Origin of the sequence: Candidatus Accumulibacter aalborgensis (assembly GCF_900089955.1) — a bacterium.
GTDB lineage: Bacteria > Pseudomonadota > Gammaproteobacteria > Burkholderiales > Rhodocyclaceae > Accumulibacter > Accumulibacter aalborgensis.
On the sequence record NZ_FLQX01000151.1, the window covers coordinates 1 to 57,671 of the forward strand.

Below are 57,671 nucleotides of genomic sequence, written 5' to 3' on the forward strand. Positions count from 1 at the left end.
GCTTTGCGATGCTCGTCGATCGCGAGCACGCGTATCGCGAGAATCGCCGCATCGCCCGCCTGTGAGCGGCGGCGTGAATTCCACATAAATTTGGCGGTTTGAAATCCACGCTCCAGATCATTTTTTCGTGACCGTCACAAATCCGTATCGCTGCCCGAAAGCCAGCCATGCCCGTCGTGCCGAATGACGTGCCGGTTCGGAGACCTCGACCCGTTCCAGGATGTTCAGCAGCGCCCGAAGTGGGGCGTCCTGCTCATGGCCGATGGCGTCGATGGCGTTTCTTTTGTCTCGCACCCGTTGGGCGCGTTTGCGCTCTGTGCCAGTCATCGGCCGCTCACCCTTGAGCGGCCGACCAGGTTTCGTGACGGTCACCACGGGATCGGTCATTTGTTTATCCAGGTTTTGTGACAGTCACGACGTTCAAGGATTGGGGTACCGGCTCACTGATCTCAGGATTCGGGAGAGTGCACGGGGCGTGTCACGGCCCACGTCATGCTTCGATCCGCTCTTTCATGCGATAGCTTTTGCCCTCGATGACGACGGTTTCGGAATGGTGGAGCAGCCGATCCAGGAGGGCCGAGGTGAGGGTGCTGTCCTGGTTGAAGATTTCCGGCCAGTGCTTGTAGGCGCGATTGGTGGTGATGATCAGGGCGCCGCGCTCATAGCGTTCGCTGATGATCTGGAAGAGCAGATCGGCGCCATGCTTGTCTATCGGGAGGTAGCCGAGTTCGTCGAGCACCAGCAGACGTGGCTGCAAGTACTTGCGCAGTTCGCGCTTGAGGTTGCCCTGCGCCTGGGCGGCAGAGAGCGAGTTGATGATATCGATGGCGGTGGTAAACAAGACGGAATAGCCGCGCAGACAAGCGGCATGCCCGAGCGCGATACTGAGATGGCTCTTCCCCAGGCCGACGTTGGCCATGAAGATCACGTTGCCCTTTTCCTCGATGAAGCGCAGTCGAAAGAGATTCTGGATCTGTGGCCGGTTGATTTTGGTCGGCCATGTCCAGTCGAACTGATCAAGGGTCTTGAGCACTGGAAAGCGGGCGAGTCCCACCCGCCGCTGGATGCTGCGATCTTCGCGGGCATGCGCCTCGCCTTCGATCAGCCGCGCCAGGTACTCGACGTGTGACCATTGCTCGGTGCCTGCTTCCTGAGCCAGGGGTTCAAAATGTTCGAGCAGATAAGGCAGTTTGAGGCTCGCCAACTGGGCGCGTAGCGCCTCGGTGGGGGCATTGGAAAGGGTCCGTCGGTCAGTGCCCATCGCTGTGTCTTTCGTAAGGAGAGAGATCGGGGGCAGCGATCTCGAGGTCCAGGAGATCCTGGCGGCGGGTGAGATGCAGCGCCCCCGGCTCGGGGGTTTCGCGAGCCCGCATCTCCAGGATGTTGGCGATGTACTCGCAACTGTAGGCGGCGAAGGCGATGCCGTCCTGGATCGCTCGATCGACGGCGTCGACGCCATAGATCTCGCTCAAGGCGACGATCTTGCGGAGGTGATGACGCGGGTTCATGCGGCGTTGCTCGATGCCTTCGAGATAGACCTGCGCGTGTCTCGACAGGCTCAGGAACTGCACCAGCAAGCGCTGCTCACGGGCGTTGCGCCGTTGGGCGAGCAGCGCCTTCGGATGATCGGGGTTCTCTATATCCTGACGCCGATCATAGCTGCGAAGGTGACGCGCGATGAGTTTATCCTGGTGGTAAATGCATACCCGATCCGGGTAAGCCTTGAGCGTCACGCGTTGGCTTGCAAACTCGGCCGGCACCGAATAATGGTTGGTGTCGAGCGCAACCCGGAACTGCTTCGAGGCGCGCTGGCTCTGGATGCGACCGATGTCGTAGGGCATCGGGTTGAGTGGCTGCAGCAGCGCCTGTTCATCCTTGAACCGATCCACGGGTCGTTGGTGCGTTTCACCATGGAGACGGACATTGGCGATGCTCGCCAGCCACACCTCGGCGGCCGGGTTCACCGCACTGAAGTCGAGGAAGTCAGTGCCATTCAGCAGGTTCTTTTTGATATAGCCCACGCCGTTTTCGACCCGCCCTTTCTCATTGCCTTTCGCAACGTTGCAGGGCGAGATGCCAAACCCCCAATGACGGGCGAAATCCAGATACTGCGGATTGAAGACCGGCGCTTCGCCTACCAGGCGGCTGAGCACCGCTGACTTCAAGTTGTCGATCATGAGACGGCCCGGGCAACCGCCAAAGGCCGCGAAGGCATGCTCGTGCGCCGCGAGAAAGTGCTCCATCGTTTGTGAGACGGTGAATTCGACGTACATCAGGCGGCTATAGCACAGCACCATGACGAAGAAGGAGAGCCGCCGGCGGGTCGAGCCCACGCCAATCGAGCCGTATTCACCCCAGTCGACCTGGGCGGCTTCACCCGGAGCAAACGAGAGCTTGAGGAAAGCTTCCCGACGCACCGGACGGACCCGGCGGACATAGTCCTTGACGATCGTGAAGCCGCCTTCGAAACCGCCCTCGCGCAGGCGCTGGTAGATTTGCTGCGCGCTGTACGGGTGCGTTTCGAGCAGACGAATGACTTGATCCTTGAACGGATCGAGCCGACTGCCTCGCGCTGCCGATTGCCGGGGGTGGAACTGCTCGCAGGCCAGCCATTTCACTACCGTTTGCTCATGCAGGCCAAGGGCACGCGCGGTCTGCGTGACGGTCAGTCCCTGCCGCTCGTGACAGTCCTTGATCTTGCAGTACAGCTCGTATTTGATCATGCGGTCCGTCCCAAGACGGCGCGCAACTGGCTGATTCGGACACTGATCTCATCAGCCCCGAGTTCGCTCCCTTCTCTGCGTGGCGATGAATCGAGCGACAAGACCTGATAGAGCGGGTGTTGATAGGCAATGAGGCCGATGCGCATCAGATCGCTGCGCGCCTGGCTCAGACGCGCAGGCGTCAGCGACAGGCAGCGACCGAGCGCGGCATCCGAGTAGTAGCTCAACCCCTGGGCATCGGCAACCGTCACCAGAAACAGGTACAACGCCGCCGCCGGAGGATCACAACGCTCGATGTAGCGCTCCCGCACCAGGCGGTGGTCGAGCCAACTGAATTGCATCGGGATCTGTCGGACCCGGTCCGGACAAAGAACACGCTTGAGGGTCATCGCCCATCCTCCCCGCCATGATGTCAGTGCCGAGTTGTACCAGCCGTCGGGTGCTTCGGGCGATGTCATCTTGTAACGTACTGCCCATGAAATGGGCAATAAAGCCAATGACAACAGCCGGTTGGCCAAGCCAGACATCTTGTAACGCAGGTCGCAAGATGTCTTGAGGCGCCTGAGTCATTTCAAGGGGTTGCGCAGGGCAGACCTCTTGTAACGCAATCGGCTCCGCCGCTTCGGGCGCCGCTTCCCCTCTCTGGCCTTTCGGGCGTCGCCAATACCCCGGATGGGCTTCGCGCCATGACTTCACCCGCGCGACATTCTCGGCACCGCGAAAGTAGTTCCGGTTATCGCTCTTGGCCAGCCAGGCGCGATGACTGGCGGCCTTGCTCTCCTTGCGGCAAGCCGGCGCCGAACAGTATTTCTGGTGCCGCGCGTTGCGCGCATCAGCCACGAAAAATACCCCGCACAACAGACACTTGAGCTCTTCTGTACGCGCCATGCTCCCCCTTCATTTCCCCCGAAATGCGGCGCAACAGCGCGCTGCTCAGCACACTATGAGCGCATGAGGGAAGGGAAAAAGCGAAGAAGGAAGAAGACCGAAGAGCGAGGAAGAAGAGTCAAAAAGACCTTCAGAGAAAAGCCGCTGAAGAAAAGCGACGAAGAAAATCCATGACGATCAAACCGCCAAATTCACGTGACTTTCGGAACGCCCCTGACACATAAGCGAACAAATCGCCGAAATTCAAGCCCGCCGGGTGCCCACTGCCCTTGCCGAAGGCCACGAAAGCGGCGTAAGCGGCATGGGTCTCCGCCTCGCCGGGCGGAACCATCTCGAACAGCGGCAAGCGCAGCAAGTCATCGAGCAACACCACCGCACGCTGGCCCCGGCGACCATGAACCACGAGATGAGTCTCCACCACCGAGGGCGTGCTGACCAACACCCGACGCTTCCGCCGCATCAGGCCGAGGAAGGCTTCGCGCTCCGGTTCGCCGAAGACGACGGCCACCAGCGCCGAGGTGTCGACGACGATCATGCGGGTAGTCCCTGTTCATCCCAGGCCAGAGGATTGAAAGCGTCGCTCCTGTCGGGTATACGGTCCATCTGCGCCAGCAACGCCTCGGCGTGCGCCGCCGGGTCATCGCTGCCCGCCATGTCACGCAGCAAGCGATCGACGGCTTGTTCGACCGCTGCGGTCTTGCTCAAACCGGTGGCCTTGGCCAACCGTTCCACTTTGTCGACTACCGTTGGATTGGCTATTTGCAGGGGCATCGTCATCTCCAGTGATGTTGATATCAACATCACCAATATACAGTCGACGTCGCTCTACCACAAGGAAATGCGCGCCCGACCCGAGTTTTCAGGTTTAATGCCCCATGCGCAGCAGCATCATTGCCTTTGCCCTCGGGGTCGGGTTTATCCAGATGCAGGAGAATCTGCCGGCGTGGCCGCTCGTCGTGGGCTTGCTGGTCGTCGCTCTTTTGCTGCTGTTCTGGCTAGGGCGGCGCCAGGACACGATCGGCCGCGCTGGCTCGACGCTGCTCTGCGCACTGCTCGGCCTGGCGTGGGCGGTGCTGCTCGCCGAACATCGCCTGCAAGACTACCTGCCAGCCGAGTGGGAGGGCCGCGATGTGCAGATCGTCGGAGTGGTCGCCGCGCTGCCGCATGCCTTCGAGCGCGGCGAGCGCTTCGAGTTTGACGTCGAGTCGGTCGACACGCCTGGCGCGCGACTGCCGCAACGGATCATGCTCTCCTGGTATCACGGCGTTCTGGAGGACGAGTGGCGCGAAAAGCTGGTGCTTCGTCCGGGTGAGCGCTGGCGCTTAACCGTTCGCCTCAAACGTCCGCACGGCAACGCCAACCCGCATGGCTTCGACTACGAGGCCTGGCTGTTCGAGCGCGGCCTGCGGGCGACGGGTTACGTGCGTCCGCGCGCTGTCGGAGAACGTCTCGACGACTTCGTCTTGCGGCCTGACTATGTCATCGAGCGCTGGCGCGAACGAATACGCCGATCGTTCTTCGAGGTCCTGCCCGATGCGCCCTATGGAGGCATTCTGGCGGCGCTGGCGATCGGTGACGAACAGGCGATTCCCAGCGACCAATGGCGCTTGTTCAGGCAGACCGGAGTGACGCATCTGATGTCGATCTCCGGCCTGCATGTGACGATGGTCGCGGCGCTGTTTGCCGGCCTGTCCGGTTGGCTGTGGCGGCGCAGTGAGCGGCTGATGCTGTTTCTGCCGGCACAGAAAGCGGCCGTCGCAGCCGGCTGGCTGGCCGCTGGTGGCTACTCGCTGCTCGCCGGCTTTGCCGTTCCGGCACAGCGGACGCTGTACATGCTGACCGTGGTGGCGCTCGCGCTGTGGTCGGGTCGCAACCTGGGCGCCAGCCGCAGCCTGTTGCTGGCGTTGCTGCTGGTCTTGCTGCTCGATCCCTGGGCCGTGCTGTCGCCCGGTTTCTGGCTCTCTTTCGCGGCTGTCGGCCTGCTCTTTTTCGTCGCCACCTCACGGGTCGGTGTTGCGCGTGGCTGGCGAGCGGTCCTTGCCGGTTGGAGCGCTACGCAGTGGGCAGTGACCATCGGCACGCTGCCCATGCTGCTGTTGATGTTCCAGCAGTTCTCGCTGGTCTCGCCGGCGGCCAATGCGCTGGCCATTCCGCTGGTCAGCTTCGTCATCACGCCCCTGGCGCTGCTCTTCGCGGTTATCCCCTGGCCCTTGCTGCTGCAAGGCGATCACTGGCTGTTGTCCGCTCTGATGCATTTTCTGGAATGGCTCGCCGTCTGGCCCGTCTGGCAGCAGCCGGCGCCGCCGCTGGCAGCGGCACTGGTGGCCGTTCCGGGGGTGATCTGGCTGTTGCTGCCGCGCGGCTTTCCGGCGCGCTGGGTGGGCCTTTGTCTGCTCTTGCCGATGTTTTTCTGGCCAGCGCCACGGCCGGCTGCCGGTGACGCCTGGGTCGACGTGCTCGATGTCGGTCAGGGTCTGGCGGTCGTCGTGCGCACGGCCGGGCACACGCTGCTCTACGACACCGGGCCACTGTACAGCGCCGAATCGGATGCTGGTCAGCGCATCGTCGTTCCCTATCTGCGTGCGCAAGGCGTCGAGCAACTCGATGTACTGATCGTGACGCATCGCGACAAGGACCATTCGGGCGGCGTCGCCGCCGTCCGCGAAGCCTTGCCGCCGACGCGCACGCTGTCGTCGGTAGCCGAGTTGCAGCCTGAGCGCTGTGTTGCCGGTCAGGCCTGGGAGTGGGAAGGTGTCCGGTTTACTATCCTGCATCCGGTGGACGGCGATTACGACCGCCGGGTGGCCAAGACCAACAACATGAGCTGCGTGCTGCGCGTGGAAAACGCTGCCGGCAGCGTCCTGCTGACCTCCGATATCGAGGCCCGAGACGAGCAGGCGCTGCTCGCCAGGTCACCGGCGCTGCTGGCCAGCGATGTGTTGCTGGTCCCGCATCATGGCAGCGCGACTTCATCGACGCGCGCGTTCATTGCCGCCGCCGGTGCGCGGGAAGTGGTCATTCCTGTCGGCTACCGCAACCGCTTCCAGCATCCACGGCCCGAGGTCGTCGAACGTTACGGCGCCAGTCGCCTCTGGCGCACCGACCGGGACGGAGCCGTACGAATCAGCCTCGCTGGCGGGGTCTCGCTCTCCTCGTATCGAACGGCGTATCGCCGTTACTGGCACGGAGAGTGATCCACTGGCGATGCACAGCGCCGATACCGTACCGATCTTACGCGGATCGATCCGGTGCGATCAGCATAACGCCGGGAAAATACGGGGCGTAGCGTCGTGAGTCCCTGGTCAGAACGGAATTGCCCGCCACCGCTGCGTGCGCCCCGATAAAGAAATCGCCAAGGACATTGCGCTTCGTGCCCCCTTGCCGCCGGTAACGCACAAACGCTTTGCCGGCGAGAAACAGGGCTGAGCGCGGTATCTCAATCATGACCAGGCCTAGGTCATTGAGGGCCTGATCCAGGGCTTCCAGCGTCGAAAAGGTCAGCGAAAGCTCGGAGTAGATGATCGGATTGATTGCCAGTCGATGAATTCTGGACTGAGCGCGCAATTGATGGGTCGACCAGTCGGCCCATTCTGGGTCGTCCTCCAGAACATCGACCAGCACGTTGGTATCGACCAGCAGCATCAGCCCTCACCACGCAGGAGAGCCATCAAGTCGTCAGTTCGCCACTTTACGTCAGCCTTGCCACGGGCAGCATCGAAACGGTCCGGTTGACGGGTTGGGCAAGCGCCAACCTTGTGGATCACCACATGGCCATCGCGATTGACGGCGAAGTCCACGGCGCAGCCCGGTGCCAGATCGAGGGCATCGCGAATCTGTTTGGGGATGGTGACTTGTCGCTTGCTGGTAAGCGTTGTCGGCATGGCCTATCTCCAGGGTATTACTCAGGAGGCTTAAACGAAAAACCCCGCAAAACATGGCGTTCAGCGGGGTGTTCGTAAAAGCCTCAGACAGTGTGGGTCTGGTGTCCTGGCGGAGACGAAGGGATTTGAACCCTTGATGCAGGTTTATGCCCGCATGCTCCCTTAGCAGGGGAGTGCCTTCGACCTCTCGGCCACGTCTCCTAGGAAGGCGTGATGATATCGGTTTCGCCTCGACCGGTCAAACCCAACTTCGATTTCGGCGGTTTCTCGAGGCCAAAGGCCTTGTGCAGAACGCGCACAGCGAGTTCCAGATACTTTTCTTCGATCACCACCGAAATCTTGATTTCGGATGTCGAGATCATCTGCAGGTTGATGCCCTCCTTGGCCAGTGCGCCGAACATCTTGCTCGCCACGCCCGGGTGTGATCGCATCCCGACACCGACGGCGGAAACTTTGCACGTCGTGTTGTCACCGGTGATGTCGCGCGCGCCGATCTTTTCCTTGACCGCCTGCAGGATGCTGATTGCCTTGCTGTAGTCGCTGCGATTGACGGTGAAGGAAAAATCCGTGGTGTCGCGCTGGCCGACGTTCTGGATAATCATATCGACGTCGATGTTCGCATCGGCAATCGGCCCGAGGATTTGGTAGGCAATTCCCGGGCGGTCGGGAACCCCGAGCACGGTGAGTTTGGCTTCGTCCCGATTGAAAGCGATCCCTGAGATGACCGGTTGTTCCATGGTACCTCTTTCCTCCACTGTGATCAGCGTGCCTTCGCCTTCATCTTCAAAACTTGAAAGCACGCGGAGCTTTACTTTGTATTTTCCGGCGAACTCAACCGAGCGGATCTGCAGCACCTTCGAGCCGAGGCTGGCCATTTCCAGCATCTCTTCGAAAGTAATGGTATCAAGTTTGCGCGCTTCGGGCACCACTCGCGGGTCGGTGGTGTATACGCCGTCCACGTCGGTGTAGATCTGGCACTCGTCCGCCTTCAGCGCAGCGGCCAGCGCTACTGCTGAGGTGTCGGAGCCTCCACGGCCAAGCGTCGTGATGTTGCCATCTTCATCGGCGCCCTGAAAGCCGGCGACAACCACCACGTTACCGTCGGCGAGTGCCTTGCGGATACGGTGCTGGTCGATCTTCAGAATCCGCGCCTTGGTGAAGGTGCTGTCGGTCAGCACGCCGACCTGTGGGCCCGTAAAGCTCTTCGCCTTGAGTCCTTCGGCATGCAGCGCCATGGCCAGCAGGCCGATGGTCACCTGCTCCCCGGTAGCAGCGATCACGTCGAGTTCGCGCGGGTCTGGCGACGGCGAAATCTCCTTCGCCATGGCGATCAGGCGGTTGGTTTCGCCGGCCATTGCCGAAGGAACGAGGACGATGCTGTGGCCTTGCGCCCGCCAGCGGGCGACGCGTCTGGCGACGTTTTTGATACGATCCGTCGATCCCACCGAGGTGCCACCGAACTTCTGAACGATCAGCGCCATGCCAAATCCAGTTGGAAAACCCAAATCCGACATTCTAAAGCATTGTCTGACGGGGCGGCAAAGGGCGCTGGCGTTTCACGAGCCGACCAGCATTAGCCAGATGTTCTATCGAGATGCCACTTGCAATATTCCGCGTCAATGCCTTATAGTGTGCCGTGCTTTACCATGGTCATATGGTGTGATGTAGTGACGGGAAGCTGGCTTCCCGTCGGTTGACGTAGAGTCTATGCAAGAAAGGATAGTCTCATGAGTACCGTGAAAGTCGTTGAACGGGTCGATCCCCGCGAGATTCGTCGCAAGCTTGGTTTGAACCAACAGCAGTTCTGGTCAAGAATCGGTGTGACGCAGAGCGGTGGTTCACGCTATGAAAGCGGCCGCAACATGCCCAAGCCGGTGCGTGAGTTGCTGCGCCTTGTGCATGTCGAGCAGATCGATATTCAGCGCCTCAAGCGTGAAGACTTTGAAGTCGTCGAGTATCTGAAGGCGGAAGACCCGGACCTCTTCAAGACGCTCAAGAAGGCTGCCAGGAGCAAGGTGAAGAAGCCTGCCTGAGCGTTTCGTCTCGGTCGAGGTGGCGGCAGGGGCGGACCCGGCTCACCTTGCTCGGGAGAGACGCAGCATTTCCCGCGCATGCTGGCGAGTGATCGACGTGATTTCAATGCCGCCCAGCATGCGGGCGATTTCCTCGACTCGCGCTTCGCCTTCGAGAGCAACGACCTGGCTGCGGACCTGACCAGCTTCGGCAATCTTGCTGACCTGCCATTGCCAGTTGGCGCTGGCGGCCACCTGGGGGAGGTGGGTCACACAGAGCACTTGCCTTTCGGTCCCCAACTCGCGTAACAAGCGTCCGACGACCTCGGCGACGCCGCCACCAATGCCGACGTCGACTTCGTCAAAAACCAGTGTGGGTACTCTCGCCGCCTGACTGGTCACCACCTGGATGGCCAGACTGATTCGCGAAAGCTCGCCTCCTGAAGCGACCTTGGCCAGCGAGCGCGACTCATTGCCCGCCAGCCCGGCAATCCGGAACTCGATCTGCTCAAGGCCGGACGCATTCCCTCCATCGACCGCTACCAGGCCGACCTCAAAGCGACCGCCGCCAAGCGCCAGTTGCTGCATGACCTCGCTCACCTCGCGGCCAAGCGCTGTGGCCGCCTCGCTGCGACTAACGGAGAGACGCCGGGCAAGACCTTCGTAGTGCGCGCGAGCGGCAGCGACGCGTTCTGCCAAGGCGTCGACATCGGCCGCTTCGCCCAGTACGGCCAACCTCTCGTGCCAGCGCGCCAGCAAGACCGGCAACTCTTCCGGTTTGCAGCGGAATTTCCGCGCGCAGCCTAGAACTGCTTCGATGCGCTGCTCCACCTCCGCCAGCCGCCGGGGATCAAGCTCGGCGCGATTGCCGTAACGGCGCAGGGCGGAGATTGCCTCGGCGAGTTCGGCTTGTGCCGATTGCAGCAGCACGGCGACTTCGCAGAGCGCGGGGTCGTACTCGGAGAGCGCATCCAGCCGATTCGCCACCGCGGCTACCTGGGCCTCGCAGGCAGCGTCACCGTCGGATAATGTCTGCAAGGAATACTGCGCGCCATCGACGAGGCTTGCCGCGTGCGCCAGACGCTTGTGCTCGTCGTTCAGCATCCGCCATTCGTCGACCGAAAAGCCAAGTGCTTCCAGTTCGCGTGCCTGCCAGTCCAGTTGTTCACGTTCGACAGCCCAGGCCTCAATGCCATTGGTGGCCGTGTCAAGCATCATCCTGGCGGCGCGCCAGTCACGCCAGGCAGCAGCGACTTCCGTCAGTAGCGGGTCGAGTCTGGCATGCGAGTCGAGCAGCGCGCGCTGCGCTTCGCCACGCATCAGCGACTGATGAGCATGTTGTCCGTGAATGTCCACCAGCCCCTCGGCGACCTCACGCAACTGCACGACGGTGACCGGCGAGCCATTCAGGTAGGCACGTGAACGGCCGTTGGCATCGACCACTCGCCGCAGCAGCAAGCCACCATCGGTGTTCAGATCATGCTCCACCAGCCACTGCGCTGCCGCCGGTGAATTATCGAGGGCAAACTCGGCCGTCACTTCCGCCCGTTCCTGGCCGACGCGGACCACGCTGACGTCGGCACGCTCGCCCAGGGCGAAGGCCAGTGCGTCGACGAGAATGGATTTGCCGGCGCCTGTTTCGCCGGTCAGCGTACCAAATCCGGCCTGAAACTCGAGTTCAAGTCGATCGACCAGCACGAAGTCGCGAATCGTCAAACGGCAGAGCATATTTTCGTCGTCGCGGGAATGGAGTAATGTTCCTGGGCTAATGTTCCTTGGGCCGCTCGCTCCAATGCAGCTTCTCACGCAGCATCGCGAAGTAGCTGTGACCGGGCGGATGGAGCAGACAGATCGAATACTCGGACCGGCGGATACGGACAGAATCGTCGCTGCGCAGATCGACCGTCACCTGACCATCGAAATGGGCACGAGAATCGGTGGCGTAGACGATCCGGATCTCGACCTCATTGCGGTCGCCGACCAGGATGGGGCGGTTGGACAGGGCGTGTGGGCAGAGGGGTACGAGCGCGATGGCGGATACCTGCGGATGCAGGATCGGGCCATTGGCCGATAGCGCATAGGCCGTTGACCCGGTTGAGGTGGCGACGATCAGTCCATCCGCGCGCAAGTGGTAGATGAATTCGCCATCAATGAACAGTTCGAACTCTATCATCCGGCCGGTGGCGCCCTTGTCAACGACCACGTCGTTCAGTGCCAGATTGGCCGCCATACTTCGTCCGTTGCGCAGGATCTCGGCATCCAGCAGCATGCGGGTTTCGGGAATGAACTTGCCGTCGATCAGGTCGTCCATGCAAGTCAACATGTCGCTGCGTGCGATATCGGTCATGAAGCCAAGGCGCCCCTGGTTCACACCGACCAGCGGCACGCGATAACGCGCGAGCTGGCGTGCGGCATTGAGCATGGTGCCGTCGCCACCGACGACGATGGCCATGTCGGCATGCGCCCCGAGCCATGGAAAGCTACCGCTGGACCAGTTCCGCAGGTCGAGTTGGGCGACCACGTTGCGCGCGGTTTCTTCCTCGATCAGCACCGTCATGCCGCGTTCGTGCAGATACTTCGCCAGTACGCGGATCGATTCGGCAATTTCCGGGCTCTGGTACTTGCCGATCAGCGCGATCGTCCGTGGTAGAGGCGCACTATCAGCCGACGCTTGAGGGAAGGCGTTGTTCATGGGCGAATTAAACCACACTTCGGCCAGCTCCCGCGGCGCCCCGCTGACCACGGATTTTTTGTAGAATCGGGACCATGCTCGACGAACGCTCGAAAACGCTGCTGAAGACGCTGATCCAACGCTATATTGCGGAAGGACAGCCAGTGGGTTCGCGTGCGCTGTCAAAGCACTCCGGGCTGGACCTGTCGGCCGCGACGGTGCGCAATGTAATGGCCGACCTCGAAGATATTGGCCTGATCGCCAGTCCCCACACGTCTGCCGGGCGCGTACCCACGTCGCGTGGCTACCGTTTCTTTGTCGACAGTCTGCTCACCGTCAAGCCGCTGGACAAGGAGAAGATAGACGCCATCGAAGGACAACTGCGCCTCTCGCAACCGAGGCAGTTGATCAGCCATGCTTCACATTTGCTGTCCGGGCTGAGCCATTTTGCCGGCGTCGTCCTGAGCGCCCGCCGCGTGGTGCCCAAGATTCGCCAGATCGAGTTTGTCAGTCTTTCGGAAAAGCGTATTCTGCTGATCCTTGTCACTGCCGATGGCGACGTGCAGAATCGCCTGCTCTTCCCTGGACGCTGCTATACCCCATCGGAACTCGTTGCAGCAACCAACTACCTGAATCAGCATTTTGTCGGCCATGATTTCGAGCACATCCGTTGCCACGTCCAGGACGAACTGCACAGCTTGCGTGGTGATCTGCAGACTCTGATGGCCGCGGCACTGGCCGCCGGTGACGAGGCAATGAGCGGACCGGGCGACCGATATGTCATCTCCGGTGAGCGAAACCTGCTCGAAGTCGAGGAGTTTTCGTCCAACATGAAGCGCGTTCGCGAGCTGTTTGACCTTTTCGAGCAGCGCACCTCGCTGATGCAGTTGCTCGATCTCTCGCATCGAGCCGACGGCGTGCAAATCTTCATCGGCGGTGAATCCGGACTGGCGCCGCTTGATGAATGCAGCGTCGTCACCGCGCCCTATGAAGTCGATGGTCAGATCGTCGGCTCGGTTGGCGTCATCGGCCCAACCCGCATGGCCTACGAGCGGGTCATCCCCATTGTGGACATTACGGCCAAACTGCTCTCGTCCGCACTGACCTACCACGCCAACGGCTGATGTCACGCTATCTCGCCGAGCCGTCGTACCGACACGGTTCGCCGGCTCTGACGGCTGTTCTGCTGATCAATCTGGGGACGCCCGATGCACCGACTGCGCCGGCGGTGCGCCGCTACCTCGGGGAGTTCCTCGCCGACGCGCGTGTGGTCGAGATCCCTCGCCTCGTCTGGTGGCTGATTCTGAACGGGATCATCCTCAACGTCCGGCCACGCCGATCGGCGGCAAAATACGCTGCGGTGTGGACTCCCGAAGGCTCGCCGCTGAAAGTGCATGTCCAACGTCAGGCCAAACTGTTGCGCGGAAGTCTTGGCCAGGCGGGACATCAGGTAGTTGTCGACTACGCGATGCGTTATGGGACCCCGTCGATTCCGGCAACGCTCTCTCGTCTCAAGGCCGGTGGCTGCACACGAATTCTGCTGCTGCCGCTCTATCCGCAATATGCGGCCAGTACGACGGCCACCGCCATCGATGCGGCCTGTGCGTGGCTGCAGACCGTCCGCAACCAGCCCGAGATGCGCATGGTCAGGAGCTTCGCCGACCATTCGGGTTATATCCAAGCGCTGGCCGCCAGCGTTCGCGAGCATTGGGCCAGCAGTGGTCGGCCGACCAGCGCGTATCGCCTGGTCATGAGCTTTCATGGGCTGCCACGCTACACGCTGGACAAGGGCGATCCGTACCACTGCGAATGCCAGAAGAGCGGCCGCCTGCTCGCCGAGGCTCTGGGCCTGGCTCAGGAGCAATATCAGATCTGCTTCCAGTCGCGCTTCGGCCGTGCCCAATGGCTGCACCCCTACACCGCGCCAACGCTCAGGGCGCTAGCCGAACAAGGGGTGCAGAAGGTCGACGTGATCTGTCCTGGATTCCCGGCGGACTGCCTCGAAACACTCGAAGAGATCGCCATCGAAGGCAAGAGCGAATTCCTCGCCGCCGGCGGCAAGGAATTCGGCTACATTGCTTGCCTCAACGAGCGCGATGACTGGATTCGTGCGCTGGCCGACATCGCCGCCAGCCACCTCCAGGGCTGGTCAACCACAAACTCTCGCGACCAGGGAAGCCCCGAACTCAGCGCGCTGCGCGCGAAGGCCATGGGCGCCGCGTCCTGAAGCCGGCCCCCCTGCCGGCATTACCTGGAAAGTCGCGCGAGCTTTTCAAAGTAGTTCGAGCGGTGGCATCAGGCCGAGACCGGAAGTCGAAAGGCTCCCTTGAACGGCCTTTTGGCCACCCAGTTTGGCCAGTACCTTGTTCGCTTCGCGCAAGCGGTGCAGCACCTTGGTCAGCAAGATCCTGTTGAAGCGCTCCTGTAGTTCGTCCGAACTCAGGGCCAGCGCTGCGCTGCTGATCTCGAGGAACTTGGTTTGTTGCAAGGTCACCACCGTCGCGTGACGCAGGGAATCGCTAGGATGGAGGAAAGCCATCTCCCCGACCAGTTCACCTTCGCCAAGGCGGCAGATCACCTGTCCGTTCAACGATACCTCGACGAAGCCGTCAACGATGACACCGAACTTGCGGTGACTGTCGCCTTCACGGATCAGCGTCACTTTTTCGGATATCTCCTTCCAGGCACTGACGCGCAGCACTTCCCACAACTCGATATCCTCGAACTCGGCAAAGAACGACAAGCGTCGCAAGGCATCGAAGCGGGTCTGATCGCGGTCGCTCTCATCTTCATCGACCATCTGGTAGCGCACGGCAGAGAGATCCTTGGCGAACGCCGCACCGCTGTGGTAACGATTGTAGAGGTCCTTCTCGAGGGCCTTGCTGATGATCGGGTCCAGGCCGGCAGGCAATTCCGGGCGAATCGCACAGACCGGGTGGGCGTCCGTGTTGATGATTTTGTAGCGCAGTTGCCCGGCGTTTTTTGCGCGAAATGGCAGTCGCCCGGTAAGCAACTGGTAGAGGACGACACCAAGCGAATAGAGGTCGGTTTTTTGATCGAGCGGGTAGTCCTTGACCTGCTCGGGGGACATGTAGGCGGGTGACCCGACGCCCATCACGAAGGTCGAGTTCTTGCCTGTGTTCTTGCCCAGCAGGCCGAGACCGAAATCGGCGATCTTCGGATTATCGTTGGCATCGATCAGGATGTTGGCCGGCTTGATGTCGCGATGCACGACTCCCTGCTTGTAGGCGTGATCGAGCGCCAGGCAACACTTGAAGATGATGCTGATGACGCGGTGCATCGGCAGCAGAGGGGTACGCGCACAGAATTTGTCGAGCGCCCCGCCGTCGACGAACTCCATGATCAGAAAGGCCCTCTCCGGTTCGATGACTGCGTCGTAAACCTTGACGATGTTCGGGTGATCGAGCCGGCGCCCGATCGAGTCCTCAGTGGCGAAGATCTTGCGCAGGCGCCGCGACATGGCCGCGTTGTTGTCCATGAACTTGATCACTTTGATGGCCACCTGGCGGTCTCGATCCGGATCGTGGGCCAGATAGACGTCAGCAGTCGCTCCTTTGCCAAGGGTGCGTATGATCTCATACTTGCCTAGCTTGTCCGTCATGCCGGTGCCGCGCCCCATCAATGACCACGGAAACCTCGCATGCTAGCAGCAGAAGCGCCAGGTGGCGGCAAGATTTTGCCTCGATTGCCTTTCTGCTGCCCGAAAGTGCGCCACAACAAAAGCTTGAAATCCAGGAACTCGCCCCAAACTGTGAAGCGTTTTCTGGGAGATACCAATTATGCAAGTAAACGACACCGAAGAAATACCTGCTGCGCCGCAAATGTCGGAAACCTTCCAAGCTGCGCTAGAAGGCAATCCGGCAGCAAATAACGCGCCAAGTCTTGAAGAAACCCTTCGCGAGGCCGAACTGAAGGCTGCCGAGTTCCATGATTCCTGGCTACGTGCGAAAGCGGAAACCGAGAATGTCCGCCGCCGTGCGCAGGAGGATATCGCGAAGGCTGCGAAGTTCGCCATCGACCGGTTCGCGCGAGACCTGCTGGCCGTGAAAGACAGCCTGGAGGCTGCCTTGGCCACCGACGCAGGCACCGTCGACAGCTTCCGTTCGGGCACCGAACTGACCCTCAGGCAACTGGCCGCCGCTTTCGACAAAGCGGCCGTGACCGAAGTCAATCCGTGTGGCGACAAGTTCGACCCGCATCGCCATCAGGCGATCAGCGTCGTGGAGTCGGAGCAGGAGCCCAACACCGTCGTGACTGTCCTGCAGAAGGGCTATCTGCTGGCCGACCGCGTTTTGCGGCCGGCCCTGGTCGTCGTCGCCAAGTCGAGCAGTTCCCCGACTTGAAATCGTCGCCATAGTCCCCAATTGTCGGTCATTGCCAGGCATTCCGGTAGTGAGCGAATGTGGCCATACATTACTGAGATATTGAAAGGATTCTGAAAATGGGCAAGATCATCGGCATCGATCTGGGCACGACCAACTCCTGCGTCGCGATCATGGAGAACGGCAAGCCGAAAGTCATCGAGAACTCCGAAGGCGCGCGGACCACTCCATCAATCGTGGCCTATGCCGAAGACGGCGAGATCCTGTGCGGCGCGCCAGCCAAGCGTCAGGCGGTAACCAATCCGAGGAACACGCTGTACGCCGTCAAGCGGCTGATCGGTCGTCGCTTCGAAGAGAAGGAAGTGCAGAAGGACATCGCCCTGATGCCATTCAAGATTCTCAAAGCCGACAATGGCGACGCCTGGGTCGAGGTGCGCAACAAGAAGATTGCGCCGCCCCAGGTTTCGGCCGAAGTGCTGCGCAAGATGAAGAAGACGGCCGAGGACTATCTTGGCGAGGAAGTCACGGAAGCCGTCATTACCGTGCCGGCCTACTTCAACGATAGCCAGCGTCAGGCGACCAAGGATGCCGGCCGGATCGCCGGCCTGGAGGTCAAGCGGATCATCAACGAGCCCACCGCAGCGGCTCTGGCCTTCGGTATGGACAAGAAGCAGGGCGACAAGAAGATCGCTGTCTATGACCTCGGTGGCGGTACCTTCGACGTTTCGATCATCGAGATCGCCGAAGTCGACGGCGAGCATCAGTTCGAAGTGCTGTCCACCAACGGCGACACTTTCCTGGGCGGTGAAGACTTCGACCAGCGGCTCATCGATTACATCATCGACGAGTTCAAGAAGGAAACGGGGGTCAACCTGAAGGCCGACGTGCTCGCTCTGCAGCGCCTCAAGGATGCCGCTGAAAAAGCCAAGATCGAGCTCTCTTCTGGCCAGCAGACCGAGATCAACCTGCCGTACATTACCGCCGACAGTTCCGGGCCCAAGCACCTGGCGCAAAAGATCACCCGCGCCAAGTTCGAGTCGCTGGTTGACGAACTCGTCGAGCGGACCATCGAGCCGTGCCGCATCGCGCTGAAGGATGCCGGTTGCAAGGTCGGCGACATCGACGACGTGATCCTTGTCGGTGGTCAGTCCCGGATGCCCAAGGTGCAGGAGAAGGTGAAGGAATTCTTCGGCCGCGAACCGCGTCGCGACGTCAACCCGGACGAAGCGGTTGCCGTCGGCGCGGCGATCCAGGGCGGCGTGCTGCAGGGCGAGGTCAAGGACGTTCTTCTGCTCGACGTGACCCCGTTGTCGCTGGGCATCGAGACGCTCGGCGGCGTGATGACCAAGCTGATCAAAAAGAATACGACCATCCCCACCAAAGCGCAGCAGGTCTTTTCGACGGCTGACGACAACCAGTCCGCCGTGACGATTCACGTGTTGCAGGGTGAGCGTGAAATCGCCTCCGGCAACAAGAGCCTAGGACAGTTCAACCTGTCCGACATCCCGCCGGCACCGCGTGGCATGCCACAGATCGAAGTGACCTTCGATATTGACGCTAATGGCATTTTGCACGTGTCGGCCAAGGACAAGGCAACCGGCAAGGAGAACAAGATCAAGATCCAGGCTTCTTCCGGTCTCAACGAGGAGGAAGTGCAGCGCATGGTGCGCGACGCGGAACTGCATGCAGAAGACGACCGGAAAGCGCGTGAGCTGGCTGACGCCCGCAATCAGTGCGACGGCATGATCCACACGGTCAAGAAGTCTCTGGCCGAATATGGCAAGGAACTCTCCGACAGCGAGAAGGGGGTCATCGAAGCGGCCATGAAGGAAGCCGAAGAGGCGATTCGTGGCGCCGATCTGGATGCCATCAGGGCAAAGACCGAGGCACTCGGGACGGCGGCGCAGAAGCTGGGTGAGAAGATGTACGCCAAACAGAACGCGGACGGCGCCGAGGGTGCGGCGGGTCATGCTGCCGGTGAGGCGAAGAAGGACGACAGCGACGTCGTTGACGCCGAATTCACCGAAGTCAAAGACAAGAAGTAGGCATCTGCCTTTCAGGGCGAGGCGTATAATCGCGCCTCCCCACTGCCCCACAAAGTGCTCAGAGACTGATGGCTAAACGCGACTTTTATGACATTCTCGGCGTCAACCGTGACGCCTCGGAAGAAGAAATCAAGAAGGCCTACCGCAAGCTGGCCATGAAATACCATCCTGACCGCAATCCGGACAATCCCCGGTCCGAAGAGCACTTCAAGGAGGTCAAGGAGGCCTACGAGATCCTTTCCGATGGCCAGAAGCGTGCGGCCTACGATCAGTATGGTCATGCCGGCGTCGATCCGCAGGCAGGCATGGGTGCTGCGGGTGCGGGCGGATTCTCCGACGCCTTTGGCGGCATCTTTGACGAAATCTTTGGCGGCGGTCGAGGCGCTCGCTCAAATGTCTACCGCGGCGCCGATCTGCGCTACAACCTCGAGGTCACTCTTGAGCAAGCGGCGTTCGGCACCGAAACCAAGATTCGCATTCCGACGATGGAGGTTTGCGACGCCTGCCGCGGCAGCGGGGCCAAGGCCGGTACTCAGCCGAAGACCTGCCCGACGTGTCAGGGGAGCGGTCAGGTTCGCCTGCAGCAGGGGTTTTTCTCGATACAGCAGACTTGCCCGAAGTGCCACGGCACCGGCCGCTTCATCGCTGACCCCTGCGCGCCGTGTCACGGCGCGGGTCGAGTCAAGCAGCACAAGACGCTGGCGGTCAAGATTCCGGCAGGGGTTGATGAGGGCGATCGGATACGGCTCTCCAGCGAGGGTGAGCACGGCGTCAACGGCGGGCCATCAGGCGACCTGTACGTGCAGATTCACCTCAAGGCGCACTCGGTCTTTCAACGCGAACAGAATGATCTGCACTGCGAAATGCCGATCAGCTTTACGACGGCCGCCCTTGGCGGCGAAATCGATATTCCGACCCTTGACGGAGCGGCCAAGATACGGGTCCCCCCCGAGACCCAGTCGGGCAAGACGTTTCGCTTGCGTGGCAAGGGCATCAAGGGGGTACGCAGTCACGCGCACGGTGACTTGCTCTGCCACGTGGTAGTGGAAACACCGGTCCACCTGACGGAGCGGCAGAAGGAACTGTTACGCGAGCTCGAGGAGTCAAGTCGAGAAAATTCGGATCAGCATAACCCTCGCGCCAAGTCCTGGATGGATCGGGTGCGCGACTTCTTTGCCGCCACCTGAGACCGAGATCACCGCTGACCGTTGGCGCGAGCAAGTGATATTTGTTCCGCGAGGAGTCCCTACGGCGCTTTTTCCCGCCCATGTAAGGGTGGTGTCAGTTTGATTCGCCAACCTGCCGAGCTGGGCAGGGGTCGTTGACCAGCGATTCCCTCTTCCACACCACGGGAGAACGATCGCATGGGGTTGGCCAAGGCCTTACTGTTTGCTCTGCTAAGCTGGGTCGGGTGCGTAGTTGCGGGTGAGGTGGGTGTAACCGACAACAGCATCCTGATTGGCATGACCGCGCCGTTTTCAGGGCCCAGCGGGCCCTACGGACTGGACATGAAGATGGTGATCAACGCCTATTTTCGCCAGGTCAACGAAAGCGGTGGCATCCATGGCAGAAAGCTTGAACTGCGCGCACTCGACGATGGTTACGAGAGTGATCGGGCGGTTGCCAATACCAGGGCATTGATCAACCAGGAAAAGGTCTTTGCCTTGCTCGCGTCCTACGGTTCGAGTCCGACGACGGCGGCCATGAACGAGGTCTTCGGAATAGCCAAAGTCCCCCTCGTAGGAGCCATTTCCGGTGCCGACTCGCTTCGCCAGTCGCCCAGGGACAACCGCAACAATCGCTACATGTTCAACGTCCGGGCGAGCTACGCCAACGAGACCGAAGCGATCGTCAACCAGTTGGTTTCGCTCGGCTTCAAGAACATTGCGGTTTTCTACCAGAACGACGGTTTCGGCAATTCGGGCCTCGACGGCGTCGTTGCAGAGCTCAAGAAGCACAATCAGACGCCGTCGGCGGTCGCTACGGTGCAACGTAATACGGTTGAAGTCGGTCAGGCGGTGCAGGACATCGCCAAGGTGAACCCGCAGGCGGTGATCATGGTCACCCTGCACAAGGCGAGCGCGGCCTTCGTTCGTGAGATGAGGAAGGCCAGGCAGACGCCGCAGTTCATGACGCTTTCACCGGTCGGAGCCGATCTGCTGGTCCAGGAACTCGGCGACGAGGCGCGCGGCATCGGTATCTCCCAGGTCATGCCCTACCCATGGAACGACACCCTGCCGATGGTACGCGACTACCACAAGCTGCTCGGTCAGCCGGGACAGGCGTCGTACTTAGGCCTTGAAGCCTACGCCATGGCGAAAGTACTGGTAGACGCGATTCGAAAATCGGGCAAGGATCTGACTCGCGAAAAACTCGTTGCCAGTCTGGAAAGCATGCAGAACCACGACCTCGGCGGCTATCGCGTCGGCTACTCGGCCAATGATCGGCGCGGGTCGCGCTTTGTCGATCTGACGGTCATCGGCAGTGGTGGCCGGATTCTTCGTTAGCTTGCGGGGACGAGGCAAGGGCGGATGGAAACGATGGGACCTGCGGCCTCAACTTCCCACCACCCTCATGCACGGCGCCAGCTTGTTCCTTTGGCGCCATCCTCGAGCACTACTCCGGCGGCCAGCAACTCGGCCCGAATCTGGTCAGCGGCCGCGTAATCCTTGCCTTTCTTGGCGGCCGCGCGGGCAGCAATCAACGACTCGATCTGCTCAACGCTTAGTTCGCCACTGCTGGTCGGCGCTGCCTGCAGGAAGGTCTGCGGGTCGCGCCTGAGCAAGCCGAGGAAGCCCGCCAAGGCGCGCAACTGGCTGGCCAGGGTGGGGGACTTGCTGCGGTTCACCTCGGCAGCCAGATCAAAAAGCGTTGCGCAGGCCTCGGGCGTGTTGAAATCATCGTCCATCGCCTGACTGAAGCGGCACGCGTGCGGTTCCTCCCAGTCAATCGGGAGAAGATCGGCATCGACTGCCTTCAGCGCGACATACAGGCGAGTCAGCGCCTGCCGAGCGTCGTCGAGATGACTATCGGAATAATTGAGCGGACTACGGTAGTGGGCGCGCAGGATGAAGAAGCGCAGCACTTCGGGATCGTACTTCTTGAGAATTTCATGGATGGTAAAGAAATTGCCGAGTGATTTCGACATCTTTTCGTCATCAACGCGAACGAACCCGTTGTGCATCCAGTAATTCACGAAGCGGCAGTCGTGCGCGCCTTCCGATTGAGCGATCTCGTTTTCGTGGTGGGGAAACTGCAGGTCCTGGCCGCCACCGTGAATGTCGAAGGGCTGGCCAAGCAGGTCGGAACTCATTGCCGAGCACTCGATGTGCCAGCCGGGTCGGCCACTGCCCCAGGGTGAAGCCCAGAATGGTTCGCCTTCCTTGGCGTGTTTCCAGAGAACGAAGTCCAGCGGGTCCTCTTTCCCCGTATCGACGTCGACCCGCTCGCCGGCCCGAAGGTCGTCAAGCGCTTTTCCCGAAAGCTTGCCGTAGCCAGGAAACTTGCGCACCGAAAAATTGACATCGCCGTTGGGCGACTGGTAGGCGAGGCCGTTTTTCTCCAGGCGACCGATCAGCTCAAGCATTTGCGGCACATACTCGGTGGCCCTGGGTTCGTGATCCGGCCTTTCAACGCCGAGCGCCGCCGCGTCGTCATTCATGAAGCCAATGAAACGGTTCGTTAGTTGGCTGATGCTTTCCTTGTTCTCGAGCGCCCGTTTGATGATTTTGTCATCAATGTCGGTGATGTTCCGGACGTAGGTCACCGCTAGCCCGCTGGCGCGCAACCAGCGTTGAACGACGTCAAAAACCACCAGAACGCGGGCGTGGCCGATGTGGCAGTAGTCATAGACCGTCATCCCGCAGACATACATGCGGGCGCAGCCGGCAGTGGTCGGGACGAAGACCTGCTTTTCCCTTGCCAGCGAGTTGTAGATTTTCAGCATTTTTCGGGCTCACGGGTGTGCTCCGCGCCAACAGGGTCGTCTGCGGAGTCCTTTGGTTTCGACGCACTTCTTGTTAGAATTGGCTGCTTGAGTGACATCCCACCGCTGCATGGCGAAGTATACCCTATTGATGCGATCGAGATCCCCGAAGCCTTTGACGGCAAGCTTGCTGGCCGCGATCCTGGCCCTGGCGCTGGGCAGCGCAGCGTCCGTTATCAGGGCCGACGACCTGCTCGATGCACAGCGTCTGCAGAAGCAGGGTCAGTTGCCGCAGGCTCTCGAAAAGGTCGATGCCGCCATTGCCAGCAAACCGAAGGATGCCCAGGGAAGATTCCTCAAGGGACTGATTCTCGCCGACATGGGACGTTCGACCGAGGCGGTTACCGTGTTTGCCAAACTTGCCGAGGACTATCCGGAACTGCCTGAGCCCTACAATAACCTCGCCGTCCTGTACGCGCAGCAGAAGCAGTACGACAAGGCGCGTACGGCCCTTGAAATGGCCATCAGGACGAATCCGGGCTATGCGGTGGCCTATGATAATCTGGGCGACGTCCACGCCAAACTCGCCAGCCAGGCTTATGAAAAGGCTCTGCAACTGGACGCATCGAACAAGCTCACCCGCTCCAAGCTGTCGATGATTCAGCAACTGGTCAATACCTCGACCAGCGCAGCGATCAAACAGGGCGCCGCGCCGCGCTCGACCGCTGAAGGTGACAAGGCGGTCGCAGTGGTGGTGGCACCGCTTGCTGCCGCAAGGCCAACCGTCGCCCAGACGGAAAAGCCCGGCGAGAAAGCGCTACACGACGCCGAGGCGGCCAGAGGCGATTTGTCGACGAGCACCTCGCCAGTGGGTTCCGGTGATGAGGCTGCGGTCAGCAAAGCCTTGCAGGAGTGGGCCGGTGCATGGTCACGGAAAGACGTCAGCGCTTATCTCGGCTACTACGCATCTGACTTCCAGACGCCGAACGGGGTGTCGCGCAAGGCGTGGGAAGCCGAACGTAGCCAGCGCATCGGCAAATCCGACAAGCTGCTGATCGAGGTCGATGAGCTCAAGGTGTCGTTCGACGGTGACAAGGCGACCGTGCGGTTCAAGCAGCATTACAGCTCGCCAACGGCCAAGGGTTCGGTGGGCAAGACAATTATCTTCGTCAAGGCTAGAGGTAGATGGCTGATTCAGCAGGAGCGCGTTGGATGACCCGCGCCACGTCCGGGCTACTCGCCCTTTTCGCCGGCACTCTGTTCTCCTGTGCTGTCGTGGCCGCACCGACGGTCGAAATACAGACCAGTACGGGGAACATCGTGATCGAACTCGATGCCGAGAAAGCACCGAAAACGGTCCAGAACTTCGTTCAGTACGTTAATGAGGGTTTCTACAACGGAACGGTTTTCCATCGCGTCATCCCGGACTTCATGATCCAGGGCGGCGGTTTCACGGCCGACATGGAGCAGAAGTCGGCTCCGCGAAAGGTGGAAAACGAAGGCAGGAATGGCTTGAAGAACGATCGCGGCACGATCGCCATGGCCCGCACTGCCGACCCGCACTCGGCAAGTTCACAGTTCTTCATCAATCACCGGAACAACGCCGCACTCAACTATCCATCGCCTGATGGTGCGGGCTACGCGGTCTTCGGTAAGGTCACACAAGGCATGGACGTGGTAGACAGGATCGCCAGGGTGGCGACCGGTAACCGTTCGATGCACCAGAACGTCCCTCTTGAACCGGTCATCATTCAGTCGGTCAGGATCATTCCCGAGAAAAAACAAGGCAAGCCATGATCAAACTGCACACCAATTTCGGCGTGATCGGTATCGAAGTCGATTCCGAGAAGGCCCCTCTGTCGGCTGGAAATTTTCTCGCTTACGCCGAGGCTGGGCACTACGACAACACGATTTTTCATCGCGTGATTCCGGGCTTCATGGTCCAGGGCGGAGGCTTTACGCCGGGCATGAAGCAGAAGCCGTGCGGCGCGCCGATCAAGAATGAAGCGGACAACGGTCTCAAGAACGATGCCTATACGGTCGCCATGGCGCGTACCGCCGACCCTCACTCGGCTACGGCACAGTTCTTCATCAACGTGGTGAACAACGACTTCCTCAATTTCCGTGCCGCGAACGCGCAGGGCTGGGGTTACTGCGTTTTCGGCAGGGTTGTCGAGGGAACCGAGGTCGTCGACAAGATCCGGGCCGTCAAGACGGGCACTTCCGGTTCTCACAGCGACGTGCCGGCAGAGGACGTGGTGATCGAGCGCGCCGAAGTCTGCTGACGCGCGCTTTGTCGATCTCTTGGTGCCCGCTGCGAAGTCTGTAGGCTCTTGATCCTGTTCACTTCCGACCTGCATCTCGCGCCGCAGGTGCCGGGCGTCACGCGCATCTTCCTTGATTTCCTCGCCGGTCGCGCGCGTGCTGCGGAGCGCTTGTTCATTCTCGGCGACCTGTTCGAAGCCTGGCCGGGCGATGACTGTCTCGACGACCCCGATGACGCATTCGCCGCGGCGATCGTCGACGCGCTGCGCGCGCTGGTGGCGGCTGGTGTCGAGGTATCGGTGATGCATGGCAATCGGGATTTTCTGCTCGGCGGCACCTTCGCCGCCCGGAGTGGTGCGCACCTGCTGCCGGACCCCTATGTTCTCTCGCTGCCTACCTGGCAGTTCGTTCTCTCGCATGGTGATGCGCTGTGCACCGACGACCATGAGTATCAGGCATTTCGGGCGCTCGTTCGCCCGCCGTCCTGGCAGACTGCCTTTCTGGCCAGGCCGCTGGCTGAGCGCAGGGCGATTGCCATGGCGCTGCGCCAGGGAAGCGAGAACGCCAAGCGCGCCAAGGCCGGCTACCTGATGGACGTCAATTCCGGCACGGCCGACGATTTCCTGCGCGCGCATGGCTACGCGACCTTGATCCACGGTCATACGCATCGTCCCGCGACGCACGATCACATCGTTGATGGGATCCACGTCGAGCGTTGGGTGTTGTCGGACTGGAACGATGGCGCGGGAGAGTGTCTGTCCTGGAACGGCGACGCTCTCGTCCGGGAGCCCCTGAGCTGATGCGACTCCCCGCATCGGCCGGGGGGACGTCTGTGACCCGTTCGCCTTCGGACAGGATCATGCGTCCTTACCGGCCGGCCCTGGACTTGTGCGGGCGATGAATGTTTCGGTTGACCTCTTGCGCCGCGTTTTCGGCTACGCGTCTTTTCGTGGTCAACAGGCTGAGATAGTCGACCAGATCGTCGGCGGTGGTGACGCACTGGTGCTGATGCCGACCGGCGGCGGCAAGTCTCTTTGCTATCAGATTCCAGCGCTGTTGCGGCCGGGGGTTGGCGTCGTCGTCTCACCGCTGATTGCCCTCATGCAGGACCAGGTCGACGCCTTGCTGCAGGTGGGCGTCAAGGCTGCGTTCCTTAACTCGTCGCAGGATTTTCGCTCGCTGGTCGACACCGAGCGGCGCTTGCTGCGCGGCGAGCTGGATTTGATCTACGTGGCGCCCGAACGGCTGCTTACCGACCGCTTTCTCGGCCTGCTCGAGCAATTGATCGCGCGCGACCAGGTCGCCCTTTTCGCGATCGACGAAGCGCACTGTGTTTCGCAATGGGGGCATGACTTCCGGCCGGAGTATATCCAGCTCTCGCAACTTCACGAGCGCTTTCCCGGCATTCCGCGCATTGCGCTGACGGCGACTGCCGATCACCTGACCCGGCAGGAAATCATCACCCGCCTGGGTCTCGAGGAAGCGCGGCTGTTCGTTGACAGTTTCGATCGGCCCAACATTTGCTACACGATCGTCGAGCGGGACAACCCGCGCAAACAACTGCTTAGTTTTCTCGCTGCCCATCATGGTGCGGCCGGAATCGTCTATTGCCTGTCACGCCGCAAGGTTGATGAGACCGCGGTCTGGCTCAATGCACAGGGAGTGACTGCCTTGCCCTACCATGCCGGGCTGGCGGCCGCCGATCGCCAGCGTCATCAGCAACGCTTCCTGCGCGAGGATGGCCTGGCGATGGTGGCGACCATCGCCTTTGGCATGGGCATCGACAAGCCTGACGTGCGTTTCGTCGCCCACCTCGATCTGCCCAAAAGCCTCGAAGCCTATTACCAGGAAACCGGGCGTGCCGGCCGCGACGGTGAGCCATCGGAAGCCTGGATGACCTATGGGCTCAACGATGTGGTCATCCATCGCCAGATGATCGAGGACTCTTCGTCGCCCGCCGAACAGAAACGCGTCGAACGACAGAAACTCGACAGCATGCTCGCTTACTGCGAATCGGCCAAGTGCCGCCGCGTCGTCCTGCTCAACTATTTTGGCGAGGAAGCGACGCCTTGCGGAAACTGCGATGTCTGTCTCCAGCCCCCCGTGCTCTGGGACGGGACGGTGGCGGCACAAAAGGTCTTGTCGGCCGCCTTGCGTACCGGCCAGCGTTTCGGGGCAGGGCACCTGATAGACATCCTGCGCGGCAAGCCCACGGAAAAAGTGCAGCAGTTTGGCCACGATCGCCTGCCGACCTTCGGGGTCGGCGCTGAGTTGGACGACATGGGCTGGCGCTCGGTCTTTCGGCAACTGTTGGCCGGCGGTTTGCTTGCCGCGGACGCCAGCGCTTACGGAGCGCTGAAGCTGACCGACAGTGCGCGGCCAGTGCTGAGAGGGGAGGTTCAGCTCAATCTCCGGCGTCAAAGCGCTCGACCAAAGGCCAAGGGGGCAAGGGCGAAATCGGTGCCGAGCAGTGTTCCGGGGACCCATGATTCACCCCTGTTTGCCAGGCTGCGCCACTGGCGGAGCGAAAAGGCGCGCGAGCAGGGGGTTCCGGCCTACGTCATTCTGCACGATCGTACCCTGCACGAGATAGCCACCTTGCTCCCCGACTCACCACAGGCCCTGCTCGCCGTACCGGGCATCGGGTTGGCCAAGGCAGACCGCTACGGCGAGGCATTGCTGGCCATTGTCGCCGGAGCAGACTGACGAGGGACCGTGCGCAGCGCCTGCCGGCCAGTCCGGCAGCAGGTCCAGCTCTTGCGACGCCCATCGGTGTTAGAATCAACGGCTTTGCACCACTGCGTGTACGGGAATCGTCATGATCTTTGCCGCCTTGCTCGAAGCGGAAATCGAACGTAACGTCGCTGCTGCGGTAAGTGAGGATGTCGGGAGCGGCGACCTCACCGCGCAACTGGTTCCCGCTGACGTGGTCAGTCGCGCTCAGGTCATTGCGCGTGAGAACGCAGTCCTCTGTGGAAGCGCCTGGTTCAATCGTTGTTTCACGAAGCTCGATCCGACGATCACCATCATCTGGAAGGTGGACGATGGTCAGCGCGTGGCGGCAGGTCAATTACTCTGCGAAATCGAGGGTCCGGCCCGCGCGCTGCTGACTGCCGAGCGCAGTGCGCTCAATTTTCTCCAGTTGCTCTCCGGGGTAGCCACCAAGGTCGGGCAGTATGCCGAACTGGTCGCCGGAACCCGGGCGCAGGTGGTAGACACGCGCAAGACGATACCCGGTCTGCGCCTGGCGCAGAAGTACGCGGTCAGATGTGGCGGCGGCGGCAATCACCGCCTCGGTCTCTATGACGGGATTCTGATCAAGGAAAATCACATTCTCGCTGCCGGCAGCATTGCCGCGGCATTGACCGCCGCCAGGCAGCTTGCGCAGAGCGCGGCCGGCAATTGCCAGTTCATCGAGATCGAAGTCGAGACCCTGGCCGAGTTGCGGCAAGCCCTCGATGGCGGCGCGGAAATGGTCCTGCTCGACAACATGAGCCTCGACCAGATGCGTGCCGCCGTCACGATCGCCGACGGCCGAGCGGTACTCGAAGCGTCGGGCAATGTCAGCCAGGATACCGTGCGTGGCATCGCCGAGACCGGCGTGGACCGGATCTCCGTCGGCGGTTTGACCAAGGACGTTCGGGCTCTCGACCTGTCAATGCGTTTTCTGGCCTAGTTCGCCCGCCGTTATATAATCTGACACGAGCGATACGAAAGCAGGCTGTGGTCTGCGCAAGACGAGAAAGGGTGATTCGATGCTGTTTGCTCTGTTTTACGTATTGGCGATCACGATCCTGATCATGCACTTCACGGGATTTCTGGCTCGCCATAATCTGGAATGGCTGGTACTACTGCTCGCCGCCGCCGTCTTTCCGGCCGTCATCTACCTCTAGGCGGTAGATCAGGATTCAGCTCTTTGCAGTCGCTTTATGCATCCACCTGTTGCTCGATGAATCGCTTCACGGCATCGACACTGGCATCGATCACCTCGACCCGCTGCTGCAGGTCCTCGATGCCTTGCAGTCCGGCAGGTCTTTCTGGTTTGCGGCCAAGTGCCTCGACCATCGTTTCTTCGAACTTCGCTGGCAAAGCGGTCTCCAGCACGACCATCGGCATTTCCGGTGTCCTCATGGCGCTGCCGACCTTCAGTCCATCGGCAGTATGCGGATCGATCATCAGGCCGTACTTCTCGAACGTATGCCGAATGGTGGCCAGACGATCGGCGTGCGAGCTGGTGCCCGAAACAAAGCCGAATTCGGACAAGCGGGCGAAGAATGGCGTGCCGGAGAGGTCGAAACTGCCGCCCGCGTCGACCTCGGCCCATAATCTGCGAATCACTGCCGGATCGCGTCCCACGAGATCGAAGGCGAAGCGCTCGAAATTGGAGGCCTTCGAGATGTCCATCGAAGGGCTCGATGTGGTGCAGGTTTCGGCGGTGGCACGAGGGCGGTAGACGCCGGTACGGAAGAATTCGTCGAGCACGTCGTTCTCGTTGGTTGCCAGGACCAGTCGGCCGATCGGCAAAGCCATCATGCGCGCGATATGGCCCGCGCAGATGTTGCCGAAGTTACCGGAAGGCACGGCAAAAGCGACCTGTTGATCGTTGCTGCCACCCATGCCGCCGGTCGCCGCGAAGTAAGCCTTGAAGTAGTACACCACCTGAGCCGCCACACGCGCCCAGTTGATCGAGTTGACGGCGCCGATTTTGTACCTTGCCTTGAAGGCGTGGTCGTTGGAAACCGCCTTGACGATGTCCTGGGCATCGTCAAACATTCCGCGCACGGCCATGTTGTAGATGTTGGCGTCGGGCAGCGAATACATTTGTGCCCGTTGAAACGGGCTCATCCGCTCGTGCGGTGAGAGCATGAATACGCGCACACCTTGTTTCCCGCGCAGCGCGTATTCGGCAGAGGACCCGGTATCGCCCGAAGTGGCGCCGAGAATGTTGATGGTTTCACCCTGTCTGGCGAGAACGTACTCGAAAAGATGACCGAGCAACTGCATGGCCATGTCCTTGAAGGCCAGTGTCGGGCCATTCGACAGTTCGAGGATCGCCAGTCCGCCTTCGCCACGGGCCGCGTCCGGCCTTTCCAGCCAGCGCAAGGGAGTGATCTCGCTTGCATCGGCAGGGACCCGCCCGTGCCCGTACACCTCAGCCGTATAGGTCCTGGTGATCAGCGTCTTGAGATCGGCCGGCGGGATATCGTCAATGAACTTGCTCAGCACGGCGTACGCCAGCTCGGCATAAGGCAGTGCCCGCCATTGGTCAAGTTCGCCAATGCTGACCTGCGGATAGGACTCCGGTAGGTAGAGACCGCCGTCCGGCGCCAGGCCGCCGAGCAAAATATCGGTAAATGTCGGGCCTGACGACTGCTGTGTTTGGGATGAAGGACCGCGAGTCGAGATGTAGCGCATGGCGATGACCGTAAGGGTGGCGCGGAGAAATACTGGCGAGCCGTCAGTTTACCACGCCCGGTCTCCTGTGCAGGAGCCGTGCCGGGCAGCCGCCCAATGAAAGCTCAAGCGGTCACGACACAGTTCTTGCCCGCACGCTTGGCGGCATAGGTCGCCGTGTCGGCACGCACGATCGAGTCGGCCAACGATTCGCTCAGGTCCTGGAGCACGACGCCGGCGCTGAAGGTCACTACGACGTCGCGACCCGGAACAGCCCGGGCAGCGAACTGACGCTGGAAGCGGGAAATTGCCGCTGCCGCCTCCGGCAGTGCGGTTTCGGGCAGCAGCACGACAAACTCCTCGCCGCCGAAACGGCACAGGATATCCGATGGGCGCAGAGCGGCGCGCAATCCCGTGACCAGGTGAACAAGCGCTTCGTCACCCGCCTGGTGGCCCAGGGTATCGTTCAGGTGCTTGAAGTCGTCAAGGTCGATCAGGGCGAGAGCAAGTCGGCTGCCGTGTCGCCGAGCGCGAGCCACTTCGCGCCGGTAGGCATCTTCAAAACCTCGGCGATTGAGCGCGCCTGTCAAGGCGTCGGTAAAGGCAGCTGCGCGGGCTTCGCTCAAGGCTTCTTCAAGTTCGCCGATGCGCGCTTCGGCAGCCCGCAGGTTCACCAGCTCCTCGCCAGGTCTGCTCACCCCGCCGTGTCGAACATGCGTGTGGCTGCTGGCCGTAGGCGAAACGGCGCGCGCCTGCCCGAACAAGCGCATGGCGAAAGAACGACGGTGCAGCCGGCGCGACGCGTGGCGGGACGAATGAACGAGGGGTAACTGATCGTGCTTGAACATTTTTCTTGCTCCGTCGGATATGCCGGTGAAGCTGGCGATACCCCTAGAAACGGACGCTGTTCACGGATCTTGAGACTTTTTTCTCGAAGTCAAAGCAAGGTTCTGTTTACAATCCATAAAGCGCGCTGGCCGCGATCAGAGCGAATTCCTGTCCGGCCCGGTAACCGATAGCGAACGAAGCAGAGCGACCACGAACAGCAGCATTCCGGTCGCTGCCAACCAGATTCCAGCGCTCACTCCCAGCGCCAGCAAGACACCGCCCAGGACAAACAACAGCGAGCGTGATGCGCCCCCGGCAGACAGTGCCGCCCGCATTCGGTCGCGGACCGGCGTTCGCTGGCCGGGGTGATACCACACGGGAAGCAACTGCGACAGCGCGCCGGTGATCAGTGGCAGGAGGAATCCGACCACAAACGCCGGCACGGCGTCCTGCCCAGCGAGAACACCGACGGCATGGGCCGCACCGAGCATGACCAGCAGCAGAAAACCCGACAGGGCCGCGACCAGGCCCGCGGCTGCACCATCCTCGACCAGCGTCCGCCAGGAATAGCGCCGCAACCACGAGTGAGCGGCGTTAAGGGCGACAGAGCACAACATGACGGCACCCGCGAGCGCGAGCGGCCGCCAGAAGGCGGCGCCGATGGCGATAGCCAGGACAGAGCTTGCGGCGACCGGCAACTCACGCCGCAGCCTTGCCGCGGCATCGGCGTCAGGCCCGCTCAAAACCGTTGGCAGCAAGACCTGCAGGGTGCCCAGAGCGGCCAGGCCGATGAAGCCAAGGGTATTCAGATGCAGATGCAGCAGGCGCATCTCTGTTCTCATCGCCGGCCACCAGGTCATGGCCGGAACAAGAATCAGCGCCATGCAGAGGGAGGTGACGGCCGCGAGATACCAGCGCCAGCCAGGGTGCGGTCGGCCAAGCGTGTGTCGGGCACGCACGACCAGCCAGCCGGCAAGGATCAGCGCGATCAGCAGGGCGCCACCCGCCGCCAGGGGCAAGCTTCCCGTTGCCAGTTGGCCACTCAAGCCGAAAAAGGCTAGCGTGCCTGCCAACTGGAGGAGCAGTGGTGCCAGCAGCAGACTTCTGGGTGCCTTGCCACTGCGTGTCAGGACGGGAACGAAATGCGTGATGGCGCCAAAGATCAGCGGCGCGATACCGACCGCGAAGACCAGATGAGCCAGCGCCGGCCGCGTCGGGTGGCCAAGACACAGGAGCAGGAGGGCAGCCACGAAAACGACGACGGCCGATAGACCCAGGTAGATCAACACGCCGCTAGCCGAGAGAAGAAGGCCTTGGGCAGGCTTGGCAGCAGCGGGGGTCTGGCGCCCAATCGCCTGCTGCTGGGGTCAAGCCTGGCGGGTGAAATCGATGACGATGGCCCCGTACTCGCGCTGCACGTAGTTGATCGTCAGCGCATCGCCATAGCGAGCCTGGAGTTGGCCGAGCAAGGGCAGCGGGTCGTGGTCGTTGCAGAAGCGCATCGTTTCACCGACAACCAGGGCATCAAGGGCGCCGAATATTGCCGCATGGCGAAAACGCTTGGCGACGCCGCGGGCATCGAAGGGATAGATGGCTTCCTGAGTGGGTTGGTCGCAAGCATGCATGGAGTTCTCCGCAGAAAAATGGGGTTAGGGGGAGTCGCATTCTGGAAGGCTTCAGGTCCCGTGTCTTTGATGTGGACAAGCGATTGACTTTGACCGCCACATCCGCCGATACTCATAGCGCGGTCGTTGACTCCCGACTTCAATGTCATGGGCGCTGGGAGGGCTTCCGCATCGACAAACGGTGCGAAAATTCACGGACTTTCCTGTTTTCCCTTGCTAGTCTACAGCCGATATTGCTGTCGACGGCACGAATGGTGTTCTTATGATGCGCTGGCGAAATTTCTGTTCTTTGGCGGTGTTGGCGGTACTCTCCCTGGGCCAGTTGTCTTCGGTGCTAGCTGCCGAGCGCAGAGTCGCCCTGGTGATTGGTAACGCCAAGTACAAGGAAGCTCCGTTGACCAATCCGGTGAACGATGCGCGCGACATGGCGGCAGCCCTGCAGCGCACGGGTTTTGAAGTGATCATGGCGCTTGATGCCACCCAGAAGGAAATGAACCGCGCGATTGCCAAGTTTGGTGATCGCCTGCAGCAGGATACGGTAGCCCTGTTCTATTACGCCGGGCATGGCATGCAGGTCCGCGGCAAGAACTACCTGATTCCGATTGATGCCGAGATCAAGAGTGAATCTTCGGTGCGCGTTGAGTCTGTCGATGTCGACGGCGTGCTCGACCAACTCAGCACCAGCGACTTGAACGTCGTCATCCTCGACGCCTGTCGCAATAATCCTTTCGAACGTCGGGCCAACCGCAGCGTGGGGGCGTCTGGTCTGGCGCAGATGGAGGCGCCCAAGGGCAGCATGATCGCCTATGCTACGGCACCAGGGAGGACGGCAGCGGATGGCGATGGCCGCAACGGGCTGTACACGCAGGAACTCCTGAAACAGGTACAGGTGCCAGGCCTCACCCTCGAGCAGGTGTTCAAGAACGTACGCCGGGAAGTCGCCAAGGCGACTCGTGATGCACAGATTCCCTGGGAATCGTCATCGATGACCGGCGACTTCTATTTTAACCCCGGCGCGCATCAACCGGCGGCGGTCGCCCAGCAGGCTGCGGTACGTCCAGTCGACAGACCGGTCAGCGCCGCCCCCGTGCCGGCACCGGCGCAGGCGGCCACTGCGCCGGCCAGCGTGCCAGCGCCGCCTCAAACGGCGCAGCCTCAACCCACCGCAGCGGTGGAGCCGGCGGAGGCGTCGGCACCACGCTCCAAGCCGGAAATGCTGGCGGTCGTGTCCGTATCGCCGCCGCCTGCTCCTGGACCAGCGGCCAGCACGACCAAATCGGAGCAGCCTGCTGCGGCGACGGAGCGCGTGATCAAGACCGAGGCATTCACCGCGACCGGCAAACTGACGCTGGATGGAGCGAGCGGTGCGATGACCGGCGAAGGGATCATCGAGTGGGCAAATGGTGACCGCTACGAGGGGACCATGGAATCTGGCCGGAAACACGGCAAGGGCATCTTCACCTGGCGCAACGGGCAGCGTTACGACGGCGAGTGGGCCGATGACCTGATCAATGGCAAGGGCGTGCTCCACTACACCAACGGTGATCGCTACGAAGGGACCTTCAAGGATGGCGAGCCGCACGGCACCGGGACCTATACCTTGCGCAACGGCGATTTCTATACGGGTGCCTGGCTCAATGGCAACAAACATGGTTTCGGCCGCCTGACCTGGACCTCCGGTGACTACTGGGAAGGCGAATTCCGCGATGGTCAGCAGACCGACAATGGGCAGTTGCAGTCGAGCCAGTCGCGGGCCGAGAAGCACGCCGAGAAAGCGGTCGCCCCGCCGGACAAGGATGCCGTGAAAAAGAAGGGCAAGTAAGGCGAGGCAAGCCCGAGAGCCGAAGCTTGTCGCCCGCCCGGACCCCGATTGAGTACGCACCGAGGCTTGGCCTGATGCCCCTTGCCGGCCGCTGCCAGTCGCGGCACCGAGTCGGCGCGACAATAGCCATGGAGATAAGAATGGCCAGCTCATCGACAGCCAGATTTTGCTGGGCAGACCCCCTGCTCCTTGACGCGCAGTTGACCGAGGACGAGCGAATGCTGCGCGATGCGGCGCGCGACTACTGTCAGGGCAAATTGCTGCCGCGCGTCCTGGAGTCGTTTCGTCACGAGCGAAACGATCCCACGATCTACGTCGAGATGGGCGCGATGGGCCTGCTTGGCACGACGATTCCGATCGAGTACGGCGGTTCCGGCCTCAACTACGTGAGCTACGGTCTCGTCGCGCGAGAGGTCGAACGCGTTGATTCGGGCTATCGGTCGATGATGAGCGTGCAGTCGTCCCTAGTGATGCTGCCGATTCACGCCTTCGGTACCGAGTTGCAGAGGCGCAAGTACCTGCCGAAACTGGCGACCGGCGAGTGGATCGGCTGCTTCGGTCTTACCGAGCCTGATCACGGCTCGGATCCCGGCAGCATGGCCAGCCGGGCACGACGGGTGGATGGCGGCTATAGCCTGTTCGGCAGGAAGATGTGGATCACCAATTCGCCGATCGCCGACGTCTTCATCGTCTGGGCGAAGGACGACGCGGGCGCGATTCGTGGCTTCGTGCTGGAGAAGGCGATGCCGGGTCTTTTCACTCCGACGATTCACGGCAAGGTCGGCCTGCGCACGTCAATCACCGGCGAGATTGTGATGGACGAGGTGTTCGTCCCCGAGGAGAACGCTTTTCCGGACATTCGCGGACTCAAGGGGCCTTTCACCTGCCTCGATTCGGCGCGCTACGGCATCGCCTGGGGTGCGCTCGGTGCCGCGGAGTTCTGCTGGCATACGGCGCGTCAGTACACGCTGGACCGCAAGCAGTTCGGTCGCCCGCTGGCCGCCAACCAGTTGATCCAGAAGAAGCTGGTCGACATGCAGGCCGAGATCACGCTCGCCCTGCAGGGTTGCCTGCGCCTTGGGAGGATGAAAGACGAAGGTACGGCCAGCCCCGAGATCACCTCAATGATGAAACGCAACTCGTGCGGCAAGGCGCTCGCCATTGCCCGTACGGCGCGCGACATGCTCGGCGGCAATGGCGTCTCGGACGAGTTCGGCGTCATCCGCCACATGGTGAACCTCGAAGTGGTCAATACCTACGAAGGGACCCACGACGTCCATGCGCTGATCCTCGGTCGGGCGCAGACCGGCATTGCCGCCTTCTGACGCGACAGTAAATTTAACTGGCGAGATTGACGAGCAGGCGCTCTATTTGGCCTGGCCGACGATGTACTCCACTGCCGCCTTGATTTCGCCATCGCTGAGGTCGGCAGCGCCGCCCTTGGCAGGCATCGCGTTCTTGCCGTTGGTCGCGCTCTTGATCAGTGCCGGTATGCCGGTGGCGATACGCGGCGCCCAGGCGGCCTTGTCGCCCGTCTTCGGGGCACCGGCGGCGCCGCTGGCGTGGCAGGCCATGCAGACCGAGTTATAGACAGTGGCACCGTCGCGCGGCTTGCCATCGGGCTTGGCGGCAACTGCCTTGGCCAGTTCTACCTTCGCCACCGGCTGGATACGGGCATCTGCGTCGTCGGCACTGCCCGGCTTGGCACCGCCCTTGCCGAGCATCGACAATGGCCAGATGACGACGATCAGAATGATGGCGATAACGATCGTGATCATCAGGATCGCCCGTGACGAGTGCTGTTCTTGAGCCATGCCAAAATCCTTGGTGGTCCGCGGGGTAAAGGGTGAATTGTACCGCTCTTTGGCGCTGCCTAGAAGTGCCAGGGGGGGTGGACTCCCCCGAGCAAACCGGTTAAGCTTGCCAGCCTGCACGCGCCCGTAGCTCAGTTGGATAGAGTACTGCCCTCCGAAGGCAGGGGTCGGACGTTCGAATCGTCTCGGGCGTGCCATGAATTCAATGGCTCAGGTCATCATGGCATGACATCCCCGAGTCTGTAGGGAATCCGGACGGAATTTCGCTCTTCAGGGCGACCACAAATATCCCCAATGTGTGCCACATACCCGCTGGCAGCGTGCTGTCGGCGCAAAAGGCCACACCTTCGGGTGTGGCCTTTTGCTGTCTGGAGACTGAAGGCGTATCTGGGCCTGCATCGATGGTTTCAACCTCTACTACGGTATCCATGATTCCGGGTGCAAATGGCTGAAGGGGTGGATGTCAAGCAAACGGGACTCCCTCGCTTTGGCCAATATCAGGCCCTTGGCGTTGACTACTCGCCAAGTTCCTCCAGAGCCTTTGCTCGGGTTCAGGTGCCGTGTCATGCGGATGGCGCTACGCTAGGTCGTCTATCCGCAAGGTATGCGCGCCTCCAGGCATTGGCCCCGAGAAGCGAGGGACACTCATATTCCACAGTCCTGGCCATCATTGCTTTGGATTATGCCGGATGTTACGGTACGGATGTTACGGTACATTTGCGGAGCGTCGTGTTTGTGGCTCCTCCTCGCCAGAATGCTTGTCCCAACGAAGGCCTGTTCTCCTGATCGTGGTCAATTGCCGCCGACAGTGGTGTAGCCAACGGGCGCGGGGAACGATCATCGTCAGCTCTTGTGAGCGCGCGATTCAACGGCAGGGAGGGCGGCGGCTATCAGTGCCCTCCGAACAGTGCCAACCCGCTATGATGCAGCAGAACAAGACCACCCTCCGGTGGCAAGAAAAACGACTGAACTCGACCATGTCCAACCCCTTCTTTGACCACCCGATTCTCAACTCTCCCTACGACTGCCCGGTGAAGCACTGGGGTCAGGTGGAAGCCGTGGAAACCGCGATCTGGCTCACCGAGGTCGCGCCGCAGTCCAGACACGGCAAACGCGTTCTCGACCATCTCGCTGCGGCGAACAGGGACGCCAATCCCGAGTTGATGCGCCTCGCTCTGAAACTGGCCACCGGCGCCGGCAAGACCACGGTCATGGCCATGCTCATCGCCTGGCAGACGATCAATGCGGTGCGCCGACCGGGCAGCAAGAGCTTCACGCGCGGCTTCCTGATCTGCGCTCCCGGTCTGACGATCAAGGATCGCCTGCGCGTCCTGCAGCCGAATGACCCGGACAGCTACTACAAGGACCGCGAATTGCTGCCCGGCGACCTGCTCGACGACATGAGCCGCGCCAAGATCGTCATCACCAACTACCACGCCTTCAAGATGCGCGAGCGCATCGAGATTTCCAGGGGTGGGCGGCAACTCCTGCAGGGCCGCACCGGCGATGAACTCAAGACGCTCGAAAGCGAAGGCCAGATGCTCCAGCGAGTGATGCCCGACCTGATGGGAATGAAGAACATCCTCGTCATCAACGACGAAGCGCATCACTGCTACCGGGAAAAACCGAAGGACGCCGATGACGAGGACCTGAAAGGCGACGACCGGAAGGAAGCCGAGAAAAACAACGAAGCCGCCCGCCTGTGGATTTCGGGCCTCGAAGCCGTCAACCGCAAGCTCGGTACGACCCGCGTCATCGACCTGTCGGCGACGCCATTCTTCCTGCGTGGCTCCGGTTATGCCGAGGGCACGCTTTTTCCCTGGGCGATGAGCGACTTCTCGCTGATGGACGCCATCGAATGCGGCATCGTCAAGCTGCCGCGCGTACCGGTGGCCGAGAATATTCCCGGCAACGAAATGCCGATGTTCCGCAACCTCTGGGAGAACATCAGCAAGGACATGCCCAAGAAGGGCCGTGGTCAGAGCGAAGACCTCGACCCCCTCAAACTCCCGACCCGCTTGCAGACAGCACTGCAGGCGCTCTATGGGCACTACGAGAAGACCTTCAAGCTGTGGGAAGCGAAGGGCATCAAGGTGCCGCCCTGTTTCATCGTCGTTTGCCAGAACACCGCCATTTCCAAGCTGGTTTACGACTTCGTCTCCGGCTTCCAGCGCAGGAATGACGACGGCACGACGACGCTGGAGAACGGGCGCCTGCCGCTGTTCCGCAATTTCGACGAAACCACCGGCAACCCGCTGCCCCGCCCGAACACGCTGCTGATCGACAGCGAGCAACTCGAGGCCGGCGACGCCCTCGACGACAACTTCCGCAGCATGGCGGCGGACGAGATCGAGCGTTTTCGCCGCGAGATCGTTGAGCGCTCCGGTGATGCCCGTTCCGGCGACCACATCAGCGATCAGGAGTTGCTGCGCGAAGTCATGAACACCGTCGGCAAGCCCGAGCAGCTTGGCGGCGCCATCCGCTGCGTCGTCTCGGTGTCTATGCTCACCGAAGGCTGGGACGCCAATACCGTCACCCACGTGCTCGGCATCCGCGCCTTCGGCACCCAGTTGCTCTGCGAGCAGGTCATCGGCCGGGCGCTGCGCCGCCAGTCCTACGAATTGAACGAGGAAGGGCTATTCAACGTCGAGTACGCCGACGTCTTCGGCATCCCCTTCGACTTCACCGCCAAACCGGTCATTGCGCCACCGCAGCCGTCGCGCGAGACGGTACAGGTCAAGGCCGTTCGCCCCGAGCGCGACGCGCTCGAAATCCGCTTTCCCCGGGTCGAGGGCTATCGCGTCGAGTTGCCCGAGGAACGGCTGATCGCCGACTTCAACGACGAATCGATCCTGGAACTCAGCCCCGACCTGGTTGGCCCGTCGATTACCCGCAACTCCGGCATCATCGGCGAAGGCGTGGACATGAGCCTGCAGCACCTCGGCGACATGCGCCCCTCGACGCTCGTTTTCCAGGTGACCCAGCGGCTGCTGTACACCAAATGGCGCGATCCCGGCGAGGAGCCCAGGCTCTACCTCTTTGGCCAGCTCAAGCGCATCACCCGGCAGTTCCTCGGCGAACGCCCGATCAAGGCGCTGCTCGACCCCTACAACCCGACCGGATCGACCACGCACGTCCGCTTCAACACCTCGAAGCCCGACCGCTGGGAGACGAGTTCGCAATCCTGCCACATCAACTGGGTGATCCTCGACAGCGACTGGGAGGGCGAATTCTGCCGCGTTGCCGAGTCGCACCCCAAGGTTCGCGCCTATGTGAAGAACCACAACCTCGGCCTGGAAGTGCCGTATCGCTACGGCTCCGAGACGCGCAAGTATCTGCTCGACTTCATCGTGCTCGTGGAGGATGGCCACGGCCCCGATGACCTGCTGCATCTCGCGGTCGAGATCAAGGGCTACCGGCGCGAGGACGCGAAGGAGAAGAAATCGACCATGGACACCTACTGGGTGCCGGGCGTAAACCATCTCGGCAGCTATGGCCGCTGGGCGTTTGCCGAGTTCTGCGAGGTTTACCAGATCGCGTCCGATTTCAAGGCCAGGGTCGAGGGCGAGTTCGCCAGAATGATCGAATCGGTTGCAGAATAAATGGAGCATTTGCTGCGACATTTCAGGCGACACATTTTTTTGCGCAAAATCCTATATTGATGAAAAATAAACACAGTTTGCAATAAAGCGGCGGACATTATGAACGACAAAATATTGCTCAAAGACTGTTCCGACCTCTCTCGCAGGATTGACACCGACCGCTTCGGCCCCTTCGTCTTCCAGCCCGGATTCACGGTGGCGGCTGTCGAACTGGCGCTCCACCGCGTCGAAGACGCGCACGCACGCTTCGTCGCCTCCCCTCTTTCGCAGGTGGCGAACCGATTGCAGCAGGAGATCCTGGTCAGCAGCGTGTTCGGCACCAACACTATCGAGGGCGGCACGCTGAGCGAAGAAGAAACCGCCAGTGCCCTGACCCTCGATCCTCGCCAGGTGCAAGCGGTCGAGCAACAACGCGCACTCAACATCAAGGCCGCCTACGACCTGTCCCAGGCTGCCGCAAGAACCCCTGGCTGGTCGCTGACGACAGAATTCATCGTCGACCTGCATCGACGGATCACCGCGGATATCCCGGACGAAGACAATCGCCCCGGCCTGATCCGCGACAACCCGAAAACCCGCGTCACCTATGTCGGCGACGCCGCGCATGGCGGCCGCTACAAGCCGCCGCAATACGGCAAGGACATCGAACGTCTGCTCTCTGCGCTGATCGCCTGGCATGGCGAGCTCGAAGCGGCTGGTGTTCCGGCGCTGATCCGCGCGCCGCTCGTGCATCTCTACTACGAACAGATTCATCCCTTCTGGGATGGCAATGGCCGCGTCGGTCGCGTCATCGAAGCCACCTTGCTGCAGGCCGCCGGTTACCGCTACGCCCCCTTCGCCCTGGCGCGCTACTACCTGCAGAATATCGACGCCTACTTCGCACTCTTCAATGCTTGCCGCAAGGCCGCCGAGAAAGGGCGAGACGCCCCCAATCAGGCTTTTGTCGACTTTCACATCGAAGGGATGCGCCAGACGATCAATACGCTGCATGATCGCGTCAATCGACTGGTCAACATGCTGCTCTACGAGAGCAGGATCCGCCGCGCCCTCGACGACAAGCGAATCAACGCCCGGCAATACACGATTCTTTCGATGCTGCTGGATCGTGGGCGACCGCTGCCCCTCGACGAAGTCCGGCACGCGCCCTGGTACACCAGCCTCTATCTGAAGCTCAACGACAAGACGCGCCAGCGTGATCTGCACCGCCTGCGGGAGCTGGGACTGGCTTTCCTCGGTACCGACAACGCGCTGTGGCCAGGCTTCGTCGTCCCCACGAACATCAAGCCGCTGGGGAAGCCGGAATCACCGTAATGCGACCAGCAAACGGTCATGACTCTGCAAGACACCCGCGATCATGGAAGTCATGACCGTTTCCCTCACCCCCGACCCCTCTCCCGCCAGCGGGCGAGGGGCGATTCGCGAGTCGCTTGCGCGACTTCCACAGTAGGGCATGACCATGGCCAGACCCAGCAACGCCAAGACCGTCGAATCACTGACCCATGACGAGGCTCGGCGCAAGAACATCCCGACCGCCGAATACCAGTCCGTGCTGCCGACCGAGCAGCAGCAGCCGAAGCAGATCGGCTACCCGCGCCCCGACGCCGACAAGCTGGGCAAGGAGAAGTCGGCCAGAAATCGCGACCTCGACCCGCAGCTCGTCTGGCGCGGCAAGGACGAGCAGGACTGGAGCGACCTCGTCGTCTCGGCGCCACCGCTCTACATCCAGGAGAAGGTGCACCCCAAGGTGCTGATCGACGATCTGCTGCGCAGCACGAAGGAGCGCAAGCACGAGGCCGGGCAGATCACTGCCGATCTCTTTGCCGACTTCAACGGCATTCCCAAGGGTGCCGACAAGACCGATTTCTACCAGCACGACCAGAACTGGACCAACCGCATGATCCTCGGCGATTCGCTGCAGGTCATGGCCAGCCTCGCCGAGCGCGAAGGCCTGCGCGGCAAGGTGCAGTGCATCTACCTCGATCCGCCCTATGGCATCAAGTTCAACAGCAACTTCCAGTGGTCCACCACCAGCCGCGACGTCAAGGATGGCAACGCCGGCCACATCACGCGCGAGCCGGAGCAGGTCAAAGCGTTTCGGGATACCTGGCGGGATGGGATTCACAGCTACCTGACCTACCTGCGGGATCGGCTGACCGTGGCGCGGGATTTGCTGACCGAGTCGGGGTCGATCTTTGTGCAGATTGGCGATGAGAACGTGCACCGGGTGCGGGCGGTGATGGATGAGGTGTTTGGGGAGCATAACTTCATCAGCCAAATTACAGTCCGCAAAACGACCAGCGAAGGAAACACCTTGCTCGGTGCCACATGCGATTTCGTACTCTGGTTCGGAAAGCACAAGGAGGCGACAAGAGCGCGAACGCTCTACGCTAGCCGCAGCGAGGATTCGGAAGGGCGCTATACCTCAGAGTATTTCGACGGCTCATTTTACCGACTGGATAATGTCACCAGCTCACGTCCGGCCGGCGATGGCGACGTGACCAATTTTCAGTGGTTTGGCGAAGAGCACACGCCTGGCAAAGGCACGTTTAAGACCAAGGAATCGGGCCTCATTCGCTTGGGAAAAGCCGACCGTTTTGTCGTCACAAAGAACGGCAAACTCAACTATCGCAGGTCTCAAGCAGATTTTGGATACGGCGCGATGGGAAACCTTTGGGCAGACATTAGCGGTGCTGTACAAAGCAGGTCCGATCCCAAGATCTATGTCGTTCAAACCTCGACGAGCATCGTCGGGCGTTGCTTGCTACTGGCCACCGACCCCGGCGACCTAGTCCTCGACCCGACCTGCGGTTCCGGCACCACCGCCACCGTCGCTGAGCAATGGGGCCGCCGCTGGATCACGATCGACACCTCGCGCGTTGCACTCGCGCTGGCCCGCGCCCGCATCATGGGCGCACGCTATCCGTTCTACCTGCTTGCCGACTCCCGCGAAGGCCAGCTCAAGGAAGCCGAAGTCACCCGCAGCGCGCCGAGCACGCAGCCGGTGCACGGCAACCTCCGCCACGGTTTCGTCTATGAGCGCGTGCCGCACATCACGCTCAAGTCGATCGCCAACAACGCCGAGATCGACGTCATCTGGGAGCAGTGGCAGGGGAAGCTCGAACCCTTGCGCGAAGCGTTGAACGCCGCGCTAGGGAAGACCTGGCAGGAGTGGGAGATTCCGCGCGAGCTTTCAAAATCCGTTCGCCCTGAGCTTGTCGAAGGGCGCGCTTCGACAGGCTCAGCACGAACGGCTGAGGAACTTCACCGTGACTGGTGGCAGGCGCGCATCGCGCGGCAGAAGGAAATCGACACCTCGATCGCTGCCAGGGCCGATTTCGAGACGCTCTACGACAAGCCCTACGAGAACAAAAAGTGCGTGCGCGTCGCCGGCCCCTTCACCGTCGAGAGCCTGTCGCCGCACCGCATGATCGGCGTCGACGAGGACGACGAACTGATCGACGGTTTCCAGGAAGACCGCGCCGAGTACAGCGCCCGGCAGTCCTTCCCGCAGTTGATTCTCGAAAACCTCAAGACCGCCGGCGTGCAGCAGGCGCATAGGGAGGACCGGATCAGCTTCACCGCGCTGACCCCGTGGCCGGGCGAAGGGGCGATCTGCGCCGAAGGGCGCTATCTCGAAGGCCAGGAAGGTGAAATGCGCGAGAAACGTGCCGGAATCTTCATCGGCCCCGAGTTTGGCACCGTGCAGCGCAGCGACCTGGTCGAAGCCGCCCGCGAGTGCGGCGAAGCCGGCTTCGACGCGCTGATCGCCTGCGCCTTCAACTACGAGGCGCACGCCACCGAGTTCAGCAAACTGGGGCGAATCCCGGTGCTCAAGGCGCGCATGAACGCCGACCTGCACATGGCCGCCGACCTCAAGACCACCGGCCAGGGCAATCTCTTCGTGATCTTCGGCGAGCCGGACATCAGCCTGCTACCGCAGGACGACGGCAAGCTGTGCATCAAGGTGAACGGCGTCGATGTCTTCAAACCGCAGACCGGCGAGGTGGTCAGCGACAGCACCGATGGCATCGCCTGCTGGTTCATCGACACCGACTACAATCAGGAAAGCTTCTTCGTCCGCTACGCCTACTTTCTCGGCGCCAACGACCCCTACAGCGCATTGAAAACCACGCTCAAGGCGGAAATCGACCCCGAAGCCTGGGCCAGCCTGAACAGCGACACCTCGCGTCCGTTCGAGAAGCCGAAATCAGGGCGGATCGCGGTGAAGGTGATCAATCATCTGGGCGATGAAGTCATGAAGGTGTTCAAGGTGTGAGGCCGCAACTTATAGCGAGTTTATCTTGTTATACTTAAAATAAGATATAACCACTAATAACTCTGTAGAACATGGACCCGATCACGAACCCATTTTCCCCTGGCGCCGGTTCGCCACCGCCCGAACTGGCCGGGCGCGGACCGATACTCGAGGAGGCCCGCATCCTGCTGGGCCGTATTCGATTAGGGCGGCCAGAAAAGAGTCTGTTGCTGACCGGCTTGCGCGGTGTCGGCAAGACGGTGCTACTCAATGAAATTCGCCACATGGCTCGGGAGACGGGCTATCGCACGGTGTTCATCGAGGCGCACGAGGACAAGCCGCTCGGTCCGCTGATTGCATCGCCGTTGAAGTCGGTGTTTTTCGAACTGGATCGAATGGCACAAACGGGAGATCGCGTGAAACGCGGCTTGCGGGTGCTGCGCAGCTTTCTCGGCGGCTTGAAAGTGAAGCTGGGCGAGATTGAAATCGGGCTGGACATCGAGCCTGAAACCGGCGCCGCCGACAGTGGCGACATTGAGATTGATCTGCCCAATCTTTTCGAGGCACTGGGCGATGCGGCCAAGGAAAAGAACAGTGCCGTTGCTGTCTTGATTGACGAAATCCAGTATCTCCAACCCAAGGAGTTGGGGGCTTTGATCATGGCCATGCACCGCATGCAGCAGCATCAACTGCCTGTGCTTCTACTTGGCGCGGGCCTGCCGGTGCTGCCCGGACTGGCCGGGGAGTCGAAGTCCTACGCGGAACGCCTGTTCGCGTTCCCTGATGTCGGGGCACTCTCCAAAGAGGATTCGATCAGGGCAATCAGCGAACCTGCCCTAGCCGCCGGTGTGGAAATCAGTCAGGAGGCGCTTGAGGAAACCTGGCGCCTGACGAAGGGGTATCCGTATTTCATTCAGGAATGGGGCTATCAGACCTGGAATCTGGCACAGAGCAGTCCGATAGCCAAATCTGTTGTCGAGTCGGCTGCGGCTACCGCGATACAGCGGCTGGACCAGAACTTTTTCCGCGTTCGCTTTGATCGGCTGACGCCCAGCGAGAAGAACTTCCTGCGTGCCATGGCGGAACTGGGGCCGGGGGCGAGCCGTACCGGCGATATTGCCGCTTGTCTCGGGGTGAAAGTAACCAGTATCGGACCGGTCCGCTCCAAACTGATCAGGAAAGGCATGATCTACAGCCCGGCTTACGGCGACATGGCCTTCACCGTGCCATTGTTTGATGAGTTCATGAAACGAGCCATCCCGGACTTCCACCGCAAAGGCTGATGCGACATGGAATTCCGCATCGCCGACACCTTCACCGATAGCCTGGCGCGGCTGACCGGCGACGAGCAGCGAGCGGTCAAGACCACCGCCTTCGACCTGCAGCTCAACCCGGCCAACCCCGGCATGAGCCTCCACAAGCTGGACAGGGCGAGGGACAGGAATTTCTGGTCGCTGCGGGTCAGCAGCGACATTCGCCTGATCGTGCACAAGAGCGATGCGAGCTTCCTGCTCTGCTACGTCGACCACCATGACCGGGCCTATGACTGGGCGGAACGGCGCAAGCTGGAGACGCACCCGAAGACCGGCGCCGCGCAATGGGTCGAAATCCGCGAGACCGTGCAGCAGGTGTTCGTACCGGTGTATGTGCAGGCGGAACTGCCGCTCGCCCCGCCAGCCGCCCCGGTGCTGAAGCTGCTGTTCGCCGGCCGGAGTGACGACGAACTGCTGGCCTACGGCGTGCCCGCCGAGTGGCTGGACGACGTCAGGCAGGCAACGGAGGACACGCTGCTGGCCTTGTCCGACCATCTGCCTGCCGAGGCGGCCGAGGCCCTGCTGGAACTGGCGACGGGCGGCAAACCGCGGGTGCCGACACTGCCGCCGGCAACCACCAACCCCTTCGACCATCCGGACGCGCAACGCCGCTTCCGGATCATGACCAACGTCGAGGAACTGCAGCGCGCTCTCGATTACCCGTGGGAAAAGTGGACGGTCTTCCTGCACCCCGAACAACGGCAGTGGGTCGAGCGTGATTACGCCGGGCCGGCGCGGGTTTCCGGCTCGGCGGGCACGGGCAAGACCATCGTCGCCCTGCATCGGGCGGCATTTCTCGCGCGCACGCACGCCGATGCCCGTGTGCTGCTGACGACTTTCTCCGACGCGCTGGCCAGTGCCCTGCACACCAAGCTGCGGCGACTGCTCGATCATGAGCCACGCCTTGCCGAACGCATCGACGTTCATTCGCTCAATACCATCGGTCTTCGTCTCTACAAGGCGCACATCGGGCCAGCGGCGATTGCCAGCCGCGAAATGGTCCGCGAAGTGCTGAATGAGGCGGCGCGTGCCGTAGCCAACCACAAGTTCGGCCAGCACTTCCTGCTGGCGGAATGGGAGCAGGTGGTCGATGCCTGGCAGTTGTCGACCTGGGAGGACTACCGCGATGTGGCCCGGCTGGGCAGGAAGACCCGGCTGCCGGAGGCGCAGCGCGCGCTGCTGTGGTCGATCTTCGAGCGCGTTCGTTCGGCCTTGCACGAACGCAAGCTGGTCACCCACGCCGAGCTGTTCACTGCGCTGGCCGCCGTGCTCTCGACGAGCACGCACCCAGCATTCGACTTCGCAGTCATCGATGAGGCGCAAGACATCGGCGTCGCCCACCTGAGATTTCTGGCGGCACTCGGCGGTCACCGGGCCAACGCGCTGTTCTTCGCCGGCGACCTCGGGCAGCGCATCTTCCAGCAGCCCTTTTCCTGGAAGTCGCTGGGCGTGGACATCCGTGGTCGGTCGCGCACCCTGCGCGTCAATTACCGGACTTCGCATCAGATTCGCACGCAGGCCGACCGCCTGCTGGCATCGACGGCCGCCGACTGCGATGGCAACAGCGAGGAGCGCAGCGATACGATTTCGGTATTCAACGGACCGCCGCCAGCGATTCAGACTTTCCGGGATGAAGGCGAGGAAACACGCGCCGTCGGCGCCTGGATCGCCGAGCGTGCCTGGGCGGGCGTGCTGCCGCATGAGTTCGGCGTGTTCGTCCGCTCGGCGGCGCAGTTAGCACGTGCCGAAGAAGCGGTCCAGCGATCGGGACTCGCCTACAGGATTCTCGATGAACACGTCGAAACGGTCAGCGGGCACGTGTCGATCAGCAGCATGCATCTCGCCAAGGGCCTGGAGTTCCGCGCCGTGGTGGTGATGGCCTGCGACGACGAGGTCATCCCGCTGCAGGAGCGCATCGAGACGGTCGGTGACGATGCCGACCTGCAGGAAGTCTACGACACCGAACGCCACCTGCTGTACGTTGCCTGCACCCGCGCGCGGGATCATCTGCTGGTGACGAGCGTGGCCCCTGGGTCGGAGTTTCTTGACGACATGCGGATGGATGGGGATTCGCGAGTCCGGAAGGTCGGGGGCTGGATTTCTGGCAAGTGATCGCGGGGCAACAAGCATCAGGAGACTGCATCAAGAGTTGCTTTGACGAATGTCAGGTTAGGAGTGCGTGAAGTGCATCCAATTCAGAAGTGGCAGGGCAGCTTCTTGAGACGGCGAGGGGCCGACTATCCGACCGGGCGTCCGCTGTACACCTATCGAGTTACTGACGAGGAGTTTTCGGATCTCGAGACGATGATGCGGGACTGCCTTGGCACTTGGCTACGGACCGTTACGCTCGGAGACGTTGCCCGCAACGTCTCCGGCTTTCCACCCCTGTTCGTTCTCTATGCGGCGGAATGGTGGCGTCGCAGCTATGACGGAACAGGATTCGCGTGGGAACCGATTGTCAGTGCTATCGGCGCTTCCGGTGAAGAGTGGAGTCACGCAGAGCGCAGTGAATGTGTCGAGAAGGGACTGCAAGGTTGGCGGCTGCGCTTGTCGAGCTTGCACGGACTACGGTACCTGGGAAGTATCGCCTTCCAGGGTGGCCTGCCGATGCGACTGCTGGCAGGCGCACAGGGCCCTATCGGCGGCATACTGAAGCGGGCGCTCAAGCTTGCGGGCGGTGGCGGAACGGACGCTGTGGAGATCCTTGAATGGATTAGGAGCCTTGCCAATTTCTTGCCGAATTCCTATCGGCAGAACGAAGTCTTCGTGCTGCTCACCGAGGTTGTCCTCACGATTTTGCGTCTGAAGCAACAGGCCAATCTGACCATTGGCGCGGATGTGGTCGCCGAACTTGACCGGGCCGCCCAGGGATGGAGAGACGAGTTTCCGCTGCCGATCGATGACCATCAGGCGATCGAGCTGTTCAAGCTGGCTATCGGTGTCCCGCCAGGCGAGCAAGACCATCGCCACCAGGGAATCCTCGTCGAGCGATGGCTGGACACTTCGGATCAAGGCTGTTTTCAGCTCCGATCGGAAATCGTGCTGCCAGAGTTTCTGGACTCGGCACCACTGGGGCGGCTTCTTGGAATCCAGCCAGAGAATCTGGGCCGCACCCTGACCTTGCGGTTTCCGCGGGGCGAGCAAGCGGTGGATGTCTCCCTGCGCAGGCTGGCCGGCCAGGATCGCTACCGTGTCGAACGGCGCTCTCTGGACAGGCGCGGAGATCTCGCAACCGCCGAACATACGATGTTGCTCCTGATCGCAACCGGGGAGGAGCGCCACAAGGAAATTGCTCGCGGCGAAGCGCTCGATCCCGAGTTGCCCTGGATATTCGAGCAGGGCACTGATTCGGCGAACCCTTGTCGATTGATTCGCCAAGGTTCCGGGGCAATCGCCGGGTTTGAGGGAATCCTGTGCATTCCGCAGGACTGGAATTTGCGGCCCGACGATGGCGCATCCGTGGATTGCAAAGGCGAGCTATCGGGAGGCACTCGAAGGGTATGGACCATCCGCGGTGGCATTCGGATCGATGCTTGCGACGGACTGCACTACCGGGTGAGGTGCGGGCAGGCTGCGGCGACCGAGGATCGGTTTGAACTACGCGGGCAGCGGTACTGGGATCTGTTTGATCACCCCGCAGTTGCGTTTCGTGGCGTGCCAAACCTGTACCAGGTGTCCGAGAACGGTCTGGATGGAATGGCTCAAGGCACGCTCGCCTGGCGAGTGCCGGGGGGACGGTTTACGCAGCGCCCCGAGGAAATCTCCGGTCCGGTGAGCGCGATCTGGCCAGCGCAAGGGGAAACCAGATGGCGTACGCGCGTCGTCCTCCTGCCAGCGCAGGCGAGCATGGCGGTCGAGCCCGGTGCTGATCCGTCGAGCGGCGCACTGCGCTTCGCTAACTGGGATCTGTTGACGGTGGATTGCGACACGCTGGGAGTCTCGTCGCAGACGCGCATCAACGGCGCGAGCGTCGTGCTTGATCTGAGGTTACAGGGCGAAGGCCATCCACCCGAGTGGTGCTCGGTCAACGCGGTGTGGCGTGGCAACCCCAATGTCGTCCGACTGAGGGTGCCATTCCCGGCCAAGGGGGTGCGTACCATCGCCACCGATGGCAAGCAGCTCGAGGATGGCGCCCTGCTCGCCGTCGGCCGGGTATGCGGCACTCGTATGGTGGGTTTTCTCGGGCCTGGAGCCTACCAGGCGACGCTGAGGCTTGGGCTTCATCGCGGAAATCACGCTCATCCGGTCAGCAAAGTGGAGCACACGATCAAGGCCAATGTCGGAGGGAGTCGCGTCGAGATTCGCCTGGTCGACTATGTGAACGACATCCAGAGAATGCTCGCCGACGCAGACACCCTCGATGCCCATGTGAGTGTCAGATTGGGCTTGCCCGGTGGCGAATCGTCGACGCTGCGAGTGGCCCGTTACGAGTTCGAACTCGAACGACTGGCAATGATGTCGCAGCTTGGTTTGCCCCAGGAACAACTCCGTCGCTTCTCGGCGGAGGATATCGCCCGTTTTTCGGTAGTCGCACTTCGGATCGACGCCCCAGGAGATGAGCCTATTCGCTTGGCTCCTGTTCTTTCCGAGGGTGTGTCGACCGGAAACTGGATGTTCCCGTCTGCCGATCTTTCACCCGGAGCCTGGCTGATCCATCCGGGTGCCGGTTCCCAAGTGGCTTTCCGCCCGATGTTATGGCCCGTTCTGGCGCCTAGTGAAGCCCTGCCAGAGATGCAAGACGCAGAGGAAGCCCCTGAGGTTGAAGTCACTCTGACTACAGCGCTTGGCATTCCGACAGAACGACAGCGTCTGGATGCCCTTGATGCTGTGATTGCCGCGTTGGCGCAGGACTTCATCAGCGACGATTGGCGCCTGGTTGAGCAGCTTGCGGTGCAACTGGGCCACCTGCCCCTGTCGACTCTCGATCTGTGGCGTTGCTTCGCCCAGTCCATGACCGGCCTGGCTGCACTTGCGGTGCGCATGGCCGGCCTGCCCGCTGGATTTGCCGAGCGATTTCCCATCGAGCTGCCTACTGTTTGGGAAATGATTCCCTTGACCGCATGGGTTCAGGCAATGCGCGCAACCATGGCGCAGGGCACGTCCTGGTACGGACCTGAGGCTGGCACCCTCGTTGTTTCGGAATACCTTGATCGGCGAGTTCAGGCACTGGCATCCGCTTGCCCATCACTTCGAGTGTTGCTGGAAGCGGCGCGCGGGACAGCGACCGGGAAAATCAACCAGGACCTGAGGGCAGCCCAAAACCCAGGGATGGACCGCTTCTTTTCTGGGCAACTGTTCGATGGTGAAAACTCAAGGGTTCAGCACCTGCTGCGCAACAACGCCGACCGGAAGTGGCCCGGTGGATTCGCGGCGGAACTGACCGTCGCCGGGCAGCACGGAGCCAGGCCGTATTTCTGTCCGATGAACCACGGATTTCATGACCCGGTAATCAACCTGCCCATGCTGTTGGCACTCACACTCAATACGACGATGGACCTGCACGTTGATTGGAGTCACCACCCAAACCTCATCAGGAAGGTACGAGAGGTTCAGTCATTCGACCCGGAATGGTTCGCCGAGGCTTTTGACTTGACCGTAGCTCGCTGTCTCGCCACAGGACGAATTGACCTTCCTCCACCTGATGTTCCTCGATTGCCACGACGATTGGATGATGATGGAAGAAGAGTATTTCGGGTCCCTCCTCGCGGCCCTCGCTAGTCGCGCCAGTCTAGGAACGGTTGGCTGGCTGGGATTCGCGAACGCGCCTTTGCGTCGGCACCTGATGGAGGTCTTTGCGCGTCCATTTGGCGATACCGGCAGTTTCCTCGCGGATCCCAGCTTCGAAGCGGTATTTGGCTGGGAGCCGAGCAGCAGTCGCATGAGCGATCTGGCGGGCAATCTACTCACGCCATCGCTGGTAAGCGCGATGGATTCGCCGCCACCCGAGTTGGCCGACGAATATCGCTTTGCCAAGGAGCGGGCACCCTACGCCCACCAGTTGCAGGCGTGGCAGATTCTGGCGCAGCAACCCGCCAGGTCTCTGGTCGTGACCAGCGGCACCGGATCGGGAAAAACCGAGTGCTTCATGGTGCCGATTCTGGATCGACTGGCGCGCGAGCAGTTGGCTTTGGGTGGCCAGCTTGTCGGGGTTCGCGCGCTGTTTCTCTATCCGCTGAATGCGCTGATCAACAGCCAGCGCGATCGTCTTCGCGCCTGGACGTACGGATTCGGCAACAAAATCCGCTTTTGCCTCTACAACGGGCTGACCCCGGAAACCGTGCCGGCGCACGCCCTTGCACCGGCCGACAGCGAGGTGAAGGACCGTCGGAGCTTGCGCGCAGCACCGCCGCCGATTCTGGTGACCAACGCGACGATGCTCGAGTACATGCTGGTCAGAGCCCAGGATGCCAGCATTCTTGAAAAGTCGAGCGGCAAGCTTGAGTGGATCGTCCTCGACGAAGCGCATACCTATGTGGGCTCGCAGGCCGCTGAACTGGCACTGCTGATTCGACGCGTCGTTCACGCGTTTGCTGTCAAGCCGGAGAACCTTCGCTTCGTGGCAACGTCAGCAACGATGGGCGATCCGGACGGGCCCGCCGGAGAGCGCCTCAGGGAGTTTCTGGCGCAGGTCGCAGGTGTCGATGTTTCGCGCGTTCATCTGGTATCGGGGGCTCGGCAGATTCCCTTGCTACCTTCGGCAAGCGATTCCTGCCGTTTGTCCGTGGCCGAATTGCGCGCGATCGATTCGGGTAAGGATGAAACGCCGAATCGCTATCGCGCTCTGTCAGGGCACCCCATCGCGCGGAAGCTGCGCGAGCTTTTCGTCGACCGCAAGGCGGCACCGGTCGCGAAGATATCGGAAGCATGCTCAATGATCTTCGGCCCTGCGCCGGCCCATTCTCTTGCGCAGCAGCAGGAATCCTTGAGCTGGCTTGACCTGCTGACGAGTGCGGTGGATACCGGCGGTACACCTTTCCTGCCACTGCGGGCGCACGTGTTTCACCAGACCTTGACCGGCCTGTGGTGCTGCGCCGACTCGCGATGCTCTGACAAGCGCGGATCACGACTCGACGACCCCGCCTGGACGTTCGGGAAGGTCTTCCTGGAACCTCGAAATCATTGTACCTGCGGCGCCCCCGCGTTCGAGTTCGCGTCCTGTGAGGAATGTGGAGCGGCCTACCTTCTGTCCGAAGAGAGGAAAGGGGCGGTGGTACAGGCGTCGAGTGAATCGGCAGTCGATGAATTCGAGCTGGAAACCGACGAGGACGACTCCGAAACGCTGGATGCCGACGATGATCGGCCCGTCGAGAGTGGCCATGCGATCCTGATCACCAACCGCAAGCTGCCGCATGCGGGCGAAATGCACATCAACCGCCAGACCCAGCAGATTGTCGACGCGAGCGATCCGGACGCGATTGCCCTGATTGTCTGCGAGGACGGCGGGGATGGTCTGGGCTGCCCGGCGTGCGGCGCGACACCTGCTCGCACTGGTCACCTCTTCCGCAAGGCCCGAATCGGTGCGCCTTTCCTGCTGGGTGGCCTGCTGCCGACCTTACTGGAGTATGCGCCAGACGGTGCCAGGCCCGCCGACCAGCCCTATCGAGGGCGCCGTCTGCTGACGTTCAGCGACAGCCGCCAGGGCACGGCGAGGCTGGCCGCCAAGTTGCAGCAGGATGCGGAGCGAACAAAAGCGCGCGGGCTGATTTATCACCACGTGCTCAAGGCGATGACCGAGGCAGCCACGCCTGAGCTGGCAGGCATTGAGATTCGGATTCAGAGGTACGAAAAAATCCTTGCTACACCGAGAATGCTCGAGGAGGCGAAGGATCAGGTTACTGAGTTGTTGAACACGGACCGTATGCTGCTTGCTACTGCAGCAGTGCCGCCACCAATGCCTTTTCAGCAGCTACAGGCGGCAATCGCTCAGGAGGGGCAGGAGTTCCGGTGGATTCTTCAGACCTACCAGGGGTACTCCCGCGAGGTCTTTGGCGGCCACGAGGGCGCGTCGAATCTCGCGGGGATGCTCTTGGTCCGGGAGCTGGGCCGACGACCAAAACGGCAGAATAACCTCGAAACGATGGGGATGATCGCTGTACGCTATCCGCGCCTCGATCAGCTCAACACGGCCCCCGTCGATTGGACCAGCCGGGGTTTCACCTTGCCGGAGTGGAAGGATTTCCTGAAGGTGGCTGTCGACCATTTCGTTCGCGGTGGCGGCAGTCTCGATATCCCGGATCTTTGGCGAAACTGGATCGGCATACGTTTTCCGCGCAACTGGATTGTTCCTCCCAATCAGGATGAGGCTGCTCGTGGCCAGCGCCGATGGCCATCTGCCAGACGCTCAAGGGACCGGAGCGCACTGGTCCGCCTCCTGGCCCACCTGTTGAAGGTCGACGTAGACACCGACCCGGGGCAGGATGCCGTCGACAGCCTGCTGATCGCCGCATGGGAACAGGTCAAGACGATGCTGTCCTTGACTGCCAGTGGATACATTCTGCGATTGCAGGACCTGGCATTCTCGCCAGTGGCCCACGCCTGGGTTTGCCCGGTGACGCGGCGATTTCTTGATACCACCGTACGCGGCGTCACGCCGTACCTTCCGCGAATCATGCGTGAGGAGATCGCGGTCTGTGAGCGCAGGGAGATCCCGGTCTACGACCTACCCTTCGGTGGAGAAACCGATGGTGGGCTCCGCCTCCGGCGAGCGCGCGACTGGCTCGCACAGCAGGTGCTGCTCACCAGCCTCCGCGAAGACGGTCTTTGGGCAAACGTCAACGATCGAGTCATCGAATCTGCGCCCTATTTTGCAGCTGCCGAGCACTCCGCACAGCAGGCTTCTGAACTCCTGGACAAATACGAGAGACGCTTCAAGGAGGGATCGATCAATCTGCTCTCCTGTTCGACCACGATGGAAATGGGCATCGACATCGGTGGCGTCCAACTGGTGGCCATGAACAATGTGCCACCTCACCCGGCCAACTACCTGCAGCGTGCAGGCAGGGCGGGTCGGCGCCGGGAGACAAGATCCACGGCCGTTACCTTGTGCAAATCCAATCCGCATGATCAGAATGTGTTTTTGAACACACGCTGGGCGTTCGATGCCAAGCTGCCGCCGCCGGTGGTATCACTGAACAGTGCAGTGATCGTGCAGCGCCACGTCAATGCGATGATCCTCGCCCGTTTTCTGGCCGACCTGCTGCAAACCAATCCTCAGGACATGACACGTCTGAACTGCGGCTGGTTCTTCGATGATCGCGAAGATGCGCCATCGAAGCGATTCGTCCGTTGGTGTGAGGCCTACCTGCCGACGGCTCAGGAGCAAGTGGATGGCGGTTTGCGGCGACTGGTTCGTCACACGCTTTTCGAGGGTCAGGAGACTGAGCGGCTCGTTCGACAGGCGGGTGTCGAAATGGAGGTGGCCTTCGACGAATGGCAGGCTGAGTGGCAGGCGCTCATCGAGCAGGAATCCGGCCTGGGACCAGGGGCCGCGATCGATCCGGCTGCGAGGGCCATCGGTTTCCAGAAGAAGCGGTTGGCCGAGGAGTATCTGCTGCGCGAGCTGGCGACCCAGGGCTTTCTTCCAGGCTATGGATTCCCGACCTCCATTGCCAGCTTTGACAACACGACAGTCAGTGCTGCGAGGCGTTTACCACCTCCGGACGAGCCTGCCAAACGTGGTCGCGACGACAATCGTTTTCAGAAACGGGATCTCGCCAGCCGAGACCTGGTGACCGCTCTGCGCGAATACGCCCCCGGTGCCGAGCTGGTGATGGACGGACTGGTTTATCGTTCGGCGGGAATCACCCTGAACTGGCATATCCCGGCAGATCAGGAGGGCGCCAGGGAAACCCAGGCGATCAAGTTCGCGTGGCGGTGTCGAAGCTGTGGCGCGAGTGGCACGACGATGTCGCTGAAGCTTGCCTCGAACTGTGACGCTTGCGGTGCGAGGGTACATGCCAACGATATCCAGCAGTTTCTAGAACCAGCCGGGTTTTCGGTCGACTTCTATGAAGAGCCGCACAACGACGTGACGAGACAGCAGTTTGTCCCGGTCGAGCGCCCATGGATCAGCGCGAGAGGAGATTGGTCCCCCCTGCCGAATCCGGCCTTGGGGCGGTTTCGCGTGACCACCGACGGACGTGTGTATCACCATTCGGCCGGTCTTCATGGCCAAGGCTACGCTCTGTGTCTGAGTTGCGGGCGTGCCGAGCCGATGCTTGCGGACGGGAAGCCGCCAAAGCCTCTCGCACCAGGTTCAGAACACAAGAAGCTGCGCAGCCGCGCGGCTGACAGGGTGTGCAGCGGCAGCACCAATCGATACCAGATCAAGACTGGAATCGCGCTCGGACATCAGGTACGCACGGATGTTCTGGAGATTCAACTTCGCGATCTCAACGGCCAGTGGATCACCCATCGCGGCATCGCACTGACCATTGCCGTCGCCTTACGTGACGCGCTTGCTGCATTGCTTGGCGTTCAGACGAGCGAGCTGGGATGCGATGTTCAGGAAACCCTCGCCGCGGACAACCAGCGTTGCCAGTCCGTTTTCGTCTTCGACCGCTATGCTGCAGGCTATGCGTCGAGCGCCGAACGTCTGGTCAACGACATGTTCCGGGAAGCAGCCAAGCGTCTGGATTGCCCGAAGGCGTGCGACAGCAGTTGCCCACATTGCATCCTCGATTTCGATCAGCGATTCGAGGCCGGGGTGCTCGACCGATTTGCAGCACTGGCTGTCATTTCGACCGACTGGCTGGACATGCTGAAGATTCCGGAATCGCTTCGCTACTTCGGAGGCAGCTCCAAGGTCGAGATCTCGGGAATGGTCGCGGCGCTGTTGCGGGAAAGCAGCCATCCGGATGCGCTGCAAACACGCCTGTTCGCGGGTGGCGCGTCGGACAGCATCGACCTTGCGGCTTCCTCGCTCAGGCTTGTCGCCTACCGTCTCGCGGCACTTGCACGTCCGATCGAAATCGTGATCGAGAAGTCCTTGTTTGACAGGCTTTCCGAAGCGAACAGGTTTGCTTTGTCGAGTCTGTCCGACCACCCCGGAATCAGCGTTGGCCTGGCGACCGCCTTACCGCGCGCTGCGGGCGCCTGCATCCTTGCCGAGGTCAGTCACGGGGCGTCTGGCGTAGCGTGGGCCAGTACCGACGGCGAATCGATAATACCGAATGAGGGATGGGGAGCTTCCAGGTCGCCATTGGTCATTGGCACGCTCGCGGGAGGGACCGGCGCGGTGAGCACAAGACTTGAATCAGGCCAGATAAGGCCGCAGGTACTTGCTGCTGGCGACCGCGAGATCGTCCTGCATCATCAGGTGGATGGTCCGCTCCAGGGATTCGGAACGAGATTATGGCAGGTCATTGCCGACGAACACCATGGGACCTTGCAGCAAGTCCAGAACTCCAGCGCGGATGTGGTCGCGATAACGTACAGTGACCGCTATCTCTTTACCCCGCTGTCAGTTGCGCTACTGGTGGATCTCGTCAGCCGTCTCAAGGCGATCGTGGGACAGGCGCGCTGGGACGATCCGGATCTTACGATCACCACGACTGCAGTTCGCGGCAGCGGGGAGATCCGCGCGTTCAACCGCGTTTTCGCCGATTGGCCTGACCTGAGTGTCCGCAACGCTGTGGCAAGAGGGGCGTTCGAGTACCTGGGGATGCGCACGACAGTCCTGGCATCTGACAGATTCTCCGTGCAACATGGCCGCGTACTGGAAGTCAGGTTTTCTGATGGCAAGACGCTGACGGTGCGGCTGGACCAGGGAGTCAGCTACTGGCGTGTGCCCGCCTTTTCGGGTTCAAAGCAGTGCCCGGTGGCATTCGATTTCACCAGACCAGTAGACGATCAGATCAGAGATGTGGTGGAGATGCTCGTTCCTGTTGAAGGAAGTGCGTTACCTACCGAATTGTTTGTGAAGCTTCGGTAGCTTTGCCGTGAACTGAGATTCGAAGACTGCATTGGACCCTCGTTCCCGTCCTCCGAAGGCAGGGGTCGGACGTTCGAATCGTCTCGGGCGTGCCAAACTTCACGCCATCGCTCAACCCAGGAATCGGCGGATTCTGTCGACCGCTTCGGCCAGGCGCTCAACGCGGGTAGTGTAAGCAAAGCGCAAGTGCTTCTCTGGCGCATTGCTACCGAAGTCGAGGCCTGGTGTGGCAGCGACACCCGCCGACTCAAGCAGATCGCGGGCAAAGCGATCACTGTCCTGGGTCAGCCCCCCGCAGTTGGCGTAGATGTAGAAGGCGCCTTCCGGCTTGGC

At 61.4% G+C, this 57,671-nt stretch carries 42 protein-coding genes, 2 tRNA genes and 1 pseudogene (1 of these 45 running past the window's edge); 25 read left to right on the top strand and 20 right to left on the bottom strand.

The features are described 5' to 3' along the window. Positions 1–117: 117 nt before the first annotated feature. The 6 genes from ACCAA_RS18950 to ACCAA_RS18975 all read right to left on the bottom strand — a co-directional run bounded on the left by ACCAA_RS18950 (position 118) and on the right by ACCAA_RS18975 (position 4,382). Positions 118–387, bottom strand: a complete 270-nt coding sequence (locus ACCAA_RS18950) for a hypothetical protein (protein ID WP_186408815.1) — start codon at positions 385–387, stop codon at positions 118–120. Between the two features lie 103 nt (positions 388–490). Next, positions 491–1,261: an IS21-like element helper ATPase IstB gene (gene istB, locus ACCAA_RS18955; protein WP_186408816.1), complete on the bottom strand. Its 771-nt coding sequence runs from the start codon at positions 1,259–1,261 to the stop codon at positions 491–493. Then, positions 1,251–2,723 carry an IS21 family transposase gene (gene istA / locus ACCAA_RS18960; protein ID WP_186408817.1) on the bottom strand — a complete coding sequence of 491 codons (1,473 nt, stop codon included), beginning with the start codon at positions 2,721–2,723 and terminating at the stop codon, positions 1,251–1,253. The genes istB and istA overlap by 11 nt, the downstream gene beginning before the upstream one ends. After that, positions 2,720–3,241, bottom strand: a complete 522-nt coding sequence (locus ACCAA_RS18965; RefSeq protein ID WP_186408818.1) for a hypothetical protein — start codon at positions 3,239–3,241, stop codon at positions 2,720–2,722. The genes istA and ACCAA_RS18965 overlap by 4 nt, the downstream gene beginning before the upstream one ends. 500 nt (positions 3,242–3,741) lie before the next feature. Then, on the bottom strand, positions 3,742–4,146 hold the full coding sequence (locus ACCAA_RS18970) for a type II toxin-antitoxin system VapC family toxin (RefSeq protein ID WP_186408819.1): 405 nt from the start codon (positions 4,144–4,146) through the stop codon (positions 3,742–3,744). After that, positions 4,143–4,382 carry a type II toxin-antitoxin system VapB family antitoxin gene (locus tag ACCAA_RS18975; RefSeq protein WP_186408820.1) on the bottom strand — a complete coding sequence of 80 codons (240 nt, stop codon included), beginning with the start codon at positions 4,380–4,382 and terminating at the stop codon, positions 4,143–4,145. Before ACCAA_RS18975 ends, ACCAA_RS18970 begins: the two co-directional genes overlap by 4 nt. A 104-nt stretch (positions 4,383–4,486) precedes the next feature. On the opposite strand from ACCAA_RS18975, the gene ACCAA_RS18980 reads away from it, so the two are divergent. Further along, positions 4,487–6,805, top strand: a complete 2,319-nt coding sequence (locus ACCAA_RS18980) for a DNA internalization-related competence protein ComEC/Rec2 (RefSeq protein ID WP_186408821.1) — start codon at positions 4,487–4,489, stop codon at positions 6,803–6,805. Between the two features lie 37 nt (positions 6,806–6,842). Here the strand turns inward: ACCAA_RS18980 and ACCAA_RS18985 are convergent, their stop codons facing one another. From ACCAA_RS18985 to ACCAA_RS19000, 4 genes are all read right to left on the bottom strand, one after another. Further along, positions 6,843–7,253, bottom strand: coding sequence for a type II toxin-antitoxin system VapC family toxin (locus ACCAA_RS18985; RefSeq protein ID WP_186408822.1), 411 nt, complete (start codon positions 7,251–7,253; stop codon positions 6,843–6,845). Next, positions 7,253–7,492 (bottom strand): AbrB/MazE/SpoVT family DNA-binding domain-containing protein, encoded by a 240-nt coding sequence (locus ACCAA_RS18990; protein ID WP_186408823.1) that lies wholly within the window; start codon positions 7,490–7,492, stop codon positions 7,253–7,255. The genes ACCAA_RS18985 and ACCAA_RS18990 overlap by 1 nt, the downstream gene beginning before the upstream one ends. 107 nt (positions 7,493–7,599) lie before the next feature. Next, a tRNA-Ser gene (locus ACCAA_RS18995) sits at positions 7,600–7,693 on the bottom strand. Beyond that, positions 7,693–8,973: an aspartate kinase gene (locus ACCAA_RS19000; protein WP_186408824.1), complete on the bottom strand. Its 1,281-nt coding sequence runs from the start codon at positions 8,971–8,973 to the stop codon at positions 7,693–7,695. Before ACCAA_RS19000 ends, ACCAA_RS18995 begins: the two co-directional genes overlap by 1 nt. Before the next feature lie 246 nt (positions 8,974–9,219). Here ACCAA_RS19000 and ACCAA_RS19005 point away from each other — a divergent pair, with 246 nt between their 5' ends. Then, positions 9,220–9,525 carry a helix-turn-helix domain-containing protein gene (locus ACCAA_RS19005; RefSeq protein ID WP_186408825.1) on the top strand — a complete coding sequence of 102 codons (306 nt, stop codon included), beginning with the start codon at positions 9,220–9,222 and terminating at the stop codon, positions 9,523–9,525. Positions 9,526–9,567: 42 nt separating this feature from the next. On the opposite strand, the gene recN is transcribed toward ACCAA_RS19005, so the two are convergent. Then, entirely contained in the window at positions 9,568–11,232 is a 1,665-nt protein-coding gene (gene recN, locus ACCAA_RS19010) for a DNA repair protein RecN (protein WP_186408826.1), read from the bottom strand. A 37-nt stretch (positions 11,233–11,269) separates the two neighbouring features. Beyond that, positions 11,270–12,196: an NAD kinase gene (locus ACCAA_RS19015; RefSeq protein ID WP_186408827.1), complete on the bottom strand. Its 927-nt coding sequence runs from the start codon at positions 12,194–12,196 to the stop codon at positions 11,270–11,272. Positions 12,197–12,270: 74 nt separating this feature from the next. On the opposite strand from ACCAA_RS19015, the gene hrcA reads away from it, so the two are divergent. Both hrcA and hemH read left to right on the top strand, forming a co-directional pair. Beyond that, positions 12,271–13,299 (top strand): heat-inducible transcriptional repressor HrcA, encoded by a 1,029-nt coding sequence (gene hrcA, locus ACCAA_RS19020; RefSeq protein WP_186408828.1) that lies wholly within the window; start codon positions 12,271–12,273, stop codon positions 13,297–13,299. After that, positions 13,299–14,402 (top strand): ferrochelatase, encoded by a 1,104-nt coding sequence (gene hemH, locus ACCAA_RS19025; RefSeq protein WP_186408829.1) that lies wholly within the window; start codon positions 13,299–13,301, stop codon positions 14,400–14,402. Before hrcA ends, hemH begins: the two co-directional genes overlap by 1 nt. Positions 14,403–14,447: 45 nt before the next feature. Here the strand turns inward: hemH and ACCAA_RS19030 are convergent, their stop codons facing one another. Beyond that, the gene (locus ACCAA_RS19030; RefSeq protein ID WP_186408830.1) at positions 14,448–15,797 is read right to left on the bottom strand and encodes a serine/threonine-protein kinase; all 1,350 of its coding nucleotides are present in this window, start codon (positions 15,795–15,797) and stop codon (positions 14,448–14,450) included. Positions 15,798–15,975: 178 nt separating this feature from the next. On the opposite strand from ACCAA_RS19030, the gene grpE reads away from it, so the two are divergent. The 4 genes from grpE to ACCAA_RS19050 all read left to right on the top strand — a co-directional run bounded on the left by grpE (position 15,976) and on the right by ACCAA_RS19050 (position 21,070). Further along, a complete protein-coding gene (grpE, locus tag ACCAA_RS19035) occupies positions 15,976–16,539 on the top strand; it encodes a nucleotide exchange factor GrpE (protein WP_425394503.1) in 564 nt (187 codons plus the stop codon). A gap of 98 nt (positions 16,540–16,637) precedes the next feature. Further along, positions 16,638–18,563 carry a molecular chaperone DnaK gene (gene dnaK / locus ACCAA_RS19040; protein WP_186408831.1) on the top strand — a complete coding sequence of 642 codons (1,926 nt, stop codon included), beginning with the start codon at positions 16,638–16,640 and terminating at the stop codon, positions 18,561–18,563. Positions 18,564–18,631: 68 nt separating this feature from the next. Then, positions 18,632–19,750: a molecular chaperone DnaJ gene (gene dnaJ, locus ACCAA_RS19045; RefSeq protein ID WP_186408832.1), complete on the top strand. Its 1,119-nt coding sequence runs from the start codon at positions 18,632–18,634 to the stop codon at positions 19,748–19,750. Between the two features lie 177 nt (positions 19,751–19,927). Continuing rightward, positions 19,928–21,070 carry an ABC transporter substrate-binding protein gene (locus tag ACCAA_RS19050; RefSeq protein WP_186408833.1) on the top strand — a complete coding sequence of 381 codons (1,143 nt, stop codon included), beginning with the start codon at positions 19,928–19,930 and terminating at the stop codon, positions 21,068–21,070. A gap of 65 nt (positions 21,071–21,135) precedes the next feature. Here ACCAA_RS19050 and cysS read toward each other — a convergent pair whose 3' ends face one another. Continuing rightward, entirely contained in the window at positions 21,136–22,509 is a 1,374-nt protein-coding gene (cysS, locus tag ACCAA_RS19055) for a cysteine--tRNA ligase (RefSeq protein ID WP_186408834.1), read from the bottom strand. Between the two features lie 166 nt (positions 22,510–22,675). On the opposite strand from cysS, the gene ACCAA_RS19060 reads away from it, so the two are divergent. From ACCAA_RS19060 to ACCAA_RS19090, 7 genes are all read left to right on the top strand, one after another. Continuing rightward, the gene (locus tag ACCAA_RS19060) at positions 22,676–23,704 is read left to right on the top strand and encodes a nuclear transport factor 2 family protein (protein ID WP_245754686.1); all 1,029 of its coding nucleotides are present in this window, start codon (positions 22,676–22,678) and stop codon (positions 23,702–23,704) included. Next, on the top strand, positions 23,701–24,285 hold the full coding sequence (locus tag ACCAA_RS19065; RefSeq protein WP_186408836.1) for a peptidylprolyl isomerase: 585 nt from the start codon (positions 23,701–23,703) through the stop codon (positions 24,283–24,285). The genes ACCAA_RS19060 and ACCAA_RS19065 overlap by 4 nt, the downstream gene beginning before the upstream one ends. Next, entirely contained in the window at positions 24,282–24,773 is a 492-nt protein-coding gene (locus ACCAA_RS19070) for a peptidylprolyl isomerase (RefSeq protein WP_186408837.1), read from the top strand. Before ACCAA_RS19065 ends, ACCAA_RS19070 begins: the two co-directional genes overlap by 4 nt. 48 nt (positions 24,774–24,821) lie before the next feature. Beyond that, positions 24,822–25,553 carry a UDP-2,3-diacylglucosamine diphosphatase gene (locus ACCAA_RS19075; RefSeq protein WP_186408838.1) on the top strand — a complete coding sequence of 244 codons (732 nt, stop codon included), beginning with the start codon at positions 24,822–24,824 and terminating at the stop codon, positions 25,551–25,553. A 97-nt stretch (positions 25,554–25,650) separates the two neighbouring features. Further along, positions 25,651–27,459: a DNA helicase RecQ gene (gene recQ / locus ACCAA_RS19080; RefSeq protein ID WP_186408839.1), complete on the top strand. Its 1,809-nt coding sequence runs from the start codon at positions 25,651–25,653 to the stop codon at positions 27,457–27,459. Between the two features lie 112 nt (positions 27,460–27,571). After that, positions 27,572–28,429, top strand: coding sequence for a carboxylating nicotinate-nucleotide diphosphorylase (gene nadC, locus ACCAA_RS19085; protein ID WP_186408840.1), 858 nt, complete (start codon positions 27,572–27,574; stop codon positions 28,427–28,429). 79 nt (positions 28,430–28,508) lie between these two features. Next, positions 28,509–28,646, top strand: coding sequence for a hypothetical protein (locus ACCAA_RS19090; protein ID WP_186408841.1), 138 nt, complete (start codon positions 28,509–28,511; stop codon positions 28,644–28,646). 34 nt (positions 28,647–28,680) lie between these two features. Here ACCAA_RS19090 and thrC read toward each other — a convergent pair whose 3' ends face one another. The 4 genes from thrC to ACCAA_RS19110 all read right to left on the bottom strand — a co-directional run bounded on the left by thrC (position 28,681) and on the right by ACCAA_RS19110 (position 32,600). Then, the gene (gene thrC / locus ACCAA_RS19095; RefSeq protein ID WP_186408842.1) at positions 28,681–30,168 is read right to left on the bottom strand and encodes a threonine synthase; all 1,488 of its coding nucleotides are present in this window, start codon (positions 30,166–30,168) and stop codon (positions 28,681–28,683) included. Positions 30,169–30,272: 104 nt separating this feature from the next. Continuing rightward, the gene (locus ACCAA_RS19100; RefSeq protein WP_186408843.1) at positions 30,273–30,995 is read right to left on the bottom strand and encodes a GGDEF domain-containing protein; all 723 of its coding nucleotides are present in this window, start codon (positions 30,993–30,995) and stop codon (positions 30,273–30,275) included. Between the two features lie 135 nt (positions 30,996–31,130). Then, positions 31,131–32,264 carry a hypothetical protein gene (locus ACCAA_RS19105; RefSeq protein WP_186408844.1) on the bottom strand — a complete coding sequence of 378 codons (1,134 nt, stop codon included), beginning with the start codon at positions 32,262–32,264 and terminating at the stop codon, positions 31,131–31,133. Positions 32,265–32,342: 78 nt separating this feature from the next. After that, positions 32,343–32,600, bottom strand: coding sequence for a DUF2249 domain-containing protein (locus ACCAA_RS19110; protein ID WP_186408845.1), 258 nt, complete (start codon positions 32,598–32,600; stop codon positions 32,343–32,345). Between the two features lie 262 nt (positions 32,601–32,862). On the opposite strand from ACCAA_RS19110, the gene ACCAA_RS19115 reads away from it, so the two are divergent. Beyond that, positions 32,863–34,422, top strand: coding sequence for a caspase family protein (locus tag ACCAA_RS19115; RefSeq protein ID WP_186408846.1), 1,560 nt, complete (start codon positions 32,863–32,865; stop codon positions 34,420–34,422). A gap of 140 nt (positions 34,423–34,562) precedes the next feature. After that, on the top strand, positions 34,563–35,747 hold the full coding sequence (locus ACCAA_RS19120; RefSeq protein ID WP_186408847.1) for an acyl-CoA dehydrogenase: 1,185 nt from the start codon (positions 34,563–34,565) through the stop codon (positions 35,745–35,747). Positions 35,748–35,789: 42 nt separating this feature from the next. On the opposite strand, the gene ACCAA_RS19125 is transcribed toward ACCAA_RS19120, so the two are convergent. Then, positions 35,790–36,236 carry a c-type cytochrome gene (locus tag ACCAA_RS19125; RefSeq protein WP_186408848.1) on the bottom strand — a complete coding sequence of 149 codons (447 nt, stop codon included), beginning with the start codon at positions 36,234–36,236 and terminating at the stop codon, positions 35,790–35,792. Between the two features lie 120 nt (positions 36,237–36,356). On the opposite strand from ACCAA_RS19125, the gene ACCAA_RS19130 reads away from it, so the two are divergent. The 8 genes from ACCAA_RS19130 (at position 36,357) to ACCAA_RS19165 (ending at position 57,338) form a co-directional block, all read left to right on the top strand. Next, positions 36,357–36,433: transfer RNA gene (locus ACCAA_RS19130), tRNA-Arg, on the top strand. Between the two features lie 780 nt (positions 36,434–37,213). After that, positions 37,214–39,838 carry a BPTD_3080 family restriction endonuclease gene (locus tag ACCAA_RS19135; RefSeq protein WP_186408849.1) on the top strand — a complete coding sequence of 875 codons (2,625 nt, stop codon included), beginning with the start codon at positions 37,214–37,216 and terminating at the stop codon, positions 39,836–39,838. A 99-nt stretch (positions 39,839–39,937) separates the two neighbouring features. After that, positions 39,938–41,149, top strand: coding sequence for a Fic family protein (locus tag ACCAA_RS19140; protein WP_186408850.1), 1,212 nt, complete (start codon positions 39,938–39,940; stop codon positions 41,147–41,149). A 145-nt stretch (positions 41,150–41,294) separates the two neighbouring features. Next, positions 41,295–44,114 (top strand): site-specific DNA-methyltransferase, encoded by a 2,820-nt coding sequence (locus ACCAA_RS19145; RefSeq protein ID WP_186408851.1) that lies wholly within the window; start codon positions 41,295–41,297, stop codon positions 44,112–44,114. A gap of 71 nt (positions 44,115–44,185) precedes the next feature. Further along, entirely contained in the window at positions 44,186–45,376 is a 1,191-nt protein-coding gene (locus ACCAA_RS19150) for an ATP-binding protein (RefSeq protein ID WP_186408852.1), read from the top strand. 6 nt (positions 45,377–45,382) lie between these two features. Beyond that, positions 45,383–47,518, top strand: coding sequence for a UvrD-helicase domain-containing protein (locus tag ACCAA_RS19155; protein ID WP_186408853.1), 2,136 nt, complete (start codon positions 45,383–45,385; stop codon positions 47,516–47,518). A 72-nt stretch (positions 47,519–47,590) separates the two neighbouring features. Beyond that, positions 47,591–51,124, top strand: a complete 3,534-nt coding sequence (locus ACCAA_RS19160; protein ID WP_186408854.1) for an STY4851/ECs_5259 family protein — start codon at positions 47,591–47,593, stop codon at positions 51,122–51,124. Positions 51,125–51,284: 160 nt separating this feature from the next. Further along, positions 51,285–57,338, top strand: coding sequence for a DEAD/DEAH box helicase (locus ACCAA_RS19165; protein WP_186408855.1), 6,054 nt, complete (start codon positions 51,285–51,287; stop codon positions 57,336–57,338). Positions 57,339–57,449: 111 nt separating this feature from the next. On the opposite strand, the pseudogene ACCAA_RS19170 reads toward ACCAA_RS19165, so the two are convergent. Beyond that, positions 57,450–57,671 (bottom strand): annotated as a pseudogene (locus ACCAA_RS19170) (aminotransferase class I/II-fold pyridoxal phosphate-dependent enzyme); its annotated part runs 441 nt beyond the window's last position; the annotation flags it as partial.

Coding starts and splice junctions, on each gene's coding strand:
- ACCAA_RS18950 (WP_186408815.1), bottom strand. CDS start 387: ATGACCGATCCCGTGGTGACCGTCACGAAACCTGGTCGGCCGCTCAAG.
- istB (WP_186408816.1), bottom strand. CDS start 1,261: ATGGGCACTGACCGACGGACCCTTTCCAATGCCCCCACCGAGGCGCTA.
- istA (WP_186408817.1), bottom strand. CDS start 2,723: ATGATCAAATACGAGCTGTACTGCAAGATCAAGGACTGTCACGAGCGG.
- ACCAA_RS18970 (WP_186408819.1), bottom strand. CDS start 4,146: ATGATCGTCGTCGACACCTCGGCGCTGGTGGCCGTCGTCTTCGGCGAA.
- ACCAA_RS18975 (WP_186408820.1), bottom strand. CDS start 4,382: ATGCCCCTGCAAATAGCCAATCCAACGGTAGTCGACAAAGTGGAACGG.
- ACCAA_RS18980 (WP_186408821.1), top strand. CDS start 4,487: ATGCGCAGCAGCATCATTGCCTTTGCCCTCGGGGTCGGGTTTATCCAG.
- ACCAA_RS18985 (WP_186408822.1), bottom strand. CDS start 7,253: ATGCTGCTGGTCGATACCAACGTGCTGGTCGATGTTCTGGAGGACGAC.
- ACCAA_RS18990 (WP_186408823.1), bottom strand. CDS start 7,492: ATGCCGACAACGCTTACCAGCAAGCGACAAGTCACCATCCCCAAACAG.
- ACCAA_RS19000 (WP_186408824.1), bottom strand. CDS start 8,973: ATGGCGCTGATCGTTCAGAAGTTCGGTGGCACCTCGGTGGGATCGACG.
- ACCAA_RS19005 (WP_186408825.1), top strand. CDS start 9,220: ATGAGTACCGTGAAAGTCGTTGAACGGGTCGATCCCCGCGAGATTCGT.
- recN (WP_186408826.1), bottom strand. CDS start 11,232: ATGCTCTGCCGTTTGACGATTCGCGACTTCGTGCTGGTCGATCGACTT.
- ACCAA_RS19015 (WP_186408827.1), bottom strand. CDS start 12,196: ATGAACAACGCCTTCCCTCAAGCGTCGGCTGATAGTGCGCCTCTACCA.
- hrcA (WP_186408828.1), top strand. CDS start 12,271: ATGCTCGACGAACGCTCGAAAACGCTGCTGAAGACGCTGATCCAACGC.
- hemH (WP_186408829.1), top strand. CDS start 13,299: ATGTCACGCTATCTCGCCGAGCCGTCGTACCGACACGGTTCGCCGGCT.
- ACCAA_RS19030 (WP_186408830.1), bottom strand. CDS start 15,797: ATGACGGACAAGCTAGGCAAGTATGAGATCATACGCACCCTTGGCAAA.
- grpE (WP_425394503.1), top strand. CDS start 15,976: ATGCAAGTAAACGACACCGAAGAAATACCTGCTGCGCCGCAAATGTCG.
- dnaK (WP_186408831.1), top strand. CDS start 16,638: ATGGGCAAGATCATCGGCATCGATCTGGGCACGACCAACTCCTGCGTC.
- dnaJ (WP_186408832.1), top strand. CDS start 18,632: ATGGCTAAACGCGACTTTTATGACATTCTCGGCGTCAACCGTGACGCC.
- ACCAA_RS19050 (WP_186408833.1), top strand. CDS start 19,928: ATGGGGTTGGCCAAGGCCTTACTGTTTGCTCTGCTAAGCTGGGTCGGG.
- cysS (WP_186408834.1), bottom strand. CDS start 22,509: ATGCTGAAAATCTACAACTCGCTGGCAAGGGAAAAGCAGGTCTTCGTC.
- ACCAA_RS19065 (WP_186408836.1), top strand. CDS start 23,701: ATGACCCGCGCCACGTCCGGGCTACTCGCCCTTTTCGCCGGCACTCTG.
- ACCAA_RS19070 (WP_186408837.1), top strand. CDS start 24,282: ATGATCAAACTGCACACCAATTTCGGCGTGATCGGTATCGAAGTCGAT.
- recQ (WP_186408839.1), top strand. CDS start 25,651: ATGAATGTTTCGGTTGACCTCTTGCGCCGCGTTTTCGGCTACGCGTCT.
- nadC (WP_186408840.1), top strand. CDS start 27,572: ATGATCTTTGCCGCCTTGCTCGAAGCGGAAATCGAACGTAACGTCGCT.
- ACCAA_RS19090 (WP_186408841.1), top strand. CDS start 28,509: ATGCTGTTTGCTCTGTTTTACGTATTGGCGATCACGATCCTGATCATG.
- thrC (WP_186408842.1), bottom strand. CDS start 30,168: ATGCGCTACATCTCGACTCGCGGTCCTTCATCCCAAACACAGCAGTCG.
- ACCAA_RS19100 (WP_186408843.1), bottom strand. CDS start 30,995: ATGTTCAAGCACGATCAGTTACCCCTCGTTCATTCGTCCCGCCACGCG.
- ACCAA_RS19110 (WP_186408845.1), bottom strand. CDS start 32,600: ATGCATGCTTGCGACCAACCCACTCAGGAAGCCATCTATCCCTTCGAT.
- ACCAA_RS19115 (WP_186408846.1), top strand. CDS start 32,863: ATGATGCGCTGGCGAAATTTCTGTTCTTTGGCGGTGTTGGCGGTACTC.
- ACCAA_RS19120 (WP_186408847.1), top strand. CDS start 34,563: ATGGCCAGCTCATCGACAGCCAGATTTTGCTGGGCAGACCCCCTGCTC.
- ACCAA_RS19125 (WP_186408848.1), bottom strand. CDS start 36,236: ATGGCTCAAGAACAGCACTCGTCACGGGCGATCCTGATGATCACGATC.
- ACCAA_RS19135 (WP_186408849.1), top strand. CDS start 37,214: ATGTCCAACCCCTTCTTTGACCACCCGATTCTCAACTCTCCCTACGAC.
- ACCAA_RS19140 (WP_186408850.1), top strand. CDS start 39,938: ATGAACGACAAAATATTGCTCAAAGACTGTTCCGACCTCTCTCGCAGG.
- ACCAA_RS19145 (WP_186408851.1), top strand. CDS start 41,295: ATGGCCAGACCCAGCAACGCCAAGACCGTCGAATCACTGACCCATGAC.
- ACCAA_RS19150 (WP_186408852.1), top strand. CDS start 44,186: ATGGACCCGATCACGAACCCATTTTCCCCTGGCGCCGGTTCGCCACCG.
- ACCAA_RS19155 (WP_186408853.1), top strand. CDS start 45,383: ATGGAATTCCGCATCGCCGACACCTTCACCGATAGCCTGGCGCGGCTG.
- ACCAA_RS19165 (WP_186408855.1), top strand. CDS start 51,285: ATGAGCGATCTGGCGGGCAATCTACTCACGCCATCGCTGGTAAGCGCG.